Here is a 57,671-nt window from a genome sequence, read left to right as displayed (position 1 = left end):
CCTTCAGCCATGTACGGATATGTCTTCTTCTTTGAGTTTCAATTGCTTGCATCGAACGGATTTGCAGTTATCTTTGCGAATCCTCGAGGAAGTATGGGTTAAGGTCAGGAACTTGCTGATGCGATCCGGGGGGACTGGGGAAATCATGATTATGCCGATCTGATGGCTGCGGTGGACACCGCCCATGGGGCAGGAAATGTATTAAAAACACAATGATGAAGCGGGTCGGGGGTGAGAAAATCAGGGGCATGCTGGGTCAAAAAGGGAATGAACGCAGCGGTTGTTTCCATATTCTCACCGCCGGCCAATGGTACGGTTTCATCCCATTGGCGTCGCCATATGGCTTGGGAAGACGATAGAAGAGCGGAAAGGTTTCGATTTTTTCAATTTTCACGAAGCGGACCTCCTTAGCTATTTACAACAACGCCGCCTGTGGCATCAATAAATTGCCCGGAAATATACGATGAGTCATCCGAGGCCAGAAATACATATGCGGGCGCGATCTCGGAGGGTTGGCCCGCACGTCCCATCGGATTTTTTTCTCCCCACTTTGCGACTTGACCAGTCCTTGGGGGCACTTTAACGGTTTTCAACATGGCTATCACCTAAAATTCCCCTATAATATCTTTGAATCTCACACAATATGAAATTGGTGGAAATAGATAAACTGGATTATATACAAATATATGGATATATAACCTATAATAGAGAAGAGTGGATGAAAGCATATCGCTGAACTTCTGAAAGGAGGAATAATGGATATTTTGAATCAGTATCTTTATTGTTAAAATTCGCAAATAAAGGAGACGATTGCTTATGAAATTATTCTCAGTTCTTGCTGTTGCCGCATTCGCCGCAATTCTCGCAGGGATTCCAGCAGGTCATGCAGAAGCTGCTGTTCCGATGGTTGATGCCAACTTTAACAATGTGACGGTCAATGCCAAGCCAAGCGGATTTACGATCTCGGAAGAAGGAGGAACGGTCCGGGCAGCGGCGGTTCCCAGCTCCTCCAACAAAAGCGTATATTTGAATGACACCAGTACAACTGCCCTGGTCAGCTTGAAAAAAAGCTTCACCGCTCAAACCGGCAAAGTAGATGCAGCGTTCAAATTTATGCAGCCATCATTGAAAAACAGCGCTAAAGTAATGAGGCTGTTAAGCGGGGATACTCCAGCGGTGTCGATCGAAACCATTGGCGGCAACCTGTCTTATAGAAACGCTGGTGACACTTATGTGACGCTTCTTAGCGGCTATGAGGCGAACAAATGGTACAGCATACGCATTGTGGCCGACCCGTCAACCGACAAAGCGGATGTCTACGTCAATGGAGTGATCAAAGCAAGCGGTACGCCATTCTATAATGCAGTAAGTATGATTGACGGTTTTCAATCGTATACGCCTAATACCAGCGCCGGATCACATTATCTTGATGATATTCTGATTTCCCCCGTAGCTTCAGGCATCGCGTCCGGAGCCCTTGTTGTCGATCCTAATGGAGGTGCCGGCATCTATAAAACGGTTCAGGCTGCCATTGATGCGGTACCTGCAAATAACTCATCCCCAAAAATAATTTATGTTAAAAAAGGGATTTATAAAGAAAAGCTTATTTTCCCGTCTAATAAGCCATTTATTAAGCTGATTGGTGAAAGCGCTGACAATACGATATTGACTTATGACGATTCCACAAGCACTGCGGGAAGTACAACGAATAGCGCCAGCATGTTCGTAAAAGGAAACGATTTCATTGCTGAAAACATCACGATCCGGAATACTGCCGGTAAAGATGCCGGTCAGGCCGTCGCCCTTTATGTTTCCGGAGACAGAGCTGTATTCCGCAATGTCCGGGTGCTTGGCAACCAGGATACTTTATACGTCAAAAGCGGGAGACACTATTTTCGTGATTCTTATGTGGAAGGTACGGTAGATTTTATTTTTGGCGGCGGGACCACGGTGTTTGAGAATTGTGAAATCAAAAGTGTAAGCGGCGGTTACGTCACAGCGGCGTCGACCGATCAGGCAACCCCTTACGGCTTTGTTTTCATTAACAGCAGCCTGACAAGGGCCAATTCACTGGCTGATGCCGTGGACTTAGGACGTCCTTGGCGGCCATATGCCTCAGTAACCTATCTGTATTCTTGGATGGATACGCATATTAAACCTGCCGGATGGAACGATTGGGGCAACAGCGCTAACCAGAGCACAGCGCGTTTTGGTGAATACGGAAACAGCGGTCCGGGGGCTGCAACATCTCGAAGAGTAAGCTGGGCGCATCAATTGAGCGCTTCTGCAGCCGCGAATATAAATACACAGTCAGTCTTGGCTGGAAGCGACGGATGGGATCCGACCCATGAGTAAAAAATATTGAAGTTTGATGGGCCACTGCACGTACAGTGGTCCATTTTAAGATTTTTATTTCGGATTCAATTCATAGTTTTATAAGAACAATGGTTTAGGTAACACTGTATTCACGCAGCGTGCAGGCTTCGCTGTTCCTTGGTCTGTCCGAAGATATTAAACAATGGGGTGAACTCAGACAGACAATCATGCGAGGATCAACGCAATATTAAAAACATAGAACTGTGAGGACCTGTTAAATTACTCTGGCTCTGGAATGGCTGTCTATAGCGTTCGTGTCTCGGTGTCCCTGCATGCTGCCTTGCACGATTATCCCTTTCGTTCAGGGGGCAGCAGCCTGTTTACAATACGGATTCAACACCTTAGGTTTTGATGAAATTTATAGTTTTACGGCCGATATGAATGAACCTTCAAAAAAAGTGATGGTAAAAATAGGTATACCTAGAATTGATAACGAGTTTTCGCAAACTCGCGACTTTAGTCATGAGTAAGAACTACAGGGGAACGTACAACGTTGTTCGCTACAAAAGTCCTTAATTTTCATATGAAATTCATAAAAACATAGTATGATGGGAAAAAACAAGCGGGTAATGAAGGAAGGTGAGTTCAGTTGCCCGAATCGATTCTTGTCATCGAAGATGACCCATTTATTCAGGAATTAATTCGTGAATACCTCAAAGCGCAGGGGTACGAGGTAGAGACGGCCAATGATGGAGCGGAAGGGTATCAGAAGTTTAAAAACGGGAATTTCAACCTCGTTCTCCTGGATGTGATGCTCCCCAATATGGATGGCTATTCCGTATGCAAGATGATACGCCAGCAAAGTACGACGCCCATTATTATCCTAACTGCTTTAAGTGAAGAGAAGGATCAGCTTCATGCCTTTGAATTGGAAGCGGATGATTATCTGGCGAAGCCGTTTTCCTTTAATGTGCTTGTCAAACGAGTCGAGGCTGTTCTTCGACGAGCCCATCCCGCTCAGCAGTCCAAAGATTTAGTGTATGATCGTCTTCGTCTGGATTGCGAAAGTTATAAAGTTTACCTGGATGAGACGCTCATTGAAATGACGTTGAAGGAATTTACGATTCTTGCCTATTTAATCGAAAATGCCGGGAGAACCATTACGCGTGAGATGATTCTGGACCGCGTATGGGGGTATGATTTCTTTGGCGATCATCGTTTGGTCGATGCCCATATCAAAAACATACGCAAGAAAATTGGCGTACCGTATATCCAAACGATTAAAGGAGTGGGTTATCTGATTGAGGGGAAATCAGGATGAAAAGACATAAGAGCGTTTCCTTCAAAATATTTATGGTGACAAGTTCCGTGCTGATCCTACTTTCATGCATCATGTATTTTACGCTTTATTTTATCTTGCCCTCGTTTTATTTGCAGCAAAAGAAAAGCGATTTGAATCATGGTCTGGCGGAACTATTGCAAAACTATCCGCAAGGGGATTGGGAAGCGGGGAAAGAGCGAATCAGAGCTTTTTCCATGACGTACAATGCCGGCGTCATCGTAAAGGATGCGACAGGCCGGATTATATTTCCTACGATTACAGTAGCGGAGCCGCTTCCTCTGGAACGAGATGAGATGGAAGGCCAGTTAGATCCTGCACACTTGCAGCTATCGATGGAATTTCCAGGCGATGAGAGGTCGTCAACTACTAATGATGATGCAGAAATGATTATTCATAATGACTTGAGCTTGCCGGGGCATGAACGGGAGGGCGGCTATTCGATGTCGGTCTTCGCTTCTTTGCAGCCTATTGATGAGGCGGCTAATATGGTTCTGAAATTGGCTCCTTATATGATGGTCATCATTTTTGTGATTGCCGTTGGAGGTGCGTACGTCTATTCGCATTTTTTCGCACGGCCGTTGGTTCAAATGAGCAAGGTGGCCAAGAGGATGGCACTGTTGGATTTTTCTGAACGTTCCAGCTACGCTTCGGAGGATGAAATTGGTGAAATTTCACATTCCTTAAATAAACTCTCCATTAACTTACAGCATTCGATGCAGGAACTAACGGAAGCCAATGCCCAGTTGAAAAGCGACATTCAGCGCAAAGAAGAAATGGAAGCCATACGGAGGGAGTTTGTCGCAACGATTTCCCACGAATTGAAGACGCCGCTTACGGCAATATCTGGACAATTGGAGGCTATGATTCACCAAGTCGGGCCCTATAGGGATCGCGGTAAGTATCTGGCGCAATCGCATCGGATCGTCAAGCAGATGGAAAAGCTGGTTTATGAAATTCTTGAGATTTCCAGGCTGGAAAGTGATAGCTTTCAGCCCCAGCGGACGATAGTGAGCCTGTCCAAGTTGCTTGATGAAATCATAGAACCGATTCAATACTATTGCGAACTGAACGAAATTGCCCTTGAGGTTCGTGTTCCCAGATCTGTCGCGGTGGTTGGGGATACGCAATTGCTTGCGAAGGCGATCTCCAATATTATCGGCAATGCCGCACACTATACCCCGAAGGGAGAAGGTATCGTTGTTCATCTGTCTGCGGATGGCCGGTATGCTAAACTGAGTGTGCTGAATACAGGCGTCCATCTGGACGAAGGGGAAATTCCCAAGTTATTTGAAGCTTTCTATCGGATAGACAAATCAAGAAGCCGTCAAACGGGGGGGAGCGGTTTAGGACTCTATATCGTCAAAAAAGTGCTGGATGTCCATCAAGCCACCTATACCTTATCCAATCAGAGCAATGGGGTTGAATTTGTTGTTCTTCTGCCGCAGAGCGAGCCTTTGGCATAAATGCCAGGGCTCTTTTTTTATTTTCCTAGAATTCTTCAAATGCCCTTCATTCGTTATTCACATCAACTTCATATCGGGTAGGTATCCTTGCAGGAGAAAGGGGAAAGAAGAACATGAAACGGAAACGGCTGCGTTCAGAACAACTCGCTGTCCTATTGTTTTTGGCACCAAGTCTGATCGGCTTTGCGATATTTTATCTCGTGCCTTTCCTTGTGGGATTCTATTATTCGCTGGTTGACAGCCCTACGAACGGATCATTTGTCGGGTTGGATAATTACGTGCAACTGCTGCAAAGCGCATCTTTTCGTAAAGCAGCTAATAATACCGCGATTTTCACGCTAACGGGAGTGCCTTTAGTGATGGTCATCTCACTGGGACTTGCGCTCATGCTTAACCGAAAATTGCCCCTGCGTAATTGGCTTCGTGCAGCTTATGTCATGCCGCTTGTTGTTCCCGTCGCATCGATCATCGTTGTTTGGCATTTATTGTTTGATATGCAGGGCGCAATAAATTCGATTTGGACCTCATGGGGGCACGCGCCGATTGACTGGATGAATACCTCCTGGGCAAGAGCCGTTGTCCTGCTGATCTATTTGTGGAAGACGCTGGGCTACAATATGATCCTGTTTTTAGCCGGGTTGCAAAATATCCCTGCAGAGTACTACGAAGCGGCGAGTCTGGATGGGGCGGGACCGATCCGGAGATTCACTTCGATTACGCTGGTTTGTCTTACGCCAACTAATTTCTTTGTCTTGATTATGTCGATTGTCGGTTCGTTTAAGGTGTTCCGGGAAACGTACCTGATTGCAGGCGATTATCCCCATGAAAGCATCTATATGCTACAGCACTATATGAACAATATGTTTCAGGCGTTGGATTATCAGAAGCTGACAGCGGCTTCCTTTTTAATGGCTGCGATGATTGTCATCATGGTGACGATATTGTTTCATTTTGAACGAAAATTCCACACGAACTAAGGAGGGCCTGGTGAGAGTCTCATTATCAACCATCGTTATGACTGTGATTCTGGTCGTCCTGGCGATCCTTATGCTCATTCCGCTTTACTTTACCCTAAGCAATTCATTGATGACCGAAGCGGAAATCCAATTTAATTACAGTCTGGGAGCTACTGCAAACGAATACCTCCAGTTGAAGTGGATCCCGGATTGGGTCAGCCTGGAGCAATACAAGACTCTGCTCTTTGATCGCCTGCAATTTCTGATCATGTTTTGGAATTCCGTCCTGCTTGTCGTTCCGATTGTCCTCGGACAAGTCGCAGTTGCTGCCATGGCCGCTTTTGCTTTCTCCCAGTTCTCTTTTTTGGGCAGGGACAGCTTGTTTTTTCTTTATATCATCACGATGCTGATGCCTTTTCAAGTCACATTGGTTCCGAATTATCTGGCGATGGATTGGCTCGGTTTACTGGATAGCCGATTATCCATTATTCTTCCCGGCATCTTCTCGGCCTTTGGCGTATTCCTGGTTCGCCAATTTATGATCGGCATTCCCCGCACATATCTGGAGGCCGCCCAAATGGACGGAGCGGGATACTGGACCATCTTTACCCGCATTATTATACCGATGTCCAAGCCAGGTATAGCCGCACTTACGATTCTTGTTTTCATTGATTACTGGAATATGGTAGAACAACCGCTGATCTTTTTACATGATGCCTACATGCGCCCGTTGTCTATCTATTTGGCCCAAATCAATGAGGGAGAGTTCGGTCTTGCTTTCGCGGCTGCCGTGCTGTATATGCTGCCGATGTTGTTTATTTTTTTGTACGCAGAAAATGACCTGATCGAGGGGATTCAGTTATCCGGGGTCAAGGGCTAAAACACCCCGAAATTAGGAAAGAGAGGGATGAGGTATGGAAGGCGTTGAACATTCCCAAATGAATCGAAAAAAGAAAGTAAGATGGGCCGCGGCGCTCTTTTTCGGACTGCTGTTGCTCGTCACCTTCTTTTCAAACACGATTCAGCAAATCACGTTGCCTAAAGTCAAAACGGATACGCCAAGTTTTCAAGCATTAACCTTCACCATTGAAGGCGAGGGCACGCTGCTCCATCGGAACGTTGTACCGGTATATGATCCGTCCGGCTGGAATGTGAAGCAAATCGAGGTGGAGGTTGGGGATCCGGTCGCGAAGGGCCAGGTTTTGGTTAAACTTGATGCCTCTGCGGCCCGTAACGCTTTGCTTGATGAGAAAAACCGATTAAAGCAACAGCAACTTCGTCTTGAACAAATGCAAGAAAACTACAAACTGACGATTCAAACCGGGGACGAGTCGACCTTGTGTAATGCCCGAATCGACATGGAAAACCTGAAGCTGGATATCGAGATACAGGAACGGAAGATCCGTACGATGGAAGAAAAAAATGATTCGCAAGCCAGCCTTGTTTCACCGGTTGATGGTGTGGTCACTGAGGTCAAAGCCACATTGGGTACGGCGTCCAATCCGGGTCAGCCAGCCGTACAAATCGCCGACTTGAGCCAAGGATTGATGTGGGAGTTGACAGTCGATGCGGAACTTGCAAGCCATCTGGAGATCGGTGAGGAGGTGCCGTTGTACGTCAATGGAAATACAGGGCAGACCGTTCAGGCCACCTTGGACAAGATAGAAGATGCCGGCGAACGGAATGCAGAGGCAGGCGGATCGGCGGCAAATGACCCTGTTTCAGGCAAAAAACTTACTTTTACTGTAAATCAAACCGACTTAAAGGGAGGTGAACGTGTAGGGATTAAATGGGAGAAAAAGTCCGGCCGAGCCGAACTAACGATTCCAAAGGATGTGGTGCATACCGACAATCAGGGAAAATATCTCTATGTTGTGGATGAAAAGAAAGGACCGCTTGGCAATCAATTTACGATTCAAAAACGATATGTAACGTTGGGAGAAACAGACGCGTCGAAGCAGGTTGTACTAAACGGCTTAATAGGTGAGGAACGGATCGTCATGGAAAGCAGCGAGCCGTTAAATGAAGGAGATCAAGTGAGATGGTGAACGTTGAAAATGAGAGGAGTTATCAGCAATGAAAAAATGGCTTTTAGGAATCGTGGCACTTATGGTATGCGTCTCCCTGACAGCATGCAATAGTTCCGGTGGTGAAATTGGGAAAAATGGAAATGAAAATAAAGGTGCGTCCACGACGAAAGATGGGAAAACCGTTGTGACCCTTTCCGTGTTGCAAAAAGATCCTAATGGCTGGCTGGATCAAGCGGCTCAGACTTACGAACAGGCCCATCCGGATATTGATATCGTGATTAAGGAATATTTGACTACTCCGGACAGAGCCCCCGGACAGGCGCTTCATATTGGAGGAGATATCAATCCTGCGGAATTGGAAACCTACCGAAATACGATGAATACGGAGTTAATGTCAGGCAAAGGGCCTGATCTGATTTCAGTGAGCAATCTGAATTACGGCCAGTATGCGGATAAGAATTTGCTTGCGGACATCGGCGAACTCATGAAGAACGATCAAAACTTTGCCATTCAGGATTATTACACCAATGTGCTTGATGCGGTGAAGCATGAAGGCAAGCTGGTTGCCATGCCGATCGTATTCTGGATTCACACGCTAACAAGCGGACTGGGTCCCTCAGATTTACAAGTGGATGAAGCAAATTGGACGTGGAACGACCTGCTGAACAAAGGCAAGGAGATGGCAGAAAAGGACAGCACATTCGGAGTTATGGGAGCCGTGTCGCCATCCAGCCTTCTTTCCAAGATGGTACTGGGCGAATTTAATCAATATGTCGATCAAACGGCCAAACAGGCAAAGTTTGATTCTCCATCGTTTATCCAGCTATTAAACAATGTGCGGGACATGTATGATAATGGGCTTTTATCGCAGGATTACGATAAGCTGATTGAAGACCGGGATCTATTCCGGGATGAAACGTATTATGCGCCGGTCATGTTGTATCAGGCCTTGCAAACCAATCGCCAAATCTTGAATCTGCCATCCAGCGGCGATAAGAATGGTTTGGTATTTTCATCAAACCTGATGTTGGCGATCAATGAGAAGTCGGCTGTTAAACAAGAAGCGTGGGATTTCATGAAATATTTGATCTCTGAAGAAATGCAATCTCACCCGGCCCTGTTTATGGCCTTTCCGATCAATAAAACAGTGTTGACCTCAGTGTTGACGAATCAGTTGAAAAATTCTTCAGTCCAAACTCAAGCCATGGGCGGGGATCAAAAAAGCGATCCAAATACAGATCGATCTGTTGTAGATGAGGGAACGATACAGAAAATCACACAATTTGTTGAAAAACCAGGACGGTTTTTGGACAGCGACCCACGCTTCATGAGCATCATAGAGGAAGAATCTAGCGCATTTTTTGAAGGCAAGAAATCAGCCGAGGAAGTGGCCGCAACGATTCAGAATCGTACCCAGCTCTACTTGAACGAATAATTTTATAGGTGAGTAGACCAACCTAGGTCATTCAAATAGAGGCAGCTATCTCTTAGATACAGCAAATAGGGGACTCCATCTCTCTGACTGTAACCGCGGTATATGTTTAATGCGCAGTGAAAATTCGTTAAAGACTCCGCTGCTGCATTTCTTCGATTTTCCCGTTATTATATAATTAGCAGCAGCTTATCCGACATATAGGGAGTCAATTGGTTATGAGTAATTATCTGGAAATCCCGGAGTTTGAGGATTCTATCCCGTTTAGAACGTTTTTAAATGACGGCATGACGATTGTCTATCCTCATTGGCATAAAGAAATTGAAATCATCTATTCCCGAAAAGGCAAGGTAAACATCGGCATTGATGAAGATATCGTTCAACTGGAGGAAGGGGAAATCTTCTTCTTCCCAAGCGGAGAAGCGCATTATTTCTTGGCTTCCCCGGACAGTGAACGTTATGTCTTTCAGTTTAACCTGAAGCTGTTTGATGAGAAAATTTTACGCGCTTCAGAAGACTCTTTGTTAAGTCTCTTTGAATCGGGGGAACCGCATAGCCGCAATTGGCCTAAGACGCTGGCTCGGAAGGCCACGGAACTGTTGGTTCATCTTTATGGGATCGAAGAGAGCAAACCCGCTGGCATGAATTATTTGACACTAGGTTATCTGTATCAATTGATTGGAGAATTCTATTTGCATTTGCCTCGGCGCAAAGAAAGAAAAGCGCCGGTCAAACGATCTGCCATTCAACATAAAGAAACTTTAGATCTGCTCAATCAAGTATTTGAATATGTGGAAGATCGGTACCGGGAAGTCATTGCGGTGGAGGATGTTGCCAAATTCGTGGGCTTCAGCCCTTACTACTTTACTCGTTTCTTCAAAACCAATACGGGACAAACGTTTATGCAGTTCTTGACGGAATATCGGATTAATCAGGCCAAGTTTATTTTGGCGAACGAAATGATCCCAATGGTTGAAGTTGCTGAAAAGGCCGGCTTTGCCAGCGTGAAAACTTTCCATCACGTGTTTAAGGAAGCGGTTGGACAATCGCCGCTGCAGTACCGGAAGAATTTAAGTAACAACTGATGCTAAAGGGGCTTTAAACAAGAAGTTTTTGTTTAGGCCTCTTTTTTAGTGCATCCATGACGGCGCAATATTCGGGAATTTTTTGCGGGAAAAGCGGGAAGAAAGCGGCTGCGGATTTGGCTATAATGAATTCGACAAATAGAAACGTTTTCAGGAGGCGGATTATGAAATTAAAAGTTGGAATTATCGGATGCGGCGGGATTGCAAATGGCAAACATATGCCGGCGCTTTCGCAGGTTGAAGAAGTAGAAATGGTGGCATTTTGCGATATCATCGTGGAACGCGCAGAAGAAGCAAAAGAAAAATTCGGCACCCAAGATGCGCAGGTTTTTGATGATTACAAGAAAATGTTAGCGAGTACCGATTTGGATGTGGTTCATGTCTGTACGCCTAACTCTTCTCATGCCAAATTATCCATTGCCGCCATGGAAGCGGATTGTCATGTGATGTGTGAAAAACCGATGGCGAAAACCTCCGAAGAAGCCAGAAGCATGATTGAAGCGTCCAAGCGCACCGGCAAAAAGTTGACGATCGGTTATCAAAACCGGTTCCGGACCGATTCGAGATATTTGCATGAATTTTGCAAAGAAGGCGGATTGGGAGAGATTTATTTCGGAAAAGCGCATGCGATTCGTCGTCGTGCAGTGCCGACATGGGGCGTTTTTCTGGATGAAGAAGCCCAAGGCGGAGGTCCATTGATTGATATCGGCACGCACGCCCTGGACCTGACGCTCTGGATGATGAACAATTACAAACCCAAATACGTGGTGGGGAAAACGTACCATGAATTATCCCAAACCCCCAATGCCGCCAATGCTTGGGGACCTTGGGATCCTGAGAAATTCACCGTAGAAGACTCCGCTTTCGGTTTTATTGTGATGGAAAACGGCGCCACGATCTTCCTGGAATCCAGCTGGGCCTTAAATAGCTTGGATGTCAAAGAAGCCAAAACCACTCTGTGCGGAACCAAAGCGGGCGCCGATATGAACAATGGTTTGACCATCAATGGCGAAGACCACAGCTTACTGTATGAGAAGAAAATCGAATTGCAAACGGGCGGTGTCGACTTCTACGATGGCGCCGGCGAGAGACCGGAAATTCTTGAAGCGAAATCTTGGGTAAGTGCCATCCTCCATGATACTGAACCTGTAGTGAAACCGGAGGAAGCCTTGGTGGTTACTGAAATTTTAGAGGCGCTTTATAAATCTTCGAAGACCGGCGAGCCGGTATATCTCTAGGAGGAGGTATATCAATGATTCAAGTCACCGTATGGAACGAATTTCGTCATGAGAAAACCGACAAAGCTGTCCAGGAGATGTACCCGGAGGGGATTCATGGACAACTGGCGAAGTTCTTGTCCGAAGATCAGTTTAAGGTAAAAACTGCGACTTTAGATGAACCGGAGCATGGATTGACGGAAGAGGCATTGGAGGAGACCGATGTCTTGATTTGGTGGGGACATATGGCCCATGATGAAGTTCAGGATGAAATCGTGGAACGCGTGCATAAGCGTGTTCTTGAAGGCATGGGGCTAGTTGTGCTGCACTCGGGACATTTCTCGAAAATCTTCAAAAAATTAATGGGCACTTCTTGCGATTTGAAGTGGCGGGAAGACGGCAAACCTTGCCGCATTTGGAATGTCAACCCGAGCCATCCGATTGTTGAGGGGATTGGCGATTTCATCGAATTGGAACAAGAGGAGATGTATGGCGAGCATTTTGATATTCCGGCGCCGGACGAATTAATCTTTGTCAGTTGGTTCCCCGGGGGAGAAGTCTTCCGCAGCGGCTCTACGTACCGCCGAGGGAACGGCAAGATCTTTTATTTCCAACCTGGCCATGAAACCTATCCGAGCTATTACAACGAAAAGGTGCAAAAGGTCATTAAAAATGGTATTCGTTGGTGCGCGCCAACCCAAAACCTGTACCCTGCCTATGGCCACTATGAAGCGCGTGAAAAATAGAAAGGAGTGATCGAAGGTGAAACTAGGTGTATTTACGCCATTGTTTAACGATTTAAGCTTTGAAGAGATGATTGAGGAAGTCGCCAATAAGGGGTTGCAAACGGTTGAAATCGGTACCGGTGGCTATCCGGGCAACGCTCATTTGGATATTGATCAATTGCTGGCAAGCAGCGAGGCAAGAAAAGAATACCTGGCCAAATTAGCGGACAAAGGCTTGGAAATTTCCGCGCTCAGCTGTCATAACAACCCGATTTCACCGGTGAAAGAAATGGCTGCGGAAGCGGATGAATTACTGCGCAAGACCATCAAATTGGCAAGCTTGCTGAACGTTCCGGTTGTGAATGGTTTCTCCGGCGTATCGGGAGGGAATGCATCGGACACCCAGGTGAACTGGCCTGTGTTGCCTTGGCCAACGGAATATGATGACAGCTATGCTTATCAATGGGAACAAAAATTGATCCCTTACTGGAAGGAGATCAACACGGAAGCGGAAGCGGCAGGCGTGAAGATCGGAATTGAGCTTCATGGCGGCTTCTTGGCCCATACGCCTTATACCATGTTGAAATTGCGGGAAGCGACCGGCAAAGCCATCGGCTGCAACTTGGATCCCAGCCATTTATGGTGGCAAGGGATTGATCCGGTGGCTGCCGTCAAGATTCTTGGAGAGGCCGGCGCGATCCACCATTTCCACGCCAAAGATACCTATTTGGATCAGGACAACATCAATATGTACGGATTAACGGACATGCAGCCCTACGGCAATGTGAAGACTCGCGCATGGACCTTCCGCTCCGTAGGCTGTGGCCATGACTTGAAGGTATGGTCGGACATCATTTCCGCATTGCGCGTTTACGGCTATGACTATGTCTTAAGCATTGAGCATGAAGATCCGATAATGTCCATTGACGAAGGGTTGACTCGTGCCATTACCAACTTGAAATCGATCATGATTCATGAACAACCCACGGCGATGTGGTGGGCGTAAAGGAGCATGAAGGATGTCAATCATTAATTTTGCCGTAATTGGCTATGGCGGCATGGGTTCCTACCATGCCCACAATCTTATACCTGCGGAAAGTACGCGAGTTCATGTTGCGGGTACCTATGATATTTCCGGAGAAAGACAGCAAATATCCCAGGGCAAGGGCCTGCGGATTTATGAAAGCCTGGAAGAAGTGTTGAATGACGGAAACATCGAAGCCATTCTTATCGCAACGCCCAACGATTCTCATAAAGAAATAGCGATCAAAGCTTTACGGGCGGGAAAACATGTGGTTTGCGAAAAGCCGGTGGCGATGAACACCCGAGAACTCGATGAGATTTTGGCGGTTGCCGAAGCGACCGGAAACGTCTTTATGGTTCACCAGAATCGTCGTTGGGACCCGGATTTTCTCATCATTCGGCAGCTGTATCAAAAAAAGACGATTGGGGATATATTCCAAATCGAATCTCGCGTTCAAGGTGCCAACGGCATTCCGGGAGATTGGCGTCATCTGCAGAAACATGGGGGCGGCATGCTGTTGGATTGGGGGGTCCATTTGCTGGATCAACTGCTATGGCTGGTAGACAGTCCAATTAAGAGCGTGCAGGCGGATTTAAGCTATATTTTAGGCGATGAAGTCGATGATGGATTTATGAGCTACATTACCTTTGAAAATGGTGTGAGGGCCTTGGTTGAGGTGGGCACTACCAACTATACCAAGCTCCCTCGCTGGTACGTAAAAGGCCTGGAAGGAACCGCAAAAATTAACGATTGGGATTTGTCCGGCGAGATCATTGCCGCTACCGGTCGTGAGGATGTCCCGGCTCCGGCGCCGATCCAAGCGGGTGTGGGACTCACCAAAACGATGGCGCCTCCTTCGGAAGAGGCAACCGAAAGAATCGCCTTCCCGGAGCCCAAAGCGGATTTTGTTCCTTTTTATCAAAACTTTTATGAGGTCGTTCGCGAAGGCGCGGAGCCGATCGTGAAAAATCATGAAGTCCGAAAAGTAATGAATGTTATAGAAGATATTTTTAGGGCAAGCGATAAAGGATGACCTATCAACCTCAAAAGGCTAACCAAGCGGTTAGCCTTTTGAGGTCGTCAGAATGGCCGTGCCGTTCTATAAGGCCTGCAGAATGCGCGAATATCATCGGCGAAAAGCTCCGGTTCTTCCATAGCGGTAAAATGTCCGCCGCGGGGCAGCGAAGTCCAGCGAGTTACATTCAGGTTGCGCGTTGCCCATGCTTTGGGCGGCAACAAGATATCTGCCGAGAATAAGGCAAGACCTGTCGGGACCTTGATGTAGCCCAGTGGCGGCAAAGAATGCGTATTTTCATAGTACATATGTGCTGTCGATCCAATGGTGTTCGTCACCCAATAAATCATAATATGTGTGATGAGCTCATCCTCACTGAATTTTTGCTTGAGGTTGCCGTTGCAATCGCTCCATGCCCGGAATTTCTCTAGTATCCAACCTGCTAAACCTGCCGGTGAGTCGGATAGACCATAAGCTAGAGTTTGCGGGCGTGTCGATTGAATGGACATGTATCCTCCTTCCTGAGAAATCCATTCCAAAGCGTTTTTCTTGTATCGCCGTTCTTCTTCGGAAAGCTTGGTCTGATCAGATGAATTCATGAGATCTCTTATAATCCCGATATCGGTTAGGTGGATGCCGAATAACAGTTCGGGATGGTTTGCTGCCAGGTACCTTGTAACACCGGAGCCGATATCCCCGCCTGCGGCTATAAATTTTTTGTAGCCTAATTCTTTGGTCATTAGCTTAGCCCACATTTCGGAGACACGAAAATGGTTGACACCGGGATGTTTAGGGCGGCTAGAGAATCCAAATCCAGGTACTGAAGGGACAATGACGTCAAAAGAGTCCTCAGGGTTACCGCCATGGCTGGCTGGGTCAGTAAGAAGAGGGATGATTTTTTGGTAACGAAGGTAACTGTCGGGCCATCCGTGGGTAAGAATCAGGGGCAAAGGGTTAGGTCCTTTCCCGCGCTCATGCACGAAGTGCACGTCGATCCCGTCGATATTGCAGCGAAACTGGGAAAAGCGGTTCAGTTCGGATTCTTGGGCGCGCCAATCGTAATGGTCTCTCCAATACGAAACTAGCGATTTTAAGTAACTTAATTCCGTGCCCCGTTCCCAACCCTGGTTTTCAAATTCATCCGGCCAACGGATGTGCTGCAGTCTGTATTTTAGATCGTTCAGGATTTCATCGGAGACGTGAATATGAAAACGTTCGATAGCCATCAAGATTTCCCTCCTAAAAGTTTTGTGAGCCTTACTTCCTGAGTCAACTTCGCACAAAACTTGCTTCTCCAAGCATGGGCTTAGTTGTTACATCGTTATTATATCCCTCAAAATTGTGTGGTACACTGGCATAAATGAAGCATTTAACTATACTATTTGATAATAGGTGACTGCTATGCCGCAAATGGATCGATACAAAAACCGTACCGTAAACATTGAATTTGCCGCCGTGGAGGATTTTAGTCATCTTCCATATCCTGAACGTCTCACTCTGATTTTTATTACGTCCGGAAGTATAAGCGGAATATTAAACGAACGCCCGATATCTATTGCTGCTCCTGGTGTCCTTTGCTTGGCTGAAAATGATGAGATGAAAGTCATTGAGAAGCAAAACGTTGCTGCACAATCCTTTAGTTTTCATCGCGAATTTCTGAACAGCGTAACTCTTTCCGAAACACAGGGTTACTTTCCGTCCGCTCCAAGAATACAAACAGGTCTTTCCTTTTTTGAAAGTGATTATCCAAATAGAGGCTTACCTCGTGTAACCGAGAAAGCATATCCGCTTTTATTTGAATGGTTTTTTGTACTTGGCACGGAAGTGCAGGCGCAAAGCGATGAACGGTGGGCGTGCAGAATAAAAAAATACTTTATTCAAATTATGGGATTGCTTGAGGATTTGAATTGCAATAACGAACAATCGCCTGTTGATGTGGTGTTGGAATATATACACACGAATTATCCTCAAAAGATATCTTTGGAAGATTTGACGAATTGCGCTCATTTGAACCGTGTGACGCTCAATAAGATGTTTCAGGAGAGATGCGGAACTACAGCGATCGGCTACTTGCTTTCGCATCGTTTGAAAGTAGCGGGCGATCTGTTAACACATACGGATATGAACCTGAATGATATTGCACGTGCCACTGGATTCGAGTATGACACTTACTTCATCAAACAATTTACATCTAAAAGAGGGATGTCGCCGACAACGTATCGGACGATGTCCCGCAAGTTCTCTGCCGTTCAATAACGCAATGCTGCAATTGACAACGTTCAAAGGATGCTTTTATAATGTTACAGGAACGGAATACCTAAAACCTATTTTGGATGATGTGGACTTTTCTGGAGACTAGTCTCTATTTTCGCCACACAATGGCCTTGCTGGTCATTTGTGTGGTTTTTTTGCGTTCACAAAGGAGGAAAATGATGAAATTTTGGCATTATGCATTGACTGTTTTTTTAGGAGGCTGCTGTTATGGGATCTTGTCCACTTTTGTTAAATTGGCGTATGCAGCAGGGTTCACAGTATCAGCAGTAACCGGAGGACAGTATTTCTTCGGAGTTGTGCTTGCTTGGCTTGTAGTTTTATTTACCAAAAAGAAAAAACTAACTCGTATACAAATTTCAAAGCTTATCGTATCTGGAGTTCCGTTCGGGTTAACAGGTATATTTTATTATCAAGCCTTACAAACCTTAAACGCTTCTCTGGCCATTGTTTTTCTGTTCCAATTTGTTTGGATCGGAGCCCTGTTGGAGTGGGTGTTCCATAAGAAAAAGCCTACAAAGCGTAAGCTTGTTTCCATTGGATTGCTTCTAGTTGGTTCCATTTTGGCAGCCAATGTCATGTTTCAGGAACACCTGGCATTGTCATGGCAGGGAAGCATTTGGGGAATGCTTGCGGCATTAACCTTTTCCACATTCGTTTTTTTGAGCAGCTCTGTTGAAAAAGCAACCCCTCCCGTTTTAAAAAGTGCACTTCTGTCCACGGGAGGAGTATTAACCGTATTTATCGTATTTCCGCCAACGTTTTTATTTGACTTGGATATTTTAATGGGGTTGATTCCCTATGGATTAGCTCTGGGCATATTCGGGGTCGTTCTTCCGCCGCTTTTGTTTTCAATTGGCATGCCGCATGTAGGTTCAGGATTAGGAACCATTCTTACATCATCCGAATTGCCGGTTGTTGTTACAATGTCCGCTTTAGTGCTGGCAGAACCAATAAGCTTGCCTCAGTGGATTGGGGTGGTCATTATTCTAGGCGGGATTGTTAGCAGTAACATTCGATCCGATCATTCGAGATCTCGGGTGACAGCATAGAGGAAAAAAAGGGCGCTATTTCAGCGATATCCCCCATGTTGCGTGATATAGAGGAATTTTATGGCGCCATTTCCACGATTTAGTGGCTAAAGGCCGGTTTCGACCTGTTCATCGAAAAATAAGATCCAAAAGTTCCCCTATGGTGATGAATAGGCTCACATTCGGAAAATAAGACCCAAAAGTTCCTCTATTTTATGGGGACAGACGATACTGAGCACAAGACTAATAATGAACAAAGCGAATCCATGGCCCCTGTCCGCAGATAAGCCATATTATTTCCGGATCATTCTACTAATAGAGTAACAAAAAGCAGCCGGCTTCTTCGACCGCGTCCAAATATAAAAGGGTATCCGGGTATTCCTTTATGCTATATTTACAAAGGGAGGTTGATATTGTGAACGAGGAATTATTGAAAGCTATAGGTGAACTTTTAGATCAGAAGCTTGCTCCATTGCAGAAAAAAATTGAAGTAGTGGATGATAAGGTAGGACGAATCGAAGAGAAAGTTGATAAACTGGCGGCAGAAAGTCCTCAGGATGTTATGTCCATGCTCGAGTTGCTTAACAAAAAACTAGATAAAGTAAACGAGATGTCGAGTTTACATATCATAAAACTTCCCTTAATGAACTTGAGATTAATAGGTTGAAACAACAATAAGTAATTGTGCGATGGTTAACCTTCATTGCAATAAAATGGCATATTATCGGTCCCTATTAAAAAGTAACGCCAATTAAGCATTTATTGTTTAATTGGCGTTTTTTATTATGAGACCCTTGAAAATCGGGACTTAAACGTCCTTTTGTCATGAACGGTCTGAGGCAGTATCGCAATGGGCTTAAGGCCCGGCAACCGGTGATGATTAGGAACTGCCGGTTGCCGGACGCGAATTTGTTACAATGTTTAATCTCAAAGCTTGAACACGGAAACGGAACGCTGCAGTTCTTCGGCCAGTTGGGCCAGCGATTGGGCGGTGGCAGCCGTTTCTTCACTGCTTGCGGCCGCTTCCTGTGTTGTAGCCGAGATATTCTCAACGGCGGACAAGACGGTGGCGGTTTGCGCAGCCTGCTGCTCGCTGGCGGCAGCGATCTCCACTACCTTTTGACCGGCATCATTGACATAGCTGACGATGTGCCCGAAAGATTCTCCGGTACGTTCGGACAATTCCGCACTTTCCTGCACGGATTTTACACTGGCGCGTGTATTTTCCTGCATTCCTTTAATAATGCTTGTAATTTGTTTCGTGGCTTCGCCGCTTCGTTCGGCTAATTTCCGCACTTCGTCGGCGACTACCGCAAACCCTCGTCCTTGATCTCCGGCCCGCGCGGCCTCAATAGCGGCATTTAGTGCCAGCAAATTGGTCTGATCCGCAATATCTTCAATAACCCCGATGATTTCGCCGACTTTTTGCGAGTCATCTTCCAGTCTTGTCATCTGCAGGCTTACCGATTTCATGCTTTCGCTGGATGACTGAATAACTCCGCTTCCTTCTTCGGCGATGCGCACCGTTTCGCTGGACAATTCCGAGGCCTGTTCGGTATTGAGGGCTATAGCATGAATAGCCGAGGACAGTTCTTTGAACAACTCGCTGATGGTTTGGGCATCACTGGCTTGGCTTGCATTCCCGCTGGCAATTTCCTCTGTGCTGGCCGAAATTTGCTGGGATGCCGCGGCGAGGCTTTGGGAGTGGACTAAAATGTTGCTGACGGTTTCCCGCAAGCTGACCACCATGTTATTCATGCCTTGCGCGAGCTGTCCGATTTCATCCTTGGTGGATATATCCAGTGTGTTTTGCAGATTGCCGCCCGCTACTTGCTGGACGAGCTGAGCGACGCGGGCGAGAGGTCTGGATATAATCTGCGAGATGATGTATCCAAGCAAAATAGATATCGCCACAGAAGCTGCAATAACAATAATGGATACATTCCGGGAGGAAACGTACAAGGCTTCGCCCGCATCTTTGGTCTCGTCAGCCTCCGCCATATTGATATCGCTCAAAGTATTCAACAAGTCTCTGAGTTTATTGCCGACATTGGTCAAGTCGTTGTTAATCAGCGTCTTCATCTCGTCACTGCGCCCATTTAATCCAAGTTGTACAGCTTCATCAACCAAAGGCACATATTCGTTCCACAGTCCGTCAAACGGCTCTAAAGCCGCAACGGATTGATCGCTCAGGACAGTATTGCGAAAATCATTCATGTGATTTATCAATTCTTTTTTCTCTGTCTCCAACAGTTCTATGTTACTCTCTTGCGTGGCTCTATCCTCCGCCATATAGATGTTGCGAATCAGTACCCGCATGCGGGTGTAGCTGATCTGCGCCGATTGTACGGATTTTAATGGAACAAGGCCATCTGCGTACATTGACTTTATAGAACCATTCATTTTGTTCAAATTATTGAGACTATAAAACCCAACAAATGCGAGAATCAGAGATACTAGCAAAAATGCGGAAATCAGCTTTACACTCGTCTTCAGATTATAGAAAAATTTCATTGTATGATGCCTCCTAAATCGATGAATTTGTCTGTGCGTTGCTTGATAGCTTAATAACTCCGTCTACGTCCAGGATCAGGGCCACATTCCCGCTGCCTAATATGGTTGCCCCTGAAATGCCGCCGATTTTTCCAATAAAGCTGCCGAGATTCTTGATGACGATCTCCTGATTGCCCATCAACTCGTCCACTGCCAGCGCAACTCGTTTTTCGCCTCTTCCGATAATGACTATGGGCAAATAGCGCCGTGCCGGCGGACGCGGGTATTGAAAATGATCGTGCAACCAGACGACAGGAATGACTTGATGGCGAATCTTAATCACAGGTTCTCCGCGCAATCTTTTGATTTCTTTGGCTTCGATCCGGGTAATTTCCGCCACACTGCTCATGGGAATAATAAATATCCGCCCGCTGATATTCACGAGCAGTCCCGTAACAATGGCCAAAGTAAGAGGGAGGCGGATACGAAACAGAGTACCTTGTCCCTTAACGGTCTCAACGTCGATCATGCCGCTCATTCGTTCGATATTGTTGCGGACGATGTCCATGCCGACCCCGCGCCCAGAGACATCACTGACCTGGGAAGCGGTGGAAAAACCGGGCTTGAATATGAGCTGCAGAGCTTCATCATCGCTTAAACGCCGGGCTTCGTGTTGCGGCAGCAGCCCTTTGCTTACTGCGGATCCGCGAAGCTTGTCCGCATCGATGCCAGCGCCGTCATCCCGGATTGAGATCACGACATGGTTGTCCTGATGTGCAGCGGACAAGGTGAGCGTGCCGCGTTCGCTTTTGCCGCTCAGCCGTCGTTGTTCCGGCACTTCAATGCCGTGATCAACGGCATTGCGCAGCAAATGGATCAAAGGATCGCCGATTTCTTCAATTAAAGTGCGATCCAGTTCGGTGTCCTTACCCTGTAAAATGAGGTCTACCTGCTTGCCCAAAGATTCGGCCAAATCTCTAATCATGCGCGGAAAACGATTGTACAACTGCTCAATCGGAAGCATTCGGGCTTTCATCACACCGTCCTGCAATTCACCGATGAGCAGGCTCAAGTGATCGGAAAGCTGAAACAGCTCTTCTACAAGGTCATCAGAACCCAATCTTTGTCTAAACAATGTTCTGACCTGTTGGATCCGCGTCTGATCGATAACAAGTTCACCCGCCAAATTCATTAGATGATCCAGCCGATCAATATTAACTCGGATCGTTTGCGATTTGCTTTTCGTCTCCGGATAAACGGCTCGCTGCGCCGGAGGCTGTCCCACATCCCCCGGCAGTTCCTCCTTTGCACCTCCGGAAAATGCATTGGGGGGTTCGGGAATAACTGATTCCGAGGCAGCATTCATGCTGAACTGCTGAAGTTGCTGCAGAAGAGGCGAAATATCCGAAGTTTCGGCATCGGTTCGGACAATTTCCTCTTGGAGCCCTTTCATAACATCCAGTCCAGTGAACATTAGGTTGATCAATGGTTTGGTAACCATTCGTTCACCGTTTCGCACTTGATGGAGCAAATGCTCAATTTGATGGGTCACTTCCTTCATTTTGTGATAACCCATGGCTGCCGAGGAGCCTTTCAAAGTGTGTGCGGCCCGAAACAGCCGATCAACGGCCGTGTCGGTAGCTCCTTCATGTTCAAGACGCAAGACTTCTTCTTCAATATATTGAAGCTGTTCATCCAGCTCTTCTAAATATAATTCCCGGTATCCCGATAGATCCGTCACCGGTTCACCTCCTAGCTGTTTCCGATAAGCACTTCATCAAGCTTTAGAATTCCCACTAGGCTTTCATCCGACGCCAATCCAATACCTGTAAAATAACTGCCGCTTACATTGGCGATCTTGTCCGGAGGAGGTTGAATGTCACCGAAGGTAGTTACTTTACTAACCTTGTCCACAATAATTCCGACCGCTTCCTGTTGGTGGTTGACGACAACGATACGCGTCGTTTTTGTGTACTCGTCCGGCTCCAGCATAAATAAGCTTCTTAGGCTGATGACAGGTACAATTCGGCCGCGTAAATTTATGACACCCTGAACATAAGAATAAGTGTTAGGGATATCCGTTATTTCCTGCATTTTAATAATTTCATGAATCTCGGAGATGGAGATTGCGTAGTTTTCATCATCCACACAAAACTCGATGTACTGCTGCTTGTCCGTTGAATGCATACGCGATTTCCCTACCTTTCTTGAATAAATCCAAAATAAGACGTGTCTGACTCGAGCAGTTCAAGCGTTAGGCGGGTGATATCAGGATCGAACTGGATGGCTCGGTTTCGCCATAACTCCTGCTTGACCTGTTCCAATGGCAAGCTTTGACGGTATGGCCGTACGCACATCATGGCATCAAAGGCATCGGCTACAGAGCAGATGCGGGCCAATAATGGAATGTCCTGTTCTTTCAATCCATGGGGGTAACCTTGCCCATCCCAACGTTCATGATGATGAAGAATCACTTCGATGACCGGTTCTTCAAATTCGGATATGTTATGCAAAAGGTCGGCCCCTACCTGCGGATGGAGTTTGATGATTTTCCATTGGTGCGGGGTAAGGGGCGCAGCCTGTTCCAGCACATCCAAAGGCAGCATGATTTTGCCCAGATCGTGAAGAAAGCAGCCGCGCAGCAAGTTTTCTTTCTCGCATGCCGCCAGATTCATCTCGGTGGCTATACGTTCTGCCAGCATAGCCACCCGTATGCTATGCCGATAGACTTCAGGACGTTTTTCGCGCATAAAGTCGATCAACTGAATTAGTAATGTTGAATCTTGCTGTGCCATAGCCTGGTTATCAATAAATTTTTGCAAGGAGCTCATGGTGTTCTCTCCTTTTTTTGTGACATATTTGAAAATAGAAGCGATTCAAGTTAAGGTGTTGGCCTTGGCGAAAAGCCCTCCTTTCTTTAATGCATAACCTCCGGCAGACCTGTGAATGTCTTTCCTTCTGCGCTGGATCCGAGGGATAGTCAACAAAAGTCCATAGCAGGTCGTATAATGATAATTATCCGACAAAATTTGGGGAGGATGGATGATGTCTACCAATGGCAACATGAATGCTGCAAATCAGTTGACTTTGCTGCACACGAGTTCGAATAACTATAGCGATGAAAAAATCGTGCACATGTTTGTAAGTGCCTGCTGCACGGCAGACAATACGAGGAGGAGTTACTTGAGGGCCATACATTGTTTTCGGGAGTTCATCGGGTTCAAGAAGCTTGATTCGGTAACATGGAGAGAGATTGAGGCCTTTAAGCTGTACTTGCAGCAACGCGAGAAAGTAACCTCCAAACGCGCACTGGCACCGGCCAGTATCGCCGCTTTCATTGCTCCGCTAAAATCGCTTTATAAGTGGGGGAGCGACAGCAACATAGGTTTTTTTGAAAGGAATCCTACATCGAATGTGCGCTTGCCGGTAATTCAGGTGACAAGCCACCGGAACTTTTTAACCAAAAAGGAAGTAGGGTTGTTGCTAAAGCATCTGCAGCAGCAGAGTCAAAGAAATTATTTGATGGGGCTTTCGCTTGTATTGCTTGGTCTGCGGGTGTCTGAACTGAATTCGGTATACTGGGGAAATTTCCATACTGATCCTATGGAGTCGAGTGTTTGGCTTACGCTTCACTATACAAAAGGAGGGAGGACAAGAGAAATAAAGGTACCCCAGCATTTATGGGAAATATTTGTAGAATATGCGAAGGGGCTTGCCGGTAACGCAGAACCACCCGATACGCTCAAGCTGTTTCCTATTTCTACAAGACAAATTGAACGCATCATTCGTAAAGCCGGGGAAAAAAGCGGCATTACAAAAAAGCTTACGCCCCACTGGCTACGGCATACCAACGCAACCTTAGCCTTACTGGGAGGAGCTTCGCTTCAGCAAGTGCAGGAAACGCTCGGGCATGCGCATATCAATACTACTCAGCGATATTTGCATACTGTAGAGCAAATGAAAAAAGCAGCTCCGGATTATGTACAAGACTGCTTAAAGGAATTTATTAACTGACGCACTATGCAAAAGCATGCTATTTGGCCTATAATTTGATTAAGCACTCCGCAAAATTCTATCTTTTTCTACATTTTTACCCATGTCTTTTGTCGGATAATTATCATTATGCGACCTGTTTTATTACCCTTACTATTTTAGGCTGTTTTGTCGTTCTTTAAGCAACATATTGCTTAAGTTATTTATTTACAATTTGTACATATGGGGCGATGCCGTCCAACAAGTTGGTTATGATTGTTCTTCGCAGTTTATCGGGTTACCGGTAGTTTTCTAGCCAAGCGAGTCCCATGGTATGCCATGGGCTCGCTTGTTTTTCTTAAGATTATAGAATTTATAACTCAACGTTCGCAGAACGAAAACCAACTTAAAAGCAGGGGGAGCATGGGGGTGAAGCGATGGAATGCGGAGCTTGAAGCCGCTATTCAGGAACTTGAACGTGCTGGAACCTTTACGTGGAAGGAACCATATGCCACTCCCGCCACGTTGCGATATAAGGAAGAGGAGGGGAATCTCCCGAAATGCAAAAGTGCAGGCGGTTTTCGTCGAAATTCCCCGAAACAGGTGGTTCAGATGCAAAAGTGCAGTTCATTTCGGGTCAAAAACTACTTTTTAATCAGATAGCCTCAAAAGAGATGCATTTTTGCATTTCAACCGCTCTAACGTGGAAATTTACGAAGAATGGAATGCACTTTTGCAATTGATCACATCGGGTTGTCAACTTCAAGATTTGATCTACGAAGTCGCTGCCAAAGTCAGGAAAAAGCTTTCCGATCTAATCCAGTGTCAACTCCACCGGTAGATGCCGGCTTTCCTCAACTACTTCAAGGCTTACTTGCCAATTTTATGCTACGAAAGTTGAGTTATCATAGACGTTTTTCTTAAGACTCCGGTTTCTTTTCGGATCCGTTCCCCGGAAACGCATATCGCTTCGCACTCCACGCTATAATCAGCGCAACCAGCAGCAGTATCAACAACACTCCCGGAAAAGACTGCACCCCTACCAGCTCCAGCAAGGCACCGCCTACAATGCCGCCGCCAGCGTTTACCGGGGCCATCCTGATAACGCGTTTTCATTCTTCGCCATTTTTGTTATCGTATATGTTAGAACTCAACTTTCCCAATACGAGAACGAACTTAAAAGCAGACCGAGCATGGGTTTAACAGGGATGGAACGCAGGGCTTGTAGCCGCTGGGAAGAGGGGGAAGTCTCATGAAATGCAAGAGTGCAGGCCGTTTTTGTCGAAACTCCTCAAAACCGGTGGCTCAAGGGTAAAAGTGCAGTTCATTTCCGGTTAAAAGTTACTTTTTTATTGTATAGCCCTAAATGAGATGTACTTTTGCATTTGAATCGCTCTAATATGGTAATTTGTAGAAAATAGAATGCACTTTTTCAGTCGGTCCCATCGAATGGTGGCCTTGCATGTCGAATTTGTGTTTGTTTATTTCGGGATGGCTGGCCAGTATGGCCGGTTCCTGACAAGTATACGGATTAGGGGGATGAATGTGGATCTCTCGGATATTTCGCGGAGGGAGCTCAGAAAGGCGCGAGCCAAGCTGGCTCTGTACGAAAGCGCCCTGATGCTGATGGAGAATAAAATGTTTCACGAAGTGATGCTGGAGGACATTTGCCGGAAAGCGGAGGTCTCGCGGGTCACGTTCTTTAAGTTTTTTCCGAAAAAAGAAGACCTGCTGGTCTACTTCATGCGCGTCTGGCTTACCGAGCGGACCATCGAAATCGATGCGGCGCGAAAGCGCGGCTTCGCCGCGATCCGGCATTTGCTTACCAAGGTGGCGAAAACGGCAGTGGACCGGCCGGGATTATTGCCCAGCTTGATTTCATTTCTTGCGGAAATGAACATGCATCCCGCGATGCCGGAGTTAAGCGAAGCCGAGGTTCGGCTGTTGTTCCCCGGCCATGTCGAGGCGGGCAGGGCCACGCCCGATATGCTGGATTTGTACGCGCGCTGCATGGAAGAAGCGCGGGAGGACGGTACGCTGCGGCCGGACATCTCCATGGATACAGCGGTGAAGGCGCTGTTTACGATTTTTTACGGAGCCTATCTGACGGCGCAGCAATTTGGTTCCGAGGATATCATTGGATTTTATGAAGCGCATTTACAACTGTTGGAAGCGGTCGAAGCAGCCGAATAGCCTGGTTCATCAAAAAGTTTACTCGAGTTAATTTATTTTGTATAATTAATTTCGAAATAGCATACCATTCTTTCCTAAAAGAGGAGATGGAATATGACGAACCAGGAGGAACAACACGTGATCGTCGGTACGGGCCCGTTGGGCACGGCAGTCATGGAGGAACTGCTGGCCCGGGGCAAGCGGGTGCGCATGGTCAACCGGAGCGGGAACGCCCGGGTTCCCGCCGGCGTCGAGGTCGTGAAGGGCGACGCCACGGTCCGGGAGAGTATTCTGGCGGCGTGTGAAAACGCCTCGGTGATTTACCATTGCGCCAAAGCGCCTTATACGAAGTGGCCCGAGATGTTTCCGCCGATCACGGATGGGATTTTGGGCGCGGCCGAAGCGACGGGGGCCAAATTGGTATATGCCGACAATCTGTATATGTATGGACATACGGATCGCGTGTTGATGGAAGATTTACCGGAGCGGGCGACCGACCGCAAGGGGAAAGTCCGCGCCGAAATGGCGCAGAAGCTCCTCGCAGCGCACCGCGGCGGCAAAGTCCGGGTGGCGATCGGCCGGGCTTCTGATTTCTATGGACCCGGCGTGCTGGAATCGGCGCTGGGCGCAAGGGTGTTCCGGGCGGCGCTGGAGGGGAAGGCGGCAAGCGTGCTGGGCGATATCGACGCGCCGCACACCTACATTTTTATCCGCGATTTCGCCAAAGGGCTGGTTACCTTGGGGGAGCGGGAAGCCGCGTTAGGCCATGTGTGGCACATTCCCGGCGGGGAAACGTTAACAACCCGGGAAATCGTCGGCCTGGTTTACCGCTTTCTCGGCCAGTCCCCCAAATTCCGCGTCCCGCCGAAGCCATTGCTTGCCCTGGCTTCCTGGTTTAGCGCCGATATGCGGGAAATCAAAGAAATGATGTACATGTTCGAACGACCCTTTATCGTCGATCACGGCAAATACGAAGCCGCCTTCGGCGCGAAGACAACCCCGCATCCGGAAGCGATCCGGGAGACGTTAGAGTGGTTTAAGGGGCAGGTTCGGTAAACTTGACTCGGGATAACTCCCTTTTCTTCCAATAGGAAGAGAAGGGAGTTTTTTTCAACTTTTAATACAAAATGTCGAATTTATGACAATATAAATAATTTATAGTGGATTAACAATAACTCGTTATAATCTAGATAATTGAAAAATTAATGTTAAATTTACTTGAAATTGTAATAGAATCATTTATTTTCATAAATGGTGATTCGGGAAGGAGGTGATGGCTTCATATCGGCAACTTATTAATTGCAGCTCAGATTCGGCGAACCCAGGGAAAACCATAGAAAGGGAAGTGAAACATTGCACAATTACAAATTTCATCCGATAGCGATTGTCGGGTACGGTTGCATTTTTCCCCCGGATGGATACGATGTGAAGCGGTTTTGGGCCAATGTGCTTTCGGGTAAACCGGGAATCAGGACGACCCCCGCAGACCGCTGGAAATGGGAAACCTACTACGACGAGGATCGAAACGCGGAAGACAAGACCTATTGCAGGCTAGGGGGGACGATCCATGAATACACCTTCCCTTTTGAACAGCACTCTTTTTCCAGGCCACAACTGGACAAGCTGAACAGAACGCAGTTGATGCTGCTGGACAGCATTCTCCAAGCCATGTCGATGACCCGGTCAGGCCAAAGCGGCTTCTCCAATGACGATACCGGCGTTTTTGTCGGAAACATGCTGGGAGACGAAGCTTTTTCGGATTATTCCATCAATCTCAGGGCCAAGGAATTCGCCTATTATCTTGAACGGCATCCCGCCTACGCCCGGCTTCCCGGAGACACCCGGGATCAAGTCCGGCAGCAGTTCCGCCGCCTGGTGGACGAAGCATTTACCGCATTAAATGAAGCCAACGCCGAAAACATCATGTACAGCGCTTTGGGCAAATCGGTCCGCAATCTCCTTGACATCAAGGGCCCCTCCATCATTGTCGACTCAGCCTGCTCCGCCGGGGTACTCGTAATCGACGAAGCGATCAAACATCTCCAGGACAAGAAATTGAAGACCTGCATCACCACCGCCGTTCTCGGCAATATGAACATTACGGGCAACGTCGCCTTCGCCAAAATCGGCGGCCTGTCGCCAACCCACTCCAGTCCGCTGGACCATCAGGCAAACGGGCTGATTCCGGGGGAAGGAGCCGGCACGATTATTTTGAAAAGGCTGGATGACGCGCTTGCCGAAGGAGACGCAATTTACGCGGTCATCCGCGGCGTAGGCGCGGCCAGCGACGGCAAAGGCAAATCGATTTATGCGCCGAGCTCGCTCGGACAGCTTGCCGCCATGAAGAAATCCATCGAACGGGCCGGGCTCCGGCCAAAGGATATCGATTACATTGAAACCCACGCCACCGCAACGCTTGTCGGGGATAAAGTCGAGTTAAACACACTGTCCATGCTGTTTGCAGACGAAGGTCTGCCCCAAGGCTCGGTTGCGTTGGGATCGGTCAAATCCCAGATCGGACACAGCTTTTCCGCCGCGGGCATGGCCAATCTGATCAAGGTGATCGAAGGGATGAGGCACCGGTTGATGCCGCCGACTCACCGTTTTGAACGCACGCCGGAAGAAATCCGCTTGGAAGAGACACCTTTCTACGTCAATACCGAAGCGAAGGCCTGGCCGGTACGGGCGGCGGGCGAGCCCAGACGGGCTTCCGTCAACGCTTTTGGCTTTGGAGGCATCAACGCCAGCGTCGTGGTCGAAGAGTATCTGGAGCCTTACCACCGGGAGCTGGTGAACAAACTAAGCCGCGGCGAAGCTGCGCCGGGCGGTTTTGTCGACATTGCCGTCGTCGGCGTCGGCGTGGTGGACAGCCGGGGAGCCGGCAAGGACGTCTGGTGGGAGAAAGTGGCTGAACCGTTCGCCAGCCGCAGCGATTATCCCGAAACCCGCTGGAACGCGGAGGTCAACGAAATCTTCGGCGGCAGCGCAAGCGGCGGCATGGAGGCCAGCTTTGTGGAACGGCTGAACTTTCCAAGCATCAAATTCAAGATCCCGCCGATCGTTCTCCCGGAAATCGATAAGGGGCAGCAAATGGCGCTGATGGCCGCCGGAGAAGCGATCGCCGATTTTGGGCAGGACAAATTGACCCCGGAGAAAACGGGCATTTACGTGGGCGCAATGCTGGGGCTGGAGTCGTCGGTCATGGCCGACCTGCGCATCCGGTTCGTCGAGTATATCGAAATACTCAAACAAATTCCGGAATTCGCCGCACTGCCCGAAGACGTGAAAAATACGCTTCTCTCCGATATTACCACGCAGTTCAGAAGCTACATTCCGAAGGTTGGCGAGGATACGCTGCCCGGATATATGGACAACATTATCGCCGGACGAATCGCTAATTTCTATAACGTCCAGGGTCCGAACGTGGTCATCGATTCCGATACGACCTCGTTTATGAGCGCGCTGGAGCAAGGGATGTTGAGCCTCGCTTCCGGCGAAAACGAAACGGTGATCGTCGGCGGCGTGCACGCGAACATGACCCCGGAATTTTTGGAGTTCTTCCGAGTGATTCAAAGTGTGTTCAAGGACAATTGCCCGAAATGTCTGACCGAATTGGGCAATTTTGTACCGGCGGAAGGTTCGGTGTTTTTTGTCCTGAAAAAATACGGCGACGTCCGGCCCGGAGAGAAGGTCTATGCGCGGATCAAAGGCGTTCTGGGCGAAGCCGAATGGGCGAACCGGGCAAGCTACGGCAAGGCGGAGGGGGAGCGCGCGGAAGAGCTGCCCGCTTATTCGTTGTGCTGCAACAGCTTCAGCGGCGGCGCCGGCCGGCACCAGTTCTACTTCGGCGCCCATGGCGGATTTCTGATGCTGAAGGGGGTGCTCGCCCTGCATCACCGGGAGTACTCCGCCCTCGACGACCCGGCTTCGGAGGCAAGCGGCAGGCATCAAACGTCCCGCCTGACCGGCGTCTATTCGCATTCGATCATGGGAGGAGATTATGCCTTGTTACTGGACGAAGCGAGCAGCGACAGCCTCCTCATTTTAGGGGCGAGCGAGGAAGGGCGGCCCGAAGCGGAAGGCAGGCCGCCGGAACCGCGGCATGCTTATCCGGAGGAGGCTTCCGCTGTGCATACCTTCTACGCCGGCGAGGAGGATCCGGTTCGCCTGCTGGACAAGATCAGCCGGATGTTGAACGCGGAACAAATAAGTTCCGATGCCCCCGAAGAGGCTGTCGCCCGGGCGTGCAGGGTTGCCGTCGTTTACCGGACGGACGAAGAGCTGACACGGAAGCTGAAGGCTTTGAGGTAGTCCGGGCCGCTGGCGCCTCACGCTAATCCAAATAGACGGAAACAGGAAAGGAGCTAGTTTTATGCTGAAAACCGCACCCGTACCGCTGGGTTTTGCCGAGGAATTTTCCGCTTTTTTAGCGCCGATCAAGGAAGGGAAAAGGCAGGATTTGTACGTCTTTGAGCCGCCTTTTGAAGGCCCGCAGGACGGCAACACGGAATATCGGGGCCAGCGTGTAATTATGCTGACCTCCAACAATTACCTGGGGCTCTCCACGCATCCGGAAGTAATTCGGGCGATGAAGGACACCCTTGACGTGTATGGCTCGGGCACTTGCGGAGCCCGCCTGCACAATGGAACGACGCTGCTGCATAAGCGGCTGGAGGAACGGGTTGCCGAGTATTTTCACACGGAAGACGCCGTCGTGGTCAGCGCCGGGTACATGGCGAATTTGGCGGCCATCACCTCCCTGGCCTCCGACGAGAAGTCGGTCATCATCACCGATCAGTTGAATCATATGAGTATCGTCGACGGGATGGAGATGGCCAAAGGACAGGTGAGGATCTTTGAACACAACAACATGGAGAAGCTTGATTACATACTGGGGAGGAGCGAGAGCTTCAAGAAAAAGCTGATCGTGGTCGACGGCGTCTATTCGATGGACGGAGACCTGGCGAAGCTTGACGAAATCGTCCGGCTGGCGGAACGCCACGGCGCAAGCGTTATGGTCGACGAGGCGCATTCCCTCGGCTTCTTTGGGCCGACCGGACGCGGCGTGTCCGAGCATTTCGGCGTGGAGGACAAGGTTCATATCAAAATGGCCACGTTCAGCAAGTCGGTTGCCGGCGTCGGCGGATGCATCGCTTCCGACCGGGACACTTGCGAGTACATCAAGCATGTTTCGCACCAGTACATCTTTAACGCCAGCCTGCCTCCGTCCATCGTGGCCGGGGTTCTGAAAGCCATGGATCTGATGGAAACGGAAACGTGGAGAAGAGAGAAGCTTTGGCATAATACGCTGCGGTTCAGAAGAGGGCTGATGGAGCTTGGCTACGATATTCTGGACAGTCTGTCGCCGGTGATTCCGATATTTATCGGCGATGACCTGACGACGATGCGGATGACCAAAAAACTGCTGGCGCAAGGGGTCTACATCGCCACCGCGATCTTCCCCGCCGTGCCGATGAACAAAGCCCGCTTCCGCGCCACGATCACGGCTTCTTTAAGCGACGAGGATATTGATATCGCTTTGGACAAGCTCAAACAATGCGGCAAAGAATTCGGCATTATTTAAAGAAGGAGACGATTTGGACATGAACATGACAGCGATCAATTACCGGGCGCTTGAAGCTCAGGGCGTTTATTTCGGCCAGGAAGGCCGCCTTGCGGCGAACAAAACCGTCTTCCTGTTCACCGGACACGGCTCCCAGTATCCGAACATGCTGAAGGAATTGGCCGGGGTTTCTCCCGTTGTACGGGATACGCTGCGGGAGGCGGACGAGGTTTACGAGCGGTTGACGGGCCGGAGGCTGACCGATTTGATATTTTACGAGGGAGAAGAGAATAAGGCGCAAGCGGAAAAGAACCTGACCGCCGCCGAGGTGATGCAGCCGGCCATCATTATGGCCAATATGGCGCTGTACCGGCTGATCCGGCCGCTGACCGGAGGGGCGGATATCCATCTGGGCCACAGCCTGGGAGAAATCGCCGCGCTGGCGGCGGCAAATGTGTTTTCTTTTGCGGACGCGCTTACGATCGCTTATTACCGGGCCCGGTCCCTCAATATCATCGATCCTTCCTTGCGGGGCACGATGATCAGCTTGAAGGCCGCCCGCGGCAGCGCCGAATTGAACGCGGCGCTCAGAGGCATCGGCGATTATTACACGGTCAGCCTGCACAATGCGCAGGATCAAGTCGTCGTGTCGGGCACGCAGCAAGCGGTCGATAAAATCGCCGCCAACTGCGAAGCCGAAAGGGTGGCGTACACGAAGCTGGCGGTTTCCCATGCGTTTCATTCCAAGCTGCTGGGGCCGGCCGTCAAAGCGTTCCGCAAAAAGCTGCTGGAGTTTACGTACCATCCGCCGCAGGTTAGTGTTTACTCAACGATTTTGGGCGATTTTTACGAGCCTCACCGGTTTACGACCGATGAAATGGCTTCCCTGCTGTCCCGGCAGCTTCTGCAGCCGTTCAGCTTTTATGACATCGTGACCCGGCTGCACGACACGCATGGGGGAAACGTCTTTATCGAGGTAGGGCCGAAGGACATCCTGACCAAGCTGGTCAAAAGCATTTTGGGAGATACGGCGGTGTATGCTCATGCGGGCAATGTGGCGGCAACCGGGGATCTCGTCTCGCTGGAGCGGCTGACCGCTTATTTGCAGGTGCATCGCTTGGGGGACGGAAGCCTGGAGAAAGCGAGCGCAGCGGCTCCGCCGGCAGTGTCGAAATCGGCAGCACCGTACTTGGCAGTGTCACAACCGGCAGGGCCGGAGGTATTCCCTGCGTCGAAACCGGTTTCTGAACCTGCCGAGCGCCGGGACGAAACCGTCGAAACGGTGATCGGAATCATTCAATTCGCCACCGGCTACCCTCGGGAAACGATTGCCGTTTCGGACCGGCCGATGAAGCTGGAGCTTGCCCTGAACAACAAGGTATTCCCGTCCATTATCGAAAAGCTGCGGGCGCAATTTGGTTTGACGGAGAACGAGATCCCCCTGGATGAACAGATATCGCTCGCGGCGATTCTAGGCCGTATCCGCGTCGCTTTGGGAGAGGAAATCGCGGAGCCCGCAGAAAGTACGGAGAAGTTCCCGGTGAGTTCCGGGCCGGCTTCAGCCGCGGCCACCATGCCGCCGGAAGCGGTCGAGGCACGGGTAAAGGAAATCATTCAGGCCAAGACCGGTTATCCGGTGGACATGCTGGAAGGCGAGCTGGATTTGGAAGCGGACCTGGGCATCGATTCAGTCAAGCAAGCGGAAATTTTCGTGCAGATTCGGGAAGTGTTCGGCTATGAAGCCAATCCCGATTTGAACATCAAGCAATTCAACACCATCCGTAAAATCGCCGAATACACGGTTGGCCGCCTGGAGGAAATGAAAGCCGAAGAACCTCCGCTGGAGTTCGCGCCGGCGGCCGAAGCGGATTTGTTCCCGCCGTCAGCCCCCGCCGCCAGCATCACGGAAGTGCTCGCCCGGGTGAAGGAAATCATTCAGGCCAAGACCGGCTACCCGGTGGATATGCTGGAGGACGAGCTGGATCTGGAAGCGGACCTGGGCATCGATTCGGTCAAACAAGCGGAAATATTCGTGCAAATTCGGGAAGTGTTCGGCTACGAGGCCAATCCCGATTTGAACATCAAGCAATTCAACACCATCCGCAAGATTGCCGAATATACGCTGGACCGTCTGGAGGTGATGCCTGCGGCGGCCGCGGCTAAGGCGGTGGAGGAGGAGCGCCGCGAATGGACGGACGAGGGCCTCCGCGAATGGCTGCGGCAATTTAGCGGCGAGCAAGTGGCTCGGCGGTATGTGCCCGTGACCGTTGAGCGGGAATACGATGCGGCCGCCGGGCGGGCGTTTGCGTTCCATGGCAAGGGATTTATCGTCGTGGAGGACCGGCTGGGCGGGGAGATTACCGCTAAACTGGCGGAGCAGCTCGCCCTACGGGGAGCGGAGCTTAGCATCCTCTCGGCAGCGCCGGAAAAATACGGGCCGGCGGGCATCCGCACGGATTTTGACCGCCCCGAGTTATTCAAGCAGTCGCTGGAGGAAGCCAAAACCCGGCTGAACGATATCCACGGGTTCATTTATTTGTATCCGCTGGCCCCGGAGCTGTCCTATTTTGACATCGACGAGGAAGCCTGGCACCGGGAAGTGGATAGCAGCTTTAATTTGCTGTTCCAAACGGCGAAGGCGGTTTATGAGGACGTCGAGCGGCACGGGAGCGAAGCGGGCTGTTTCGCGGCAACGAACATCGGCGGGGTCTTCGGGATGGAGCGGGAAACCTCTTTTAATCCTGTGGGCGCTTTGACGGCCGGCTTCTTCAAGAGCATGGAGAAGGAATTTGACGATTTTGGCGGCAAAGTCGTTGATCTGAGCGATACAAGGGACATCGCGCTTACAGCCGAAACGCTGCTGAAGGAGTTTAGCCTGATCGAACCGCTGATCGAAATCGGCTACGTGCAGGGACGGAGAAAAACGATCCAGGTGCTGCCGGCCCCGATTGAACCGGATCGGGTGGCAGAACCGCTCCGGCTGGGGGAAGAGGACGTCATTCTGGTTTCGGGCGGCGGCAGAGGGATTATTTTTGAATGCGTCAAGGGCCTGGCGGAGCTGTTCCGCCCGACGATCATCGTGACCGGGCGGACGGAGCTGCCGCGCGGCGACGAGGAATGGCTCCATTTCTCCGAAGCGGAGTTTGAACAGTACAGCGCGGCGTTTTTTCAGCGGATGAAGCTGGAGCATCCCCAGCTCACGCCGATCCAGATCAAGCAGGAGCTGGAGAAGCTGAAGGGGGCGGCAGCGCTGTACCGCAACCTGCAATCGGTCAAGGATGTGGGGTATCGCTTCCATTACTACCGCTGTGACGTTTCGGACCGTGATGACGTCCGCCGGCTGGCCGCGGAGATTCGCAGCAAATTCGGCAAAGTGACGGGGATCGTCAATGGCGCCGGACTGCCGTCCTTTGGTAAGGTGCCTAAAAAACCCGAGATCCATTCGCTAAACGTGGTCAGGGTCAAAGCCAACGGTTTCTTTCACCTTTACCGTGAATTCGCGGACGAGCCGCTGCGGTTTTTCGCCAGCATCGGTTCGGTATCCGGCCGCTTCGGGATGGACGGCCAAGTGGATTATGCCGGCGGCGCGGACATCATCGTCCGCATGTCGTTCCAGTTGTTCCGCAAGCGGCCGGAACTGAAAGCCTTCGTCATGGGCTGGACCGCCTGGGACGAGGTGGGCATGGCCACCGATCCGCAGGTGCAGAAAATCCAAAAGGAGCAGCGCGGCCTCGAATTTATCGGCAGCCGGGAAGGGACCCGGCGCTTCCTGGAGGAAGTCGTGTACGGCGGCAGCTTCCCGGAGGTGCTGTATTACGGAAGCCTCGGCACGAACCGGCCGCTTGGCCAAATGGACGCGCTGGACGAAGCGGGCGGAGAAGTACAGGTTCATTTCGGCGCGCGCGGCGAAGTGACCGACCGGGTTCATTATCCGCTGCTGCAGCGGGTTAAACGCTCCACCAACGAAGTGCTTGAGGTGCAAAAGGATTTGACGGTCCAGGAGGACATCTATCTGAAGGATCATCTCGTGGAGGGCAAATACGTGTTCGCCGGCGTCATGCATGTCGAAGCTTTCGGCGAACTGGGCATGTTGATGAACCGGATCCATGGCGCGGATTCGCAGCTGGTGGGGACCCGGATTCATAGCGTGGAGTTCAGCAAGTTCGTGAAATATTTTGAGGGCAGCCCGCTGACGTTGGACATGAAAGCGGAAGTGGTGGGAAGAAGCGATACGCGAAAAGAGATCAGGGCGGAGATTCGCTCGGATTTCTATAACCGCCAGGGGCAAGTGTTGGAGAAGGAACGGCTGCACTCCTCCGGCTATGCCGTGTTTGAGCGCGAGCGTCTGGCCCCACGGACGGCCGATACGGATGTTGTCCGGGCGATTCACGAGTCCAAGCCGATGGATATCGAACGGTTTTACGCCATGACCGATCATTTGATTTCCTTCGGTCCGACCTTCCGGTGCCTGGACTACGTGGGATATATAAACGACGATGTCGTGGTGGGGCAGGTGACGGTGCCCGACGACCGGCGGATTTTCTCCTACGCGGCGGAGACGGATATGCTGATCTCGCCGATCACGATCGATAACATCGGCCGCTGCATGCTGTTTAATGATTTCCATAAACACGGCAACATCATCGTGCCCAGAGGGATCGGTGACGCCGTGCTGTACCGTCCTTTCAAGAAGGGAGAAACGGTCTACGTGCACTGCCGCCTGTTAAGGGACGAGGGAGAAACGGTGGATTTTCATGCCCAGGTGGTTGATGCCCAGAACCGGCTGATCTTCGACATGATCGATCTGCATCTGATTCGCATCGCCAAGGTCCATGGAGATCACGATTTGTTCTAAGCCGTTGTTTACCGGGGAAACCGTCCGGTTTGCGGAAGAGGGGCGGAATGCGGCGCTGCGCTGGACGATGGCGCCGTATGCCCCCGCTGGGGCCGCCGCCGCTGAGCTTGGCGGAAGCTTTCTCGAGGATCTGCTGCTGGCGGAGCGCATCCTCGCCCCCACTGAAATCGCAAGATACCGCTCGTTATTCCGCAATCCGCGGCGGCAGCGGGAGCTGCTCCATACGCGGCTGCTGGCCAAGCGTCTCATCCGTGATTATGTGGAGGAGCGCCGCGGCTGGCACGTGGGCCATGAACGGGACATCGCCCTGCTTCAAGTGGAACGGGGGGACCGCCAGGGAATGCCCTATATATCCATCGGTAAAGATCGGGCGAGCCAGGGACTGTCGGTCTCTCTGGCCCATGGCGGCCGCATGCTTGGGGCGGCGGTCGGGGAGCGCTGCCTGGTCGGCATCGATATCGAGCAGATCAGGCCTGTCGAAGAAGGACTCCCCGGTTTGTTCCTTGTTCCGGAAGAGCGGCAATGGATGAGCGAGGTTTTCCGGCGGTACGCTGCGGATGAGTGGTGCCTGCTGATGTGGAGCTTGAAGGAAGCGGCGGGAAAGGCGCTGGGCACCGGTTTTTCCCGCGGTTTTTCTTCCTTGCGTTTTCATGCTTTGGAGAACGGGGAGGGCGCTTGCCGCGTCCGCCTGGAACTAAACGGCGGGCTGGAGCGGTATGCTCCCCGGCCCCGCCCCCGGGGCGTCATGTATTACGATGTCCGGGACGGGGTATGCGGTGTCGTTTGCTTGTTATTTTCCGCCCAACAAGGAGGTTCGCGTGATTAAATCCAAACCGCCCGTCGGGGGATATCCCGGCATGCTGGACTTTCTGGTTTCGCTGACGCCATGGCTCGTGTTCTGGTGGAGCGGAGCCAGCCGGAATCTAATGATTCTCTGTCTCCCACTGGTTCTAACGGGGGGATTATTGCTTTACAAAATCGGCCGTTCGTCCGCCTTAGGGCTGGATGTCGCGTCGGCTGTCCATTTTGCGGCGTTTGTCCCGGCCGCCCGCTTCGGGCTGCCCGAGGCGTGGCTGGACGACTATGCGGTCTGGGGCAACCTGTTATTATTGGCGGTCACGGGGGCGACGCTGCTGCTCGGCAAACCGCTGACGGCCGGATATACGGCCAAGGACCGCTCCGGCGCCGCTGCGAACGATTCGGCGTTCGGGGAGATGAACCGGATCATGACGCTCGGATGGGCCGCGGTGTTCGGCGCTCTAGCGGTATTGTTCGGTTTTGCCTTCGGTCCGGCCGCGCGGGTTATCTCGCTCGCTGCTATTTTGCTGGCTGTGCTATTGTCGATTGTTTTTACCTACATCTCCCCCGTGCTGCTGAATGTGCGGGATTTCCGCAGAAACGATTGGCGGGTTGAGGTTGATCGCGAGCGGAAGCGGGCTCCGGGAGAATTCGACATCATCGTCATCGGAGCGGGGATCGGCGGATTGACCTGCGCCGCCCTGCTGGCCAAACGGGGTTACCGGGTGGGGGTGTTTGAACATCAGTATCATGTGGGAGGGTATTGCTCTTCCTTTTCCCGCCGCGGGTTTACGTTCAACACCGGAGTCGAGGATGTCAGCGGCCTGGGAGAGGCTGGCCCGGTCAGCTTTTTGCTGCGGGAACTCGGGCTGAACCGATCGGAGCTGTTCGTGCGCAACAGCACCCGGTATCTGTATGGGGGGCAGCGCATCGATCTGCCGCCGGACACGGATGAACTGGTTGCCATGCTGTCGCGGATGTTTCCCGCAGAAAGCGGGAACCTGGCCCGGTTTTTCGCGGAGGCGAAGGCGGCCTATGATGAATGTTACCGGGAAGCCGGCGTCCACGGGATGATTTTTTCGCCCGAGTTGCTCGCCACACGATTCGGCTTGCCGGAGCTTCTTGCCTATCCGCGGAAACGCAAGCACGCCTACGGATGGATGCAGGCGACCTACCGGCAGAAGCTCGACGAATTTTTTGCCGATGAGGACTTGAAAGCGATTCTCTCGGCCTTGATGGTTTACATGGGAACGGAGGCCCACGAGACGCAGGCCATCAACGCCTTGGCGGCTTGCCTGACCTTTCCGCTCTACGGCGGTTATTCCGTCAAAGGCGGAGCGCAAGCTTTTGCGGAGGCATTGAGGACAAGTGTCGAACGGCATGGCGGGAAGGTTTTCCTGAGAACGAAGGTGGAAGGGATTCTGGCCGAACAGGGCCGGGTCAAAGGCATCAAGACGGCGAAGGGAGCATTTTTCAGTCCCGTGGTCGTCTCCAATGCCGATGCGAAATCAACCTTTACCCGGCTGTTGCCCCCGGGGCAACTGGATCCCCGTTTTTTGGCCGGTATCCGCGAACTGCGCATGTCCACCTCGTTTTTCCTGCTGTATCTGGGCGTTGATATGGACTTATCCCCATACCCGATTCTGATCAAAAATCCGCAGGAAGGCTGGGAAGTCACCATCAATTCAAACGCCGACGCCCGCTTGGCACCACCGGGCCAAGCCAGTGTGACGATTTTGCTGGATAAGGGGATCCGTTACGGGGATTTTCCGGACAGGGGGACGCCGGAGTACGTTCAGCGTAAAAACGAGATTGCCCAAGTGCTGATCGAGCAGGTGGACAAGCATATACCCGGGTTGAAAGACCGGATCGTTTTCCGGGAAGCGGCCACGCCCAAAACGTTTGAGCGTTACAACCTGATGCCGGAAGGCGCGGTGTATTCCTTGGATCAGTCGATCGCCACGAAACGGCCGTTCTTTAAAACTCCGCTGAAAGGGCTGTATTTGGCCGGGGCTTCGGTGTTTCCGGGGGCCGGGGTGGAGCCGGCCGTCGTGTCGGGGCGCATTTGCGCGGCCGATATCGGGAAATGGCGGGCGGAGGAAGCGAAAAATCTGCAAATGAAAGGAGGCGTCGCGGATGAATTTGCTGCGAATTGATCAAGAGCTTTGCCGGACCTGCGGCCTTTGCTCGGCGATATGTGTTGACGATGTGTTTGCGCCCGCCCGGCCGGGAGCCTACCCTGATCCGGTCAATGAGCAGAACTGCATCAGTTGCGGCCATTGCGTGGCGATCTGTCCGGCCGAAGCGATCAGCCATAACCGGCTCCGGAGGGAGAAGACGGTTGCCTTTAAAGAGAAACGGCCGCGCGTGGCGCCGGAAGATATGGAATTGCTGCTGCGTTCCAAACGGTCGATTCGCCATTTCAAGAACACCCCAGTGCCGCGGGACAGAATCGGCAAGTTGCTGGAAATCGCCCAGCAGGCGCCCAGCGATACGAACTCGCAGGACCGGCGTTATATCGTGGTGACGGACCGGCCGACGCTTGATGAACTCGAGGAGCGGCTGATCGGGTATTACAAATCTCTGATTTTTTGGATGAAGGCCCCGGTCCGCAAGTTTTTAAGCTTGTTTACACCGCATTTAATGGAAGAGCTGGGCAAAGTGTTGCCGGATTTCAAAGCTGTGGTGCGCAAGCATGAGCAAGGCGAAAAGCCCGTGTTCCGGGGCGCGCCGTGCGTCATCTTTATTTATGGGAGCAAAGGAAACCTGATGGGCAAGGATAATTGCCTGACCGCCCAGGATTACCTGATGCTGCAGGCGGAAACGATGGGCCTCGGCAGCTGCATCATCGGGTATGCGACCGGAGCGCCCGGGACTTTGGCCAAAATTTTAAACATTCCCAAAGGAATGCAGGTGTATTCGGCCATTACGTTAGGGTACCCGAAATATCGTTCGCCTCGGGGCGTCGACCGTAATGACCCAGTGGTGAGATGGATTTGACCTCGCGTGAAAAACTCAGGCTGCCCGCTTTACCGGGCAGCCTGAACGCGTATACGTCCAGCATATTTTGGCACTTCCAATAGTTGCAAAATGTACAATTACTTATCCGGAAAAACTGCCACAGCACTTGATTAAGTGTAAAACGTGCAGTTATTCCGCTATTTTTTGAAGAAGAGACAAAAAAACAAAGAAATAATTGTATGAAATGCAATTAAACAAATGATTAGGTGAATAGATGTAAAGTTAGTTGTATGTTTTACAACTAATGATCAGAGTGGGGCCGGTCAAGCACGCTTTTGCCAGCCATCCGATCAGGCGAAATAAATAGGCGGCGGTTACGCCGATTTTTGCTCTGCAAAAGCCGAGTTAATGTGAACCCGTAAATTGGACATGTCCCGGGACGATGTAGGCTTGACCGGTGCCGTTTTCAGGCAGGGCGGGGATCGTGTCTGTCAGCGTTTGACCCTTGATATCGGTGATGCGAATGGTCAGGTCTTCCGTTCCCAGACCGGTTCCCAGAAAATGATTATAAGGTTGCTTTTCGAGATTAACCCAGGTTCCATTTTGCAGCACTTCCATTTTTAATACCGGGTATTTGTGGTTTCTGACCTGAATGGCCGCCCACCACTGGCTGCTGCCTTCTTTAATCCGGTACTGGACATTTCCGGTAATCGGGGCTTCAACCACTTTCCACTTGATATTAATTTTCCCGTCGATCATGTTTCCAATTTTGGCAAATGCGTTAGGAGATAAGTCCAAAGCACCGCTGGCCCCTTCAGGGTACAAATCGGTGACGTAAACCGTAGTGGTGCCGAGCGGTCCCTCCACTTCAAGGTAGGCCCCGGCAAGTGCGGCGTTGATGCCTCCATAGTTGTACTGTGCCGGATTCAAAGCCGTGATTTCCATATCCGCCGGGATCGGATCAAGCAAAGCGGCGCCGCCCGAATAACCGGAGCCCGTGTAAGTCGCATATCCGGTATACGTATCTTCCCAGGCAGCGGAAGCAGGCAGGGCATACCCGATCAAACTTAGGATTAAGGCTAGAGCCGGCACGCTTGTTTTCCAGCGGAAGTTTACTTTTATCATCATCATTCCCTCCTTTGGCAACCAGAAAAAATAGGTTATATTAAATGATTTCATGATCTGCCATATTTTTCAATAGGAATATTTAACCTAAAATATAATCCTACTTTCTTCTCAGCGGCGGAATCACCGGAACATGGGCGGCTTTTGGGATATCGGCGGGGTCGACTTTAAAAGACGGGTTATATTTTTGAGGGTTTGTGATCGACTCCGGTTCTGAAGACCGCCAGATAAACAGGCATACCGGGCAATGATAGAGCTCCCAAGCTCCTTTAACCGGCGAACTCGCGAGGATGGACGCTTTTTCTGTATTGCAGCGCGGGCAGGTTTTCATAGATATACACTCCTTTGTTAAATGAAAATAGGTCGCACGGTTATTTCTGTCTGAGCAGCAGTTCAGCCAGCTTTTTCTCCCATACGTCCGTATCTAGCGGAGAGTCGAGCGGCTGCGAATAATGGCCCCGCGTTTCTGGTGCTTTTGGCGTGGTCGCATCGATGATCAATTTATCGGTGATGCCGGTGGGGTCGGAACCCGGATCAAGCGGCAGAACGGATAAGTTCGGTATGACAACGACGTCATATTTCGGGTTCATTTTCGTGGAGATGGCCCACATGACCTGGGGCAGATTAAACGGATCGACATCCTCATCGACGACGATGATGACTTTGCAGTAGCCCAGTCCGTGAGGTGTTGTCAATGCGCGCATACCCACGGCTTTGGCAAATCCTCCGTAGCGGGTTTTGGTGGAAATAATGGCCAGCAGCCCGTGTGTATACATCGCATTTACCGCCACGATTTCCTCGGGATAGGCGTCTTTCAGTTGCTGGTACAATGGAACGCAGGTGTTGATCGCCATCATGTAATCAATTTCCGTCCAGGGCATGCCGAGATACAGGTGTTCAAAAATCGGCTGGGTGCGGTGGTAAACTTTTGAAATTTTGATCACCGGCATCGCGCGTCCTCCGGAATAATGTCCGGTGAACTCGCCGAACGGACCTTCAAACTCCCGGTAACGGGAGATGATTTCCCCTTCCAGCACAATCTCGGCTCCCCAAGGCACATCCAGGTTTCCGTGCTCCAGACGGACAATCGGATAAGGCGCCTCCTGGATCGCTCCGGCCATTTCGTATTCGGACTGGTCGTACAGAATCGGCGAGCCTGCCACGGTGGTAATCACCGGTTCACAACCCAGCGCAATCGCCACTTTGAGATTTTGCCCTGTTTCTTCCGCCTGGCGGAGGTGAACGGCAATGTCGTGCTGGGACACCGGCTGAATGCCCAAGGTATCTTTGTTTTTCACCTGAAGGCGGTAAACGCCGGCATTTTGCTTGCCGAAATGTTCAGGGTCGTATTGGTCCCGTGAGACTACGACGGCTTTATCGATGTAAAATCCGCCGTCCCCCCGGTTCAGCCGGAACAAAGGAAAAAGTTCAAACAGATTGATATCCTCGGTGATTTGGTTTTCCTGAAAAGGCGCCTTGGTCTCACGTTTTACGGCAACCGGAAACTTGGCAAATCTGCGGGCAAATTCAAAAAACTGCTCTTTGACCGGTGTGTTTTTCGGCAGTCCGAGCATCAGCGCATGATTCTCCCAGGAACCGATCATGTTCATCGCGATGCGCGCGTTCTGATATCCGTAAATGTTGTTGAACAAAAGCGCCGGCGAGCTTCCCCCTAAATTAGCCACAGCGCGTCCGGCCGCTCCAATGTCGGGTTCGGGTTTAACCTCTTCTTCAATGTTCAGCAGCTGCCCTTCCTGTTCAAGTACACTTAGAAATTCCCTGAGATCTTGATACGCCATAAAGCGGTTTACCTCCTTGGTTGTTTATTAAATTTCTTACATACAAAGTGTAGAGCGAGAGTTAGTATAGTTAAAATATCTGTTAGCTATGTTGTACATACTTTTTGGCTATATATGGATTGGAGGCGCCCTCTATGGATATCAGACAGTTGAAATACTTTGTGGCGATTGCGGAGGAAGGCAAAATCACGGCGGCGGCAAGAAGGCTGCATATGGCGCAGCCGCCGCTTAGCAAGCAGCTTAAGGGGATGGAGGACGAACTTGGCGTATTGTTGTTTGAACGGCATAAACGGAAGGTAAGTCTGACTCCTGAAGGGGAAATGCTCTATAAAAACGCCAAGCATCTGCTCGCCAGTTTCTCGGAGCTGGTAACGGAAATGCGGGAAATGAACAAGGAGGCGCACGGATTCATTTCCGTGGGTTCAAGTCTGTACTGTGCGTCATTAATGCTGTCCAACATGAGGCGCATGCGCGTAAAATACCCCGATATGCAGTATAAAGTCTGGGAAGGGGACCCGGTCCGCCTGGGAGAATTGATGGAGAACAGGGAGATAGACATCGCGATTAGCAGCAGCCCGCTTCCGGTAAAGGGCCTGAGCTCGTTTCGCTTGCCGCCGGACCCTTTTGTACTGGTGGTTCCCAAACATTGGAGTTTTGCGGACCGTGAGCGGGAAACGGTTTGGTTTCAACAAATTGCCGGCCTGCCTCTGATTGTGCTGCGCTCTGCCAGCAGTGATGGGATGTACGGGCGGATTATGAAGTGTTTTGCCGATCTGGGCGAGGTTCCGCACATATTATGTGAATGCCATGACTCAGCGATGCTGCTCAGCATGGTTACCAGCGGATTCGGAGCGGCATTGCTTCCTAAATCCGTGTTGGATTTAAGTCCGCCAGGCCATTACAAAGTTTTGCAAATCACCGACTGTCCGCTTTGCTCCGAGCCGTTTGTCTTTTACCGCAGCAGCGGGTACTTGTCCAAAGCGGCCAAAGAATATCTGGAGTTGTTTAAATGAGCATTTTGTATTAATAGCAAGACGATATTTTCCAATCTCCTAATTCAGCCGTCCTATCCTTGAACTAATATTAGCTAGTGCTGAAATAACCTTATTTCGCCGAAATCAAGCGCCGTCAAGCACCGATTTTTAGGTTGCGCCGCAATTAATGTTCAAAATAACCCCAGTATCAAAATGTATCCTACCTTACAAAAATGATCCGATCATACAAAAAAGTGCGTACTGTTCAAGCGTTGGGGAACCTGATAACCTACATACAGAACGATCGATCCATAATTCGCCAAATACGACGGTCGTTAAAAACCACTTAGGTGAGGTGCGAAAGTATGCAGGAATATCAACTTACTTTGAAAGATAAGCGAATTGTATGGGGGAAGGCTATCGATATTGAGCCGCTCATTGGCAAATATCCCGGCGACTCCATCAGACAAGGCGTAAACGCGGCCTTGGATTGGAATTTGCCTGCAGGAGTATATCGTGCAAAAGAGGTCGTTAAGGAGCTCGATAAGATGCTCGAGGCGATGCTGGTACAGCTTGGCGAACCGGTGAACAGCGATCCGACGGTGCTCTTGGACAGCCTTCAGGCCAATTTGGCGATTTCCGGGCGCGTGTCATCTTTGCCGCTAGGGCCATTGGCTCTTGAGGATAAAGCTGGCGCCGAGATTACGGCTCAGGCGGTGCGCATCGGCGAGCAATTGGTAAGCTGGGCCCGGGAAATTAATGCCGAAAAGAAGACGCTGGCTAAGTATGGGCCGGAAACGCTAGGCAAGTTGGAATTTCGCAGCCACTGTTATGGTCATACCCTGATCCCAGAGGCGATTGCTCAGGTTTGGGGACCCTTCGGCGGCCCGCGGGTCATGCAGATTTACAATGAATACCTGCACCAATTCGTTTTGCTGCGGGATGCCTTGCTTCCGTTCGCCAATTGGGAGGAAGTTCCTTTTGAAGTCAAGGAATATACGGGGTTCAAAGGGCTGCGTTTTCTGGAGCCGGCCCGGGAGGTCTTTTTAACGCAATTGCTCGGGAAAAAATTGACGCACAAATCGATGGTCCAGTATGCGCAAAGTGTGGTCAGCTCAGGGCTAACCAAAGCCGGTTACGGCTTCCAATACCGTCTGGGAACCGTCTTGCCGGCGGGTTTGGGAGAACCGGCCGGGACGGCGGCGCGCTATCTGCTGAAGTGGCATCCGGCACAAACCATAGCGCCGAATGAAACACAAGATTTGGCCGCGATTTCTTTCGATTATGAATATGAAGACTATTATGCCGCGCCGCGTAACGAAGCGGGAAAGGGTGCACTGGTGGACAAGGCCGCGCTTCCTATTTCCGGAGAGCTTTACGATGAACCATCCATCGCCCGGTTGCTGCCAAATAGGGAGGACGATCGAACAACCCTACGGTTCAGCCTGGAAATGGAAGGCCGTGAATTTACGGTAGACCTCGGTCAGCTTTTTCGGGGACATCGGTTTTTATATCGTCCGCATGGGAACGACAACGCTGATGCCGCATTGGTAAAGCGAACATCCATTGGCTTGCATCGGGTGGTAGATATATTCTCGCATTCCGGATTGGTAACGAATGCAGATGGCATTCATTTTATTCCGACCGGCGGAAATGAGCTTGTGTTATGGGCTTTGCTTGGGAAGCTGTATCCCGAAAATGTGGTTTTATTGGACACAGGGGATCAGGAGGAGCTGGAAGCGGCTTATGTTTCCGGCAAGGGGTTCGGAACGCAATTTTTGGTACTGTGAGTCTAAAAAGGAGGATAGGCGGTCAAGAGGTGCCCTCTCAGGGTACCTCTTGGCTAATTTTCTTTAAGCATGCTTATGATTGGTGTACGAAACTTCATTGGGATAGCTCTCGATATAGGTGGTGCCAAAATCGCATAACATCAAAAGCATGGGAGCCAATTGTTTGCCGAGCTCGGACAAATCATATTCCACTTTTGGTGGTGAAACCGGATAAACCTTGCGGATAATGAGTCCGTCGCTTTCCAGCATTTTGAGCTGCATCGTAAGCATGCGCTGGGTCGCTTCAGGGAGCAGCCGCCGTAGCTCATTATACCGTACCGGGCCTTGGGCTAAGTGGTTTAAAATGGCGATTTTCCATTTCCCGCTGATTAAGCCGAGTACAATTTCCGAGGTACAGCGATAAGTTTCGTTTCTAAAGTTGATCATCTATCAACACATCCCTTTTCAGAAGTATTGAAGTAAAATTTCTTCCTTAATCTGAATTAAATTACGGATTGATCATTCCATATATTAAGTTGAGGCATGCTCCCTTGTCAAGGAGTTGTGGATCGATTAGTATAAAAATAATAAGGGAGGTCATCTTATGCCACGAACGGGACGCCCACGCGCCTTTAATCGTGACGAGGCAGTGGCTGCCGCCATGCTTCTGTTCTGGGAATACGGCTATGAATCCACTTCACTGGCTCAGTTGCGGGCGGGGATGGGAAATATATCGGCGGCGAGTTTTTACGCGGCGTTCGAGTCCAAGGAAGCGCTTTTCCGCGAAGCGGTGGATCGATATATATCGACTTATGGACATGTTTCGGAAATTTTCAGGGATACGAGCATATCAGCGAAAGAGGCCATGGAACTAGGGTTGCGGCAATCGGCGCAGATGCAGACGGAGAACTCCCATCCTTTGGGTTGTCTGCTGGTTTTGTCTGCCGTAAATTGTTCTCCCGAGCAAAAGCACATCATGGAGATGCTGGCCAAGGAACGGGAGAGGGTCCGCGGTTGGCTGAATGATTGCATAGCACGGGCCGTAGCCAACGGGGAATTGCCTGTATCCACGGATATATCCATGGTGGTTATTTTATTTGAAACCTTTCTACGAGGAATTTCGACACAAGCCCGGGACGGCGTTCCTTACGAGGTCATTGACGCAGCCATCACAGAGCTGATGAGCGTCTGGGATGCGTTAGCTGCTAAGGCGGGCAAACAGGGGAGCGTTTGAGCGGGACAAATTATATGTCTGACCTTACGTATCCATGCAGATGGTGAAGCTGTCCTTCCATGAACTTATATCGGATATTGGATATTCCACATTTATGACAGAGGTGAATTAACATGCTTTGGACTCCATTATTTGAAAATGATGTACCAGTAGCACTTCTCCGCCCTTAGTGGAGTTAAGGTGACTACTTCTCTCCGTTAGGGGCTTTTATTGACCTAAACTTAAAACGGAGGGTGCAAAAATTGAAAAACACTTTGTTAGGTTCTTGATCTTCTATTAATCATAATCATTGGGATCATTGGCAATACGATTTCGATTGTTACGCAAGAAATAGGCACCAACTTATCTTCGGCCCAAATGGGAGCAATTATTACTTCTTCGACACCTGCATTTATGGTGATTTTTGCCAGGATATTGCTGAAAGAACGGTTGGGTTTCAAAAAGGGAATATCTGTGGCGTTAGCGACCATCGGAGTTTTCATGATTGTGGGAAACGGTCAGATTGACATGACTAATCAACTTGGTGGAATTTCGCTGCTTATTGCTGCTTTAACATGGGCGCTGATGTCTGTTCTTTTAAAATGTGTTCCAAGCGATTACTCTCCCATTGTGGTGACCACTTACTCCATTGTGGTGACCACTTACTCCATTTTGGTTGCCATCATCATCTTGACTCCGTTTGTTTGGATGAATTTAGGCGAAGTTGATTTCTCGCAGCTGACCCATCCGACCATTTGGGGCGGGGTGTTATATTTGGGGATTATTTCTTTTTTCAACCGCTAGTAGGAACATGGCTTGGATGGCTTTTGTTAGGAGAAAGTATAGGCGGCACCTTTGGGGAGGTTCAATGTTGATTTTAGTTGGTGTTTTATTAGTTATCCGGGAAAAAAAGTAGAATAACACAAAAAGAAACCTGCGGATCGCAAAAGTCCAAAGGTTTCTTTTTTCATATTTCCGGCTCACAGGCTGCGGATCCAATCGGCTTGCGAGCTGATAAAACGGCATACGGCCGCGGATTTTTGCGTTGTGGTCCTGAAGGACCTGAGCCGGATCAAGCCCGGCCTGATAGCGGTGCAGGAAGTTCAGGAACACGTCCAGCTTGCGGAGCTGCAGCAGTTCGGGCAGCCGTTCCTGCTCCTCCGCCTCCAGCGGGCGCTCACCGCTGCTTCTTCCATGTCCGGGCTGTGCAGCACATCATATGGCGGATAGGAGGGGGCGGCTTCAAGCTGCAGCCCCTCCATGGCCTGTGTGAGTTGGCCTACGGTCCGAAGTTAGTCTGATCTAAGAATCTGTGTATGGTAGGGTAGACTAAATCAACTTTCACAGAGCATAAATCGGCTTGGCTCTAACCATTAATTGCAAATCATACAACTAACTTTAGATCCATTTACCCAATTATTTGTTTAATTGCATTTCATGCAATTATTTCCTCGTTTCTTTGCCTCATCTTCAAAAGATGGCGGAGTAATTGCAGGTTTTACACTTAAAAAGCGCTGTGGCAGCATTCACGGATAAGTAACTGTACATTTTACAACTATTCCATTCAACAATGGATCAAGAAAGCTGGAATAGACAGAGCTGAGAAAGCACATTCGTTTGGAGTTAACGCTTGGACAAGACAACTTGTAGCCCTGATACTTTCCAGCTTTCCCACCAAAGTTCAAGTTTTCGAACCGGTACTATCGCCCGCCGGAACTCTAACGGTTGTAGCAGCTGTTATTTTACGAAAAAAGACCTTTTCCAACTTCTAACGGTTGTGAGCGCCGTTCTTTGCCCTAATCTATGCAAAATTGGCCGGTTTGAAGTGAAATAAGCGCCATGGCAACCATTACAATTTGAAATCAACGTTTTTGGAACAAATAGCGGTTGTGACAACCGTTAGAATGATGGGCTTGCTTGAGAAGCTGCAACTTGAAAACCCTCGTTCTCCATTTCTAGGAACGAGGGTTTATCATAACTTGTTAAGACTTGGCGCGTGCCGCCTTCATCGCCGCCGTTTCTTCTTCATTTGGCCCGTATACGCCCGGTGCCGCCAGTCCCGCCTGACGCATCAATATCGTGATTTGAGCGCGGTGGTGAATCTGATGGCGAACGAGCGTTTTCAATACACCGGCAACGGTGGTGTCCATGAAGCCGAACAGCTTAATCGGCTCTTGCAACTTGTCGTCCTTATCCGCCCAGTTTGCGCTTATTTCTGCAATTGCCGATTCGCTTGCACGGCGGTAGGCCTCTGAGATGGCCGACGAGGAACCGCTTTCCGGTGTGGGAATCTCCTGCTGCAGCCCGATCTGGTTAAAAAATACGCTGACGCTCTGAGTGACATGCCAGGCGATTTCGCCAAGCGTACGCGGCTGTGCCTCCGACACCGCCTGATTCAACGAAGCATCTGTCAGTTTGTCCAATACCAGCAACGTAAGCGATGCTTCCTGCTCCCAATCTTTAAGAAACTCTTTGACAGTTGTATACATTTACCACACTCTCCCATTCATGAAAGTTTAATAGGCGCTCCTCAATCCCTAACAGCTTTCCAAAAGTAGCCTACTTTTCTATTGTACTAAAGTTAGGAAATTGTTCAAATGTGAGGGGGAAGGTTTAAGTTTGACATAAATAGCAATTTGAAAGAAATGAATTTGGATATCTTTATGTTAAAATGACCACTAGGAATACATTGTGTTGCATCTTAATTGGAAAAGGAGAGTTATCAATTGAACCAGGAAGTTACCGCGTATATCGAAAACTTGAGCCATGTTTGGCAGGCTGAATTATGCGAAAGACTACGCCAGATGGTCCATGAATCGATCCCCGAAGTCGAGGAACGCATTCAGTACAAAAAACCGCATTTTCTGAAAAATGGCCATTACGCGGCGGTGATCTCGCCCTCCAAGGATGCGATTGCGTTCATGATTATGAATGCGGGCGGTCTGGAGTTTCCCAAAGGATTCGAAGGCCCGGCCGAACGGAAGTGGCTGAAAATACGCGAAGGCGATACACCCGACTATGAGATGTTGGCCCGGTTATTGACTCAAGCTTCCAGTACGTTGTAGCAAACCGAACAGTTAGGGTTTGTAATAATCCTCTTCGACAAAAAGGTTCATGGCGTTGGGTAACGTCTTGGACCTTTTTGTCATTGACATTTCAGCATTTTACCGAAAAATACAGAAATTATCAGAAAAATTTAGAAAATAGTAGAAAAATCCAGAAATAAATAGTAATTATTAGAAAAGCTTAATTATATTGGCGCATATGCGATGATACATATCTGAATATAGGTATTTGAATGTTGAGTAAAATTTAGAATAGGACTAAGATAAAACTGCTATTAATACCATTTAAAGGAAGAAAGAAGGCAGTTGAAAATGATGAACAACGCAAGGTCGTCATGCTCACCATTCTATGCACTGTGAGATGCCCGCTTGCCAGGCATTTTAAAAGTCGGTGCGATTCTTAATCCGCGGAAATCACGAATTTAAAAACAGCGAAAGGAATGTGAGCTTTTGTGAAAAAAGTTGCATTAGTTAGCCCATTGAGAACAGCGGTCGGCTCCTTTAACAAAACCCTTGCGCCTTTAAGCGCTCCCGAACTGGGAGCCAACGTGATGACAGCATGCCTTCAGCAAAGCAAAATAGAACCTGCTTTAATTGATCAAATTTTTATGGGGAATGTTCTTCAGGCGGGCGTTGGCCAAAATCCCGCCAGACAGGCGGCGCTAAAAGCCGGGATTCCCATTGATATACCCGCATCAACGATAAACACGGTTTGCGGTTCAGGGCTTCATGCCGTCGCTTTAGCCTACGATTCCATATTGGCGGAACAAAGCGGCATCGTTTTGGCCGGAGGCATGGAGAGCATGTCGAGCGCCCCTTATCTGCTAAGGAAGGCAAGAAACGGCTATAAACTTGGCCACAGTGAATTGGTGGACGCCGTGGTGGCCGACGGCCTTACGTGTCCGGTCAATAAATACCATATGGGAATTACCGCGGAAAATGTGGCCGAAAAATATGGAATTTCCAGACTTGAGCAGGATGCATTTGCCTATGAAAGCCAAATCAAGGCCGCAGAGGCAACAAACAAGAAGGTTTTTGCCGAACAGATTGTTCCGGTCACGATCCAAGGCAAAAAAGAAACGATTTATTTCTCGGAGGATGAACACGTAAGAGCAGATACCACCCCGGAAAAACTTGCTCAATTAAAACCAGCGTTTAAGGAAAACGGTACGGTTACCGCCGGAAATGCTTCGGGAATCAATGATGGTGCGGCGGCCGCGCTGGTTGTGTCGGAAGACCAATGCAGGGAACACGCGTTAAAACCGTTGGCCTATATCAAGGGTTATTCGCTTGTTGGCGTTGACCCTGCCTATATGGGAATTGGTCCGGTGAAAGCTATTTCCTCACTTCTTAAGCGCCAGGACATATCCCTTGATGCCATTGATCTTTTTGAAATTAATGAAGCCTTCGCCGCACAATCATTAGCGGTATTGAAAGAGCTTGGGTTGAGTCCGGAAAAGGTGAATGTCAACGGCGGCGCCATCGCGATCGGGCATCCTGTCGGGGCAAGCGGGGCCAGGGTATTGGTTACGTTGGTTCATGAAATGGTACGAAGATCTTCGCGTTACGGCATAGCCTCGTTATGCATCGGAACGGGTATGGGAATCGCGATGCTGGTGGAGAATGCACTCATTTAAATAGAAAAGGGAGAGCGAAACCGTTATGAATCAAAAAGAAGTACTTTCACTGCAATCGATGCCTGCGGCCAGTGCCAGTTATGGGCGCCCGCCATGCCGTTTCATCAACCGGGAATTTTTTATTGTTACTTATGAATCCGATCCCGCCGCGATTAGACAGGCGGTCCCGGAACCGCTTGAGCCGGATGGCAGCAATACCGTTTCGTATGAATGGATCAAGATGCCCGATTCATCCGGTTTGGGCAGCTATGAGGAAAGCGGTATTGTCATTCCTTGCACTTTTCAGGGAGAACCGTGCAATTTTGTCGCCCAAATGTATTTGGATAACGCGCCAGCTATTCTCGGGGGACGGGAAATCTGGGGATTTCCGAAAAAATGGGCGAAACCTCACCTCAGAGTTGAAGATACCGAGACGCTGACAGGAACATTGCACTATAATAACGCCCTGGTAGCCATGGGAACGATGCCTTTCAAATATCACATTCTTGATCAAGAGGAGACGGCTAAATCCATCGCCAAAACCCAGGTTAATTTGAAATTAATTCCCGATGTTGACGGTACCCCGAAAATTGCTCAGTTAGCGGCGTATAATCTCGAAGACATCACGGTAAAAGGCGCCTGGTCTGGGCCGGCCAGATTAAGCCTGACCCCCCATGTCAATGCTCCTGTAGCCGACTTGCCGGTGAAAGCTTATGTTGGCGGAAAACACTTTATCGCCGATTTAACGCTGCCGTATGCAAGAGTCATCCACGATTACCTCCAATAAAGTTTGCTTTTTCTAAAAAAATAGATAAGGTGGGAGAAACATGATGAACAAAGTTATCTCCGCGGAAGAAGCCGTTAAGAAGGTGAAAGACGGAGACACGGTGATGGTCGGCGGTTTTCTGGCGGGAGGTTACCCGGAGAATCTGGTGCGCGCGCTGGTCGACGCCAATTCCGCCGGCAATCTTACCATTATTTCCAACGACACGGGCACAGCGGAATTATCTATTTATGAGCTTGTAAAAAGCGGCAGAGTAAAGCGGATTTTTGCCTCCTATATCGGCGCCAATCCGGAAACGGGGAGACTCCTGATGACGAAAGAAGCGGATGTGCAGCTTTTCCCGCAAGGCACGCTCGCGGAAAAAATCCGTGCAGGAGGAGCCGGTTTGGGCGGTGTCTTAACCCCTGTAGGTGTGGGCACCGTTGTCGAGGAAGGAAAACAGAAGCTGGAAATTGACGGAAGAGATTTTTTGCTCGAACTGCCGCTCAAAGCGGATGTGGCCCTAATTCGCGCCCATAAGGCGGATGAAGCGGGGAATCTGGTCATCAACGGCTCTTCGCGCAACTTCAATCTGATTATGGCTACGGCGGCCGAGTATGTCATTGCGCAAACGGACGAGTACGTAAAGGCAGGGGACATTGATCCCAATCATGTCAACGTTCCCGGAATTTTTGTCGACGCGATTGTAAAGGTGGGGGAAAACGCATGAATAACCGAGAACTAATCGTTAGAAGAATAGCCCAGGAATTCAAAAACGGCGATGTGGTCAACCTGGGAATCGGCATGCCCACCATGGCGGTGGACTATATCCCGGACAACGTGCAGATTACGCTGCAGGCTGAGGACGGAATCGTCGGCGTCGGCCCCAAAGCGGCTCAGGGAAAAGAAACACTCGATTGTATCGATGCGGGCGGGAACTACGTTACAACCGTGAAAGGAGCTTGTTTTATCGACAGTGCGCTTTCTTTTTCCATCATCCGGGGAGGGCATGTGGACATCACCGTTTTGGGCGCCCTGGAGGTTGACGAGAAGGGCAACCTAGCCAGTTGGATGATTCCGGGGAAGAAAGTGCCGGGTATGGGTGGAGCCATGGACTTGGTGGTCGGAGCCAAGCGGGTGATTGTAGCCATGGAGCATGTGAACAAAGAAGGGGCGCCGAAAATCCTGAAGCAATGCAAGCTGCCCCTGACCGCAGTAAATGTTGTAAAAACCATAGTAACCGAAATGGCTGTCATCGATGTGATTCCGGGCAAAGGGCTGATGCTGAAGGAAATTGCTCCGGGTTTGTCGGTGGAAGACGTGCAGAAGGTTACCGAGGCTGAGCTGATGGTTTCACCGCATTTGAAGGCGATTGCCGTGTAAAGGTCGTAGGAACGGAACAAGCCCTTGAGGGAAGAGGTTTCCCAGGGGGCTTGTTCTTTTTTTTATCAAGTGTCCCTTTTGCGGCTGCTTAAGTGTTATACATTAGATAGAGGGGGGGGGCAGCTTCATGGAGTTTGTGGAAAAATGCGTGCTGGAAGTTAAAGCGGGCGAAATCAATAAATATGTACATATCGTTGAAGTTTTCCAGGCTCCGATGTACCGGTATTGCAGCCGAATGTTGGGAAACCGGCAGGAGGCGGAGGATGCGGTGCAGGACATTCTGGTCAAAGCCTTTGAAAAATTACACATGTATGAACCGAACGTTGGCTTTTCACCCTGGCTATACAGAATCGCGCACTACCATTGTTTGAATCTGCTCCGCAAACGCGGCGTTCAGCGTAAATTCCAGAGCTGGTTCCGGCAGGATGCGGTAACCGAAAGCGCGGAGCAAACGATCACCGGCCGGTTATTCGGAGAGCCGCTTTCGTCCGCCATCACCGCTTTAAGCGCGGAGGAGCGCAGTTTGCTAATATTGCGGGTGCTGGAAGAGAAATCTTTTGCCGAAATTGGAGAAATTTCCGGGAAAAGCGCGGAAGCGGTTAAGAAAAAATACGGCCGCTTGAGGCTGAAGCTGCAGAAGCTGATGGAGCAGAAAGGGGGCGTGGGGTATGCAAAAGGCCAAAGCCACACTTCAAGATGAAACGATAAAGGAACTTTTTATCCAAGAGGAGCCGGACACTGTCGATGTGCGCCAGAGCGTGATGGACCGGGTTCGGGAACTTCATGAACGGCGCAGCGGCAAAAAAACGGTCCGGCACCGGACCGGAACCATTGTCATGATCACCTGCCTCATTCTAGTGTTGACCTCCTTAACAGGTTACGCGGCTTCCCGGTATGTGCAAATCTTGAACTCCAAAGGCGAAGTGATTGTTGAAACGAAGGAAATTAGAGAGGATAAGTATACCCCGCATGCCAAGACATTTGAGAAGCTGCTGTCCGCATACAAAGAGCATGTCCAAACCCAGCTCAAACCGGGGGAACTGGTAGCCTACTACGTCCATGACGAGACGCTGAATGCTTATGATAAGTTCAATAAGGTCAAAACCGAATATAAACCGCTGGTGTACAGCAGTTACGCGGAATTGAAGCAGCAGCTTGAAATCACTGCCGGACCGCTGCTTCCTGAACCCCAATATTTGCCTAAAGGGTTCGCGTTTGCAGCAGGAAAAGTATTTCCGAGTATGACGGAAGGGGAGGCCAGTTTGGATCAGCTGAAAAAGCTGGAGCCGGAATTTATCCGGATGGCGGAATCCTCTTCCAATGGCACCAAACTGTTCATCAAACCGCTGTCCTGGAATAAAGCGGGCAGCGCGAATGTCAGCTATGCCAAAGGGGAGGATACAATCAATATCAACGCCTTCGTACGGAAAAAACATCTCTCCTCGGTAGTATCGATGCATCCCCACGGCGTGTTCTTCGAGAAGCTGACGGCAGGCGGGCAGGAGATGGTTTATATGGAGGCGGAGGCGGAAGCGGTGGATAAAGTAAACTACAAGCACAAGTTGGAATGGCTGGATGAGGACGCGGAGGTCTTTTATTCCGTTTACGATAATCCGGGCAGTACCCTGTCCAAGTCCGAATTTATCCGCATCGCAGGGAGCATGGTGAAGTGAGTCCGGAGTGTCCCTTTTCAGGCGGTTCAGGTGTTATACAGGTAAACAAAACCATGTGCCTGACTGGCCGAAAGGAGATTTATCCATGAATCTTACGAAAAAAACGATCATCGCCGCTGCGAGCATCCTGCTGGTGCTTAGCTCAGCAAGCGGCTTTACTGCCTCTGCCGCCGCCGCGCCGCAGAAACAGACGAAAACACAGCCGGCTGCTAAGAAGAGCAGTCTCGAACAGCAGAAAAAAGCGGCGATGGACATCGTCCATTCCAAAGAGAAAAAGCCGGGCGATTTAACCGTGCTGTATGATGGGACTGACAGTTCGCTTTCATTCTACTATCGCGCCATAACCAGTTCGGATTACGACGAATATACGAAGCTGTTGACCCAATACAAAGCGCCGGAATTAAAACAGCCGGAATGGCTCCCGGAAGGGTATGTTTTTCAGACTGGAGAAATCGTGCCTCCCTATTACCATTTTCTTAGTGAACCATATCAAAAGATGTTAAAAGAATTCAAAGCGGAGGCGAAGGGGAAAAAATATTACGCCAAAAAACTAAAATGGAGCGAAGCCGGGGAAACGGCGCTTGTTTTCGCGAAAGATTCGGATATCATCCGGGTCAATACCAAAAAAATGCATCCGTTAATTACTGAAGTCACGCGGGTGCCGGGTAAGGGCGAGAAGTTTGAAAAGCTGAGCATCGGCGGGACCGAAGCTTTATACTCCACGAATTCGGACGCCCTTTACTCCACCATGCTAAAATGGGAGGATGCGGAAAACCAGCTGGAATACGAGATTTCCACGTATAAGAAAAGTCCGCTGACGAAAGAAGATCTCGCAGCGGTTGCGGAAAGCATCATCATGCAGAGTAAATCTAAATCACAGGAAGAATAGTCAATATTGAATGTGCAAATCCCCCTGACCCTGGGCGGAAGCTCCGAGGTTAGGGGGATTTTTTGTGATTTGGGGCTATTTGTATGGGGCTGGGTTCATTTACCGAGGGTTTATTTCCAAAATATAGGGTTAGATGGCACTAGCGTTGCACTGCCGTTGCGCCACCACACAACTATTCTAACGGTTGCCACAACCGCTATTTGTTCCAAAAACGTTGATTTCAAACTCTAACGGTTGCCATATTACTCAACTTTCGCAAAGCAAAAATCAGCTTGAGTCCTTGAGCTGAAGGTTTTCAAAGAATTAAGATATAGACCATCAGCCCGACCTAAATCAACTGCCAAACGAAGTAAAGTATTCTTTTCTTGGGTTGGGCGGCAGATCAACGCCCGCTGTCCGGACGCTTTGCACGATTATCCCGTTTGATCAGGTAGCAGAGAAACAGACAAGCTCGGGAGAAGAAAATATTTGGTGGAGAAGCAGATGGGTTCGAGATAACTTAGACGGGTTTAGGAGAATGAATCAGGTTTAGTAAAGGTGAAACAGACCGGACAAGAGATCAAGACAGGAGATCAAGGACAAAACGCGGGGGAAACGAAAAGACCGTGATTTTGCTGTAGCCTGAACCCTTCCATTTGCAGCAACGCCCGGACTGTTCATGCTAACCCCTACCCATTAAGT

At 49.8% G+C, this 57,671-nt stretch carries 50 protein-coding genes and 1 pseudogene (1 of these 51 running past the window's edge); 38 read left to right on the top strand and 13 right to left on the bottom strand.

From position 1 onward, the window contains the following. Positions 1 to 102: the 3' end of a S9 family peptidase gene (locus EHV15_RS26220; RefSeq protein ID WP_178075962.1), read on the top strand. Its footprint begins 1,341 nt before the window's first position; 102 of the gene's 1,443 nt are visible here — the last part of the coding sequence; the start codon falls outside the window, past its left edge; it ends in the stop codon at positions 100 to 102. 154 nt (positions 103 to 256) lie between these two features. Here EHV15_RS26220 and EHV15_RS38435 read toward each other — a convergent pair whose 3' ends face one another. Then, positions 257 to 394 carry a hypothetical protein gene (locus EHV15_RS38435; RefSeq protein WP_178075699.1) on the bottom strand — a complete coding sequence of 46 codons (138 nt, stop codon included), beginning with the start codon at positions 392 to 394 and terminating at the stop codon, positions 257 to 259. A 13-nt stretch (positions 395 to 407) separates the two neighbouring features. Then, the gene (locus EHV15_RS26215; protein WP_342774091.1) at positions 408 to 578 is read right to left on the bottom strand and encodes an SDR family oxidoreductase; all 171 of its coding nucleotides are present in this window, start codon (positions 576 to 578) and stop codon (positions 408 to 410) included. A 238-nt stretch (positions 579 to 816) separates the two neighbouring features. Here EHV15_RS26215 and EHV15_RS37605 point away from each other — a divergent pair, with 238 nt between their 5' ends. The 12 genes from EHV15_RS37605 (at position 817) to EHV15_RS26155 (ending at position 14,623) form a co-directional block, all read left to right on the top strand. Continuing rightward, the gene (locus EHV15_RS37605; RefSeq protein ID WP_246061788.1) at positions 817 to 2,355 is read left to right on the top strand and encodes a pectinesterase family protein; all 1,539 of its coding nucleotides are present in this window, start codon (positions 817 to 819) and stop codon (positions 2,353 to 2,355) included. A gap of 610 nt (positions 2,356 to 2,965) precedes the next feature. Further along, positions 2,966 to 3,637, top strand: coding sequence for a response regulator transcription factor (locus EHV15_RS26205; protein ID WP_128633820.1), 672 nt, complete (start codon positions 2,966 to 2,968; stop codon positions 3,635 to 3,637). Beyond that, a complete protein-coding gene (locus EHV15_RS26200) occupies positions 3,634 to 5,121 on the top strand; it encodes a sensor histidine kinase (protein ID WP_128633819.1) in 1,488 nt (495 codons plus the stop codon). Before EHV15_RS26205 ends, EHV15_RS26200 begins: the two co-directional genes overlap by 4 nt. Positions 5,122 to 5,234: 113 nt before the next feature. Beyond that, positions 5,235 to 6,098, top strand: coding sequence for a carbohydrate ABC transporter permease (locus EHV15_RS26195; RefSeq protein WP_128633818.1), 864 nt, complete (start codon positions 5,235 to 5,237; stop codon positions 6,096 to 6,098). A 37-nt stretch (positions 6,099 to 6,135) separates the two neighbouring features. After that, entirely contained in the window at positions 6,136 to 6,957 is an 822-nt protein-coding gene (locus EHV15_RS26190; RefSeq protein WP_128635546.1) for a carbohydrate ABC transporter permease, read from the top strand. Positions 6,958 to 6,991: 34 nt separating this feature from the next. Further along, positions 6,992 to 8,125 carry an efflux RND transporter periplasmic adaptor subunit gene (locus EHV15_RS26185; RefSeq protein ID WP_128633817.1) on the top strand — a complete coding sequence of 378 codons (1,134 nt, stop codon included), beginning with the start codon at positions 6,992 to 6,994 and terminating at the stop codon, positions 8,123 to 8,125. 28 nt (positions 8,126 to 8,153) lie between these two features. Then, on the top strand, positions 8,154 to 9,542 hold the full coding sequence (locus EHV15_RS26180) for an ABC transporter substrate-binding protein (RefSeq protein ID WP_128633816.1): 1,389 nt from the start codon (positions 8,154 to 8,156) through the stop codon (positions 9,540 to 9,542). 215 nt (positions 9,543 to 9,757) lie between these two features. After that, positions 9,758 to 10,624 carry an AraC family transcriptional regulator gene (locus EHV15_RS26175; RefSeq protein ID WP_128633815.1) on the top strand — a complete coding sequence of 289 codons (867 nt, stop codon included), beginning with the start codon at positions 9,758 to 9,760 and terminating at the stop codon, positions 10,622 to 10,624. Between the two features lie 164 nt (positions 10,625 to 10,788). Beyond that, positions 10,789 to 11,862, top strand: coding sequence for a Gfo/Idh/MocA family protein (locus tag EHV15_RS26170; RefSeq protein WP_128633814.1), 1,074 nt, complete (start codon positions 10,789 to 10,791; stop codon positions 11,860 to 11,862). A 14-nt stretch (positions 11,863 to 11,876) separates the two neighbouring features. After that, positions 11,877 to 12,587 carry a ThuA domain-containing protein gene (locus EHV15_RS26165; RefSeq protein WP_128633813.1) on the top strand — a complete coding sequence of 237 codons (711 nt, stop codon included), beginning with the start codon at positions 11,877 to 11,879 and terminating at the stop codon, positions 12,585 to 12,587. Positions 12,588 to 12,603: 16 nt separating this feature from the next. After that, entirely contained in the window at positions 12,604 to 13,572 is a 969-nt protein-coding gene (locus EHV15_RS26160) for a sugar phosphate isomerase/epimerase family protein (RefSeq protein ID WP_128633812.1), read from the top strand. Positions 13,573 to 13,585: 13 nt separating this feature from the next. Beyond that, positions 13,586 to 14,623, top strand: coding sequence for a Gfo/Idh/MocA family protein (locus EHV15_RS26155; protein WP_128633811.1), 1,038 nt, complete (start codon positions 13,586 to 13,588; stop codon positions 14,621 to 14,623). Positions 14,624 to 14,670: 47 nt separating this feature from the next. On the opposite strand, the gene EHV15_RS26150 is transcribed toward EHV15_RS26155, so the two are convergent. Beyond that, on the bottom strand, positions 14,671 to 15,831 hold the full coding sequence (locus EHV15_RS26150) for an epoxide hydrolase family protein (protein WP_128633810.1): 1,161 nt from the start codon (positions 15,829 to 15,831) through the stop codon (positions 14,671 to 14,673). Between the two features lie 175 nt (positions 15,832 to 16,006). Between EHV15_RS26150 and EHV15_RS26145 the strand changes: the two genes are divergently transcribed. The 3 genes from EHV15_RS26145 to EHV15_RS26135 all read left to right on the top strand — a co-directional run bounded on the left by EHV15_RS26145 (position 16,007) and on the right by EHV15_RS26135 (position 18,574). Further along, the gene (locus tag EHV15_RS26145) at positions 16,007 to 16,861 is read left to right on the top strand and encodes a helix-turn-helix domain-containing protein (protein WP_128633809.1); all 855 of its coding nucleotides are present in this window, start codon (positions 16,007 to 16,009) and stop codon (positions 16,859 to 16,861) included. A 176-nt stretch (positions 16,862 to 17,037) separates the two neighbouring features. After that, entirely contained in the window at positions 17,038 to 17,928 is an 891-nt protein-coding gene (locus EHV15_RS26140) for an EamA family transporter (protein WP_128635545.1), read from the top strand. A gap of 394 nt (positions 17,929 to 18,322) precedes the next feature. Further along, on the top strand, positions 18,323 to 18,574 hold the full coding sequence (locus EHV15_RS26135; RefSeq protein ID WP_128633808.1) for a hypothetical protein: 252 nt from the start codon (positions 18,323 to 18,325) through the stop codon (positions 18,572 to 18,574). A 260-nt stretch (positions 18,575 to 18,834) separates the two neighbouring features. On the opposite strand, the gene EHV15_RS26130 is transcribed toward EHV15_RS26135, so the two are convergent. Genes EHV15_RS26130 through EHV15_RS26115 form a run of 4 tightly spaced genes read right to left on the bottom strand, consistent with a single transcriptional unit; the run spans position 18,835 to position 23,231 of the window. Further along, positions 18,835 to 20,421, bottom strand: a complete 1,587-nt coding sequence (locus EHV15_RS26130) for a methyl-accepting chemotaxis protein (RefSeq protein WP_128633807.1) — start codon at positions 20,419 to 20,421, stop codon at positions 18,835 to 18,837. Positions 20,422 to 20,434: 13 nt separating this feature from the next. Continuing rightward, a complete protein-coding gene (locus tag EHV15_RS26125) occupies positions 20,435 to 22,141 on the bottom strand; it encodes a chemotaxis protein CheA (RefSeq protein ID WP_128633806.1) in 1,707 nt (568 codons plus the stop codon). A gap of 11 nt (positions 22,142 to 22,152) precedes the next feature. Then, complete coding sequence (locus EHV15_RS26120; protein WP_128633805.1) at positions 22,153 to 22,587, bottom strand: chemotaxis protein CheW; 435 nt, start codon at positions 22,585 to 22,587, stop codon at positions 22,153 to 22,155. 11 nt (positions 22,588 to 22,598) lie between these two features. Next, entirely contained in the window at positions 22,599 to 23,231 is a 633-nt protein-coding gene (locus EHV15_RS26115) for an HD-GYP domain-containing protein (protein WP_128633804.1), read from the bottom strand. Between the two features lie 214 nt (positions 23,232 to 23,445). Here EHV15_RS26115 and EHV15_RS26110 point away from each other — a divergent pair, with 214 nt between their 5' ends. Beyond that, positions 23,446 to 24,414, top strand: a complete 969-nt coding sequence (locus tag EHV15_RS26110) for a tyrosine-type recombinase/integrase (RefSeq protein WP_128635544.1) — start codon at positions 23,446 to 23,448, stop codon at positions 24,412 to 24,414. Between the two features lie 878 nt (positions 24,415 to 25,292). On the opposite strand, the gene EHV15_RS26105 is transcribed toward EHV15_RS26110, so the two are convergent. After that, positions 25,293 to 25,469 (bottom strand): hypothetical protein, encoded by a 177-nt coding sequence (locus tag EHV15_RS26105; protein WP_218571289.1) that lies wholly within the window; start codon positions 25,467 to 25,469, stop codon positions 25,293 to 25,295. Positions 25,470 to 25,917: 448 nt separating this feature from the next. On the opposite strand from EHV15_RS26105, the gene EHV15_RS26100 reads away from it, so the two are divergent. From EHV15_RS26100 to EHV15_RS26065, 8 genes are all read left to right on the top strand, one after another. Next, the gene (locus tag EHV15_RS26100) at positions 25,918 to 26,565 is read left to right on the top strand and encodes a TetR/AcrR family transcriptional regulator (protein ID WP_246061787.1); all 648 of its coding nucleotides are present in this window, start codon (positions 25,918 to 25,920) and stop codon (positions 26,563 to 26,565) included. 93 nt (positions 26,566 to 26,658) lie between these two features. Next, positions 26,659 to 27,600 (top strand): SDR family oxidoreductase, encoded by a 942-nt coding sequence (locus EHV15_RS26095; RefSeq protein WP_128633802.1) that lies wholly within the window; start codon positions 26,659 to 26,661, stop codon positions 27,598 to 27,600. A 297-nt stretch (positions 27,601 to 27,897) separates the two neighbouring features. Beyond that, positions 27,898 to 30,855: a beta-ketoacyl synthase N-terminal-like domain-containing protein gene (locus EHV15_RS26090; protein ID WP_178075961.1), complete on the top strand. Its 2,958-nt coding sequence runs from the start codon at positions 27,898 to 27,900 to the stop codon at positions 30,853 to 30,855. Between the two features lie 61 nt (positions 30,856 to 30,916). Continuing rightward, on the top strand, positions 30,917 to 32,128 hold the full coding sequence (locus EHV15_RS26085; RefSeq protein WP_128633800.1) for an aminotransferase class I/II-fold pyridoxal phosphate-dependent enzyme: 1,212 nt from the start codon (positions 30,917 to 30,919) through the stop codon (positions 32,126 to 32,128). Between the two features lie 19 nt (positions 32,129 to 32,147). After that, positions 32,148 to 36,962, top strand: a complete 4,815-nt coding sequence (locus EHV15_RS26080) for an SDR family NAD(P)-dependent oxidoreductase (protein ID WP_128633799.1) — start codon at positions 32,148 to 32,150, stop codon at positions 36,960 to 36,962. After that, positions 36,940 to 37,788, top strand: a complete 849-nt coding sequence (locus EHV15_RS26075; RefSeq protein ID WP_128633798.1) for a 4'-phosphopantetheinyl transferase family protein — start codon at positions 36,940 to 36,942, stop codon at positions 37,786 to 37,788. The genes EHV15_RS26080 and EHV15_RS26075 overlap by 23 nt, the downstream gene beginning before the upstream one ends. Beyond that, positions 37,781 to 39,916 (top strand): phytoene desaturase family protein, encoded by a 2,136-nt coding sequence (locus EHV15_RS26070; RefSeq protein WP_178075960.1) that lies wholly within the window; start codon positions 37,781 to 37,783, stop codon positions 39,914 to 39,916. The genes EHV15_RS26075 and EHV15_RS26070 overlap by 8 nt, the downstream gene beginning before the upstream one ends. Beyond that, on the top strand, positions 39,897 to 40,760 hold the full coding sequence (locus EHV15_RS26065) for a nitroreductase family protein (protein ID WP_128633796.1): 864 nt from the start codon (positions 39,897 to 39,899) through the stop codon (positions 40,758 to 40,760). Before EHV15_RS26070 ends, EHV15_RS26065 begins: the two co-directional genes overlap by 20 nt. Before the next feature lie 366 nt (positions 40,761 to 41,126). On the opposite strand, the gene exlX is transcribed toward EHV15_RS26065, so the two are convergent. The 3 genes from exlX to EHV15_RS26050 all read right to left on the bottom strand — a co-directional run bounded on the left by exlX (position 41,127) and on the right by EHV15_RS26050 (position 43,645). After that, positions 41,127 to 41,849: an expansin ExlX gene (exlX, locus tag EHV15_RS26060; RefSeq protein WP_425464490.1), complete on the bottom strand. Its 723-nt coding sequence runs from the start codon at positions 41,847 to 41,849 to the stop codon at positions 41,127 to 41,129. A 97-nt stretch (positions 41,850 to 41,946) separates the two neighbouring features. Continuing rightward, entirely contained in the window at positions 41,947 to 42,177 is a 231-nt protein-coding gene (locus EHV15_RS26055; RefSeq protein WP_128633795.1) for a non-oxidative hydroxyarylic acid decarboxylases subunit D, read from the bottom strand. Positions 42,178 to 42,217: 40 nt separating this feature from the next. After that, the gene (locus EHV15_RS26050) at positions 42,218 to 43,645 is read right to left on the bottom strand and encodes a non-oxidative hydroxyarylic acid decarboxylases subunit C (RefSeq protein WP_128633794.1); all 1,428 of its coding nucleotides are present in this window, start codon (positions 43,643 to 43,645) and stop codon (positions 42,218 to 42,220) included. 134 nt (positions 43,646 to 43,779) lie between these two features. Here EHV15_RS26050 and EHV15_RS26045 point away from each other — a divergent pair, with 134 nt between their 5' ends. Together EHV15_RS26045 and EHV15_RS26040 are read left to right on the top strand one after the other, a co-directional pair. Further along, positions 43,780 to 44,658, top strand: a complete 879-nt coding sequence (locus EHV15_RS26045) for a LysR family transcriptional regulator (protein ID WP_128633793.1) — start codon at positions 43,780 to 43,782, stop codon at positions 44,656 to 44,658. A 326-nt stretch (positions 44,659 to 44,984) separates the two neighbouring features. After that, on the top strand, positions 44,985 to 46,409 hold the full coding sequence (locus EHV15_RS26040; protein ID WP_128633792.1) for a hypothetical protein: 1,425 nt from the start codon (positions 44,985 to 44,987) through the stop codon (positions 46,407 to 46,409). A gap of 63 nt (positions 46,410 to 46,472) precedes the next feature. On the opposite strand, the gene EHV15_RS26035 is transcribed toward EHV15_RS26040, so the two are convergent. Further along, on the bottom strand, positions 46,473 to 46,835 hold the full coding sequence (locus tag EHV15_RS26035) for a winged helix-turn-helix transcriptional regulator (RefSeq protein WP_128633791.1): 363 nt from the start codon (positions 46,833 to 46,835) through the stop codon (positions 46,473 to 46,475). A gap of 157 nt (positions 46,836 to 46,992) precedes the next feature. On the opposite strand from EHV15_RS26035, the gene EHV15_RS26030 reads away from it, so the two are divergent. The 3 genes and pseudogenes from EHV15_RS26030 (at position 46,993) to EHV15_RS26020 (ending at position 48,831) form a co-directional block, all read left to right on the top strand. Then, positions 46,993 to 47,622 (top strand): TetR/AcrR family transcriptional regulator, encoded by a 630-nt coding sequence (locus EHV15_RS26030; RefSeq protein ID WP_128633790.1) that lies wholly within the window; start codon positions 46,993 to 46,995, stop codon positions 47,620 to 47,622. A gap of 267 nt (positions 47,623 to 47,889) precedes the next feature. Beyond that, positions 47,890 to 48,517, top strand: a pseudogene (locus EHV15_RS26025) (DMT family transporter); the annotation flags it as partial. Positions 48,518 to 48,648: 131 nt separating this feature from the next. Next, positions 48,649 to 48,831 (top strand): hypothetical protein, encoded by a 183-nt coding sequence (locus EHV15_RS26020; protein ID WP_128633789.1) that lies wholly within the window; start codon positions 48,649 to 48,651, stop codon positions 48,829 to 48,831. Positions 48,832 to 49,583: 752 nt separating this feature from the next. On the opposite strand, the gene EHV15_RS26015 is transcribed toward EHV15_RS26020, so the two are convergent. Beyond that, entirely contained in the window at positions 49,584 to 50,090 is a 507-nt protein-coding gene (locus EHV15_RS26015) for a DinB family protein (protein ID WP_128633788.1), read from the bottom strand. 237 nt (positions 50,091 to 50,327) lie between these two features. Here EHV15_RS26015 and EHV15_RS26010 point away from each other — a divergent pair, with 237 nt between their 5' ends. The 8 genes from EHV15_RS26010 (at position 50,328) to EHV15_RS25975 (ending at position 56,990) form a co-directional block, all read left to right on the top strand. Beyond that, positions 50,328 to 50,666: a DUF1801 domain-containing protein gene (locus EHV15_RS26010; protein ID WP_128633787.1), complete on the top strand. Its 339-nt coding sequence runs from the start codon at positions 50,328 to 50,330 to the stop codon at positions 50,664 to 50,666. Between the two features lie 452 nt (positions 50,667 to 51,118). Further along, a complete protein-coding gene (locus tag EHV15_RS26005) occupies positions 51,119 to 52,303 on the top strand; it encodes an acetyl-CoA C-acetyltransferase (protein ID WP_128633786.1) in 1,185 nt (394 codons plus the stop codon). 25 nt (positions 52,304 to 52,328) lie between these two features. Further along, positions 52,329 to 53,069 carry an acetoacetate decarboxylase gene (locus EHV15_RS26000; protein ID WP_128633785.1) on the top strand — a complete coding sequence of 247 codons (741 nt, stop codon included), beginning with the start codon at positions 52,329 to 52,331 and terminating at the stop codon, positions 53,067 to 53,069. A gap of 40 nt (positions 53,070 to 53,109) precedes the next feature. Beyond that, positions 53,110 to 53,775, top strand: coding sequence for a CoA transferase subunit A (locus tag EHV15_RS25995; protein WP_128633784.1), 666 nt, complete (start codon positions 53,110 to 53,112; stop codon positions 53,773 to 53,775). Next, positions 53,772 to 54,428 (top strand): 3-oxoacid CoA-transferase subunit B, encoded by a 657-nt coding sequence (locus EHV15_RS25990; RefSeq protein WP_128633783.1) that lies wholly within the window; start codon positions 53,772 to 53,774, stop codon positions 54,426 to 54,428. The genes EHV15_RS25995 and EHV15_RS25990 overlap by 4 nt, the downstream gene beginning before the upstream one ends. 127 nt (positions 54,429 to 54,555) lie before the next feature. Then, complete coding sequence (locus tag EHV15_RS25985; RefSeq protein WP_128633782.1) at positions 54,556 to 55,128, top strand: RNA polymerase sigma factor; 573 nt, start codon at positions 54,556 to 54,558, stop codon at positions 55,126 to 55,128. Beyond that, positions 55,097 to 56,101, top strand: coding sequence for a DUF4367 domain-containing protein (locus EHV15_RS25980; protein WP_128633781.1), 1,005 nt, complete (start codon positions 55,097 to 55,099; stop codon positions 56,099 to 56,101). Before EHV15_RS25985 ends, EHV15_RS25980 begins: the two co-directional genes overlap by 32 nt. 85 nt (positions 56,102 to 56,186) lie before the next feature. Further along, positions 56,187 to 56,990, top strand: a complete 804-nt coding sequence (locus EHV15_RS25975; RefSeq protein WP_128633780.1) for a DUF4367 domain-containing protein — start codon at positions 56,187 to 56,189, stop codon at positions 56,988 to 56,990. The last annotated feature ends 681 nt before the right edge of the window (positions 56,991 to 57,671 follow it).

Source organism: Paenibacillus oralis, from assembly GCF_003863965.1.
GTDB lineage: Bacteria > Bacillota > Bacilli > Paenibacillales > Paenibacillaceae > Fontibacillus > Fontibacillus oralis.
Note: the sequence above shows the minus strand (reverse complement) of the source record. Positions and strands in the feature narration are given on the sequence as shown.

Bases quoted from the DNA above. Each gene is read 5' to 3' on its own strand.
- EHV15_RS25995 (WP_128633784.1), top strand. From the start codon at position 53,110: ATGATGAACAAAGTTATCTCCGCGGAAGAAGCCGTTAAGAAGGTGAAA.
- EHV15_RS26110 (WP_128635544.1), top strand. From the start codon at position 23,446: ATGTCTACCAATGGCAACATGAATGCTGCAAATCAGTTGACTTTGCTG.
- EHV15_RS26080 (WP_128633799.1), top strand. From the start codon at position 32,148: ATGAACATGACAGCGATCAATTACCGGGCGCTTGAAGCTCAGGGCGTT.
- EHV15_RS26155 (WP_128633811.1), top strand. From the start codon at position 13,586: ATGTCAATCATTAATTTTGCCGTAATTGGCTATGGCGGCATGGGTTCC.
- EHV15_RS26065 (WP_128633796.1), top strand. From the start codon at position 39,897: ATGAATTTGCTGCGAATTGATCAAGAGCTTTGCCGGACCTGCGGCCTT.
- EHV15_RS26180 (WP_128633816.1), top strand. From the start codon at position 8,154: ATGAAAAAATGGCTTTTAGGAATCGTGGCACTTATGGTATGCGTCTCC.
- EHV15_RS26000 (WP_128633785.1), top strand. From the start codon at position 52,329: ATGAATCAAAAAGAAGTACTTTCACTGCAATCGATGCCTGCGGCCAGT.
- EHV15_RS26105 (WP_218571289.1), bottom strand. From the start codon at position 25,469: ATGGCCCCGGTAAACGCTGGCGGCGGCATTGTAGGCGGTGCCTTGCTG.
- EHV15_RS26075 (WP_128633798.1), top strand. From the start codon at position 36,940: ATGGAGATCACGATTTGTTCTAAGCCGTTGTTTACCGGGGAAACCGTC.
- EHV15_RS26120 (WP_128633805.1), bottom strand. From the start codon at position 22,587: ATGCATTCAACGGACAAGCAGCAGTACATCGAGTTTTGTGTGGATGAT.
- EHV15_RS26165 (WP_128633813.1), top strand. From the start codon at position 11,877: ATGATTCAAGTCACCGTATGGAACGAATTTCGTCATGAGAAAACCGAC.
- EHV15_RS26170 (WP_128633814.1), top strand. From the start codon at position 10,789: ATGAAATTAAAAGTTGGAATTATCGGATGCGGCGGGATTGCAAATGGC.
- EHV15_RS26140 (WP_128635545.1), top strand. From the start codon at position 17,038: ATGAAATTTTGGCATTATGCATTGACTGTTTTTTTAGGAGGCTGCTGT.
- EHV15_RS25990 (WP_128633783.1), top strand. From the start codon at position 53,772: ATGAATAACCGAGAACTAATCGTTAGAAGAATAGCCCAGGAATTCAAA.
- EHV15_RS26185 (WP_128633817.1), top strand. From the start codon at position 6,992: ATGGAAGGCGTTGAACATTCCCAAATGAATCGAAAAAAGAAAGTAAGA.
- EHV15_RS26190 (WP_128635546.1), top strand. From the start codon at position 6,136: ATGACTGTGATTCTGGTCGTCCTGGCGATCCTTATGCTCATTCCGCTT.
- EHV15_RS26015 (WP_128633788.1), bottom strand. From the start codon at position 50,090: ATGTATACAACTGTCAAAGAGTTTCTTAAAGATTGGGAGCAGGAAGCA.
- EHV15_RS25980 (WP_128633781.1), top strand. From the start codon at position 55,097: ATGCAAAAGGCCAAAGCCACACTTCAAGATGAAACGATAAAGGAACTT.
- EHV15_RS26175 (WP_128633815.1), top strand. From the start codon at position 9,758: ATGAGTAATTATCTGGAAATCCCGGAGTTTGAGGATTCTATCCCGTTT.
- EHV15_RS26115 (WP_128633804.1), bottom strand. From the start codon at position 23,231: ATGAGCTCCTTGCAAAAATTTATTGATAACCAGGCTATGGCACAGCAA.
- EHV15_RS26040 (WP_128633792.1), top strand. From the start codon at position 44,985: ATGCAGGAATATCAACTTACTTTGAAAGATAAGCGAATTGTATGGGGG.
- EHV15_RS26145 (WP_128633809.1), top strand. From the start codon at position 16,007: ATGCCGCAAATGGATCGATACAAAAACCGTACCGTAAACATTGAATTT.
- EHV15_RS37605 (WP_246061788.1), top strand. From the start codon at position 817: ATGAAATTATTCTCAGTTCTTGCTGTTGCCGCATTCGCCGCAATTCTC.
- EHV15_RS25975 (WP_128633780.1), top strand. From the start codon at position 56,187: ATGAATCTTACGAAAAAAACGATCATCGCCGCTGCGAGCATCCTGCTG.
- EHV15_RS26130 (WP_128633807.1), bottom strand. From the start codon at position 20,421: ATGAAATTTTTCTATAATCTGAAGACGAGTGTAAAGCTGATTTCCGCA.
- EHV15_RS26035 (WP_128633791.1), bottom strand. From the start codon at position 46,835: ATGATCAACTTTAGAAACGAAACTTATCGCTGTACCTCGGAAATTGTA.
- EHV15_RS26195 (WP_128633818.1), top strand. From the start codon at position 5,235: ATGAAACGGAAACGGCTGCGTTCAGAACAACTCGCTGTCCTATTGTTT.
- EHV15_RS26095 (WP_128633802.1), top strand. From the start codon at position 26,659: ATGACGAACCAGGAGGAACAACACGTGATCGTCGGTACGGGCCCGTTG.
- exlX (WP_425464490.1), bottom strand. From the start codon at position 41,849: ATGATGATAAAAGTAAACTTCCGCTGGAAAACAAGCGTGCCGGCTCTA.
- EHV15_RS25985 (WP_128633782.1), top strand. From the start codon at position 54,556: ATGGAGTTTGTGGAAAAATGCGTGCTGGAAGTTAAAGCGGGCGAAATC.
- EHV15_RS26055 (WP_128633795.1), bottom strand. From the start codon at position 42,177: ATGAAAACCTGCCCGCGCTGCAATACAGAAAAAGCGTCCATCCTCGCG.
- EHV15_RS26085 (WP_128633800.1), top strand. From the start codon at position 30,917: ATGCTGAAAACCGCACCCGTACCGCTGGGTTTTGCCGAGGAATTTTCC.
- EHV15_RS26200 (WP_128633819.1), top strand. From the start codon at position 3,634: ATGAAAAGACATAAGAGCGTTTCCTTCAAAATATTTATGGTGACAAGT.
- EHV15_RS26050 (WP_128633794.1), bottom strand. From the start codon at position 43,645: ATGGCGTATCAAGATCTCAGGGAATTTCTAAGTGTACTTGAACAGGAA.
- EHV15_RS26045 (WP_128633793.1), top strand. From the start codon at position 43,780: ATGGATATCAGACAGTTGAAATACTTTGTGGCGATTGCGGAGGAAGGC.
- EHV15_RS26150 (WP_128633810.1), bottom strand. From the start codon at position 15,831: ATGGCTATCGAACGTTTTCATATTCACGTCTCCGATGAAATCCTGAAC.
- EHV15_RS26030 (WP_128633790.1), top strand. From the start codon at position 46,993: ATGCCACGAACGGGACGCCCACGCGCCTTTAATCGTGACGAGGCAGTG.